The 57,298-nt window shown below is 52.0% G+C and carries 51 protein-coding genes, 2 tRNA genes and 2 pseudogenes (1 of these 55 cut by a window edge); 25 read left to right on the forward strand and 30 right to left on the reverse strand.

Translation table 11 applies throughout. The features are described 5' to 3' along the window. Positions 1-148: 148 nt before the first annotated feature. Positions 149-757 (forward strand): DUF1062 domain-containing protein, encoded by a 609-nt coding sequence (locus AC2A1E_RS00005; protein ID WP_484382002.1) that lies wholly within the window; start codon positions 149-151, stop codon positions 755-757. A 106-nt stretch (positions 758-863) separates the two neighbouring features. Here AC2A1E_RS00005 and AC2A1E_RS00010 read toward each other — a convergent pair whose 3' ends face one another. Both AC2A1E_RS00010 and AC2A1E_RS00015 read right to left on the reverse strand, forming a co-directional pair. Next, positions 864-1,040, reverse strand: coding sequence for a hypothetical protein (locus AC2A1E_RS00010; protein WP_484382003.1), 177 nt, complete (start codon positions 1,038-1,040; stop codon positions 864-866). A gap of 310 nt (positions 1,041-1,350) precedes the next feature. Continuing rightward, positions 1,351-1,426: transfer RNA gene (locus tag AC2A1E_RS00015), tRNA-Asn, on the reverse strand. A gap of 1,049 nt (positions 1,427-2,475) precedes the next feature. Here AC2A1E_RS00015 and AC2A1E_RS00020 point away from each other — a divergent pair. After that, entirely contained in the window at positions 2,476-2,919 is a 444-nt protein-coding gene (locus tag AC2A1E_RS00020) for a hypothetical protein (protein ID WP_484382004.1), read from the forward strand. Next, positions 2,916-6,164, forward strand: a complete 3,249-nt coding sequence (locus tag AC2A1E_RS00025) for an FKBP-type peptidyl-prolyl cis-trans isomerase N-terminal domain-containing protein (RefSeq protein WP_484382005.1) — start codon at positions 2,916-2,918, stop codon at positions 6,162-6,164. The genes AC2A1E_RS00020 and AC2A1E_RS00025 overlap by 4 nt, the downstream gene beginning before the upstream one ends. A gap of 178 nt (positions 6,165-6,342) precedes the next feature. On the opposite strand, the gene AC2A1E_RS00030 is transcribed toward AC2A1E_RS00025, so the two are convergent. Then, positions 6,343-7,800 (reverse strand): AMP nucleosidase, encoded by a 1,458-nt coding sequence (locus tag AC2A1E_RS00030; protein WP_484382006.1) that lies wholly within the window; start codon positions 7,798-7,800, stop codon positions 6,343-6,345. A 797-nt stretch (positions 7,801-8,597) separates the two neighbouring features. On the opposite strand from AC2A1E_RS00030, the gene tssB reads away from it, so the two are divergent. The 12 genes from tssB (at position 8,598) to AC2A1E_RS00090 (ending at position 23,290) form a co-directional block, all read left to right on the forward strand. Beyond that, positions 8,598-9,098, forward strand: coding sequence for a type VI secretion system contractile sheath small subunit (gene tssB / locus AC2A1E_RS00035; RefSeq protein WP_484382007.1), 501 nt, complete (start codon positions 8,598-8,600; stop codon positions 9,096-9,098). A 26-nt stretch (positions 9,099-9,124) separates the two neighbouring features. Continuing rightward, entirely contained in the window at positions 9,125-10,672 is a 1,548-nt protein-coding gene (tssC, locus tag AC2A1E_RS00040; protein ID WP_459399049.1) for a type VI secretion system contractile sheath large subunit, read from the forward strand. Positions 10,673-10,696: 24 nt separating this feature from the next. Next, positions 10,697-12,046: a type VI secretion system baseplate subunit TssK gene (gene tssK, locus AC2A1E_RS00045; RefSeq protein WP_484382008.1), complete on the forward strand. Its 1,350-nt coding sequence runs from the start codon at positions 10,697-10,699 to the stop codon at positions 12,044-12,046. Beyond that, complete coding sequence (gene tssL, locus AC2A1E_RS00050) at positions 12,043-12,711, forward strand: type VI secretion system protein TssL, short form (protein WP_484382009.1); 669 nt, start codon at positions 12,043-12,045, stop codon at positions 12,709-12,711. Before tssK ends, tssL begins: the two co-directional genes overlap by 4 nt. Further along, positions 12,708-14,468 carry an OmpA family protein gene (locus AC2A1E_RS00055; protein ID WP_484382010.1) on the forward strand — a complete coding sequence of 587 codons (1,761 nt, stop codon included), beginning with the start codon at positions 12,708-12,710 and terminating at the stop codon, positions 14,466-14,468. The genes tssL and AC2A1E_RS00055 overlap by 4 nt, the downstream gene beginning before the upstream one ends. A gap of 2 nt (positions 14,469-14,470) precedes the next feature. After that, positions 14,471-14,962: an Hcp family type VI secretion system effector gene (locus AC2A1E_RS00060; RefSeq protein WP_037396711.1), complete on the forward strand. Its 492-nt coding sequence runs from the start codon at positions 14,471-14,473 to the stop codon at positions 14,960-14,962. 169 nt (positions 14,963-15,131) lie between these two features. Beyond that, on the forward strand, positions 15,132-17,798 hold the full coding sequence (gene tssH, locus AC2A1E_RS00065) for a type VI secretion system ATPase TssH (protein ID WP_484382011.1): 2,667 nt from the start codon (positions 15,132-15,134) through the stop codon (positions 17,796-17,798). 141 nt (positions 17,799-17,939) lie between these two features. Next, positions 17,940-19,532 (forward strand): type VI secretion system protein TssA, encoded by a 1,593-nt coding sequence (gene tssA / locus AC2A1E_RS00070; protein WP_484382226.1) that lies wholly within the window; start codon positions 17,940-17,942, stop codon positions 19,530-19,532. A 198-nt stretch (positions 19,533-19,730) separates the two neighbouring features. Next, positions 19,731-20,264, forward strand: a complete 534-nt coding sequence (gene tssJ, locus AC2A1E_RS00075) for a type VI secretion system lipoprotein TssJ (RefSeq protein ID WP_484382012.1) — start codon at positions 19,731-19,733, stop codon at positions 20,262-20,264. 3 nt (positions 20,265-20,267) lie between these two features. Beyond that, complete coding sequence (gene tssE / locus AC2A1E_RS00080) at positions 20,268-20,702, forward strand: type VI secretion system baseplate subunit TssE (protein ID WP_484382013.1); 435 nt, start codon at positions 20,268-20,270, stop codon at positions 20,700-20,702. A gap of 9 nt (positions 20,703-20,711) precedes the next feature. Next, a complete protein-coding gene (locus tag AC2A1E_RS00085; RefSeq protein ID WP_484382014.1) occupies positions 20,712-22,127 on the forward strand; it encodes a VasL domain-containing protein in 1,416 nt (471 codons plus the stop codon). 254 nt (positions 22,128-22,381) lie between these two features. Then, positions 22,382-23,290 carry a pepsin/retropepsin-like aspartic protease family protein gene (locus AC2A1E_RS00090; RefSeq protein ID WP_484382015.1) on the forward strand — a complete coding sequence of 303 codons (909 nt, stop codon included), beginning with the start codon at positions 22,382-22,384 and terminating at the stop codon, positions 23,288-23,290. A 115-nt stretch (positions 23,291-23,405) separates the two neighbouring features. Here the strand turns inward: AC2A1E_RS00090 and AC2A1E_RS00095 are convergent, their stop codons facing one another. Then, the gene (locus AC2A1E_RS00095) at positions 23,406-23,990 is read right to left on the reverse strand and encodes an isochorismatase family protein (protein WP_484382016.1); all 585 of its coding nucleotides are present in this window, start codon (positions 23,988-23,990) and stop codon (positions 23,406-23,408) included. A 55-nt stretch (positions 23,991-24,045) separates the two neighbouring features. Next, a complete protein-coding gene (locus AC2A1E_RS00100) occupies positions 24,046-24,873 on the reverse strand; it encodes a pirin family protein (protein ID WP_484382017.1) in 828 nt (275 codons plus the stop codon). Between the two features lie 179 nt (positions 24,874-25,052). On the opposite strand from AC2A1E_RS00100, the gene AC2A1E_RS00105 reads away from it, so the two are divergent. Beyond that, positions 25,053-25,937, forward strand: a complete 885-nt coding sequence (locus AC2A1E_RS00105; protein ID WP_484382018.1) for a LysR family transcriptional regulator — start codon at positions 25,053-25,055, stop codon at positions 25,935-25,937. A 74-nt stretch (positions 25,938-26,011) separates the two neighbouring features. Continuing rightward, a pseudogene (locus AC2A1E_RS00110) lies at positions 26,012-26,852 on the forward strand (IS5 family transposase). A gap of 52 nt (positions 26,853-26,904) precedes the next feature. On the opposite strand, the gene AC2A1E_RS00115 reads toward AC2A1E_RS00110, so the two are convergent. The 11 genes from AC2A1E_RS00115 to AC2A1E_RS00165 form a co-directional block, all read right to left on the reverse strand. After that, positions 26,905-27,501: a DUF1120 domain-containing protein gene (locus tag AC2A1E_RS00115; protein ID WP_484382019.1), complete on the reverse strand. Its 597-nt coding sequence runs from the start codon at positions 27,499-27,501 to the stop codon at positions 26,905-26,907. Between the two features lie 12 nt (positions 27,502-27,513). Continuing rightward, positions 27,514-29,886, reverse strand: coding sequence for a fimbria/pilus outer membrane usher protein (locus tag AC2A1E_RS00120; protein ID WP_484382020.1), 2,373 nt, complete (start codon positions 29,884-29,886; stop codon positions 27,514-27,516). Positions 29,887-29,947: 61 nt separating this feature from the next. After that, positions 29,948-30,646 carry a fimbria/pilus chaperone family protein gene (locus AC2A1E_RS00125; protein WP_484382021.1) on the reverse strand — a complete coding sequence of 233 codons (699 nt, stop codon included), beginning with the start codon at positions 30,644-30,646 and terminating at the stop codon, positions 29,948-29,950. 107 nt (positions 30,647-30,753) lie between these two features. After that, positions 30,754-31,485, reverse strand: coding sequence for a DUF1120 domain-containing protein (locus AC2A1E_RS00130; protein ID WP_484382022.1), 732 nt, complete (start codon positions 31,483-31,485; stop codon positions 30,754-30,756). A 1,567-nt stretch (positions 31,486-33,052) separates the two neighbouring features. Next, a complete protein-coding gene (locus AC2A1E_RS00135; RefSeq protein WP_484382227.1) occupies positions 33,053-33,310 on the reverse strand; it encodes a phage integrase central domain-containing protein in 258 nt (85 codons plus the stop codon). A 21-nt stretch (positions 33,311-33,331) separates the two neighbouring features. Next, positions 33,332-33,514: an Arm DNA-binding domain-containing protein gene (locus AC2A1E_RS00140; protein WP_484382023.1), complete on the reverse strand. Its 183-nt coding sequence runs from the start codon at positions 33,512-33,514 to the stop codon at positions 33,332-33,334. 160 nt (positions 33,515-33,674) lie between these two features. Continuing rightward, a tRNA-Asn gene (locus AC2A1E_RS00145) sits at positions 33,675-33,750 on the reverse strand. 93 nt (positions 33,751-33,843) lie between these two features. Further along, on the reverse strand, positions 33,844-34,632 hold the full coding sequence (gene mtfA / locus AC2A1E_RS00150; protein WP_484382024.1) for a DgsA anti-repressor MtfA: 789 nt from the start codon (positions 34,630-34,632) through the stop codon (positions 33,844-33,846). A gap of 300 nt (positions 34,633-34,932) precedes the next feature. Next, positions 34,933-35,154 carry an HP1242/YdcH family protein gene (locus AC2A1E_RS00155; protein WP_076941391.1) on the reverse strand — a complete coding sequence of 74 codons (222 nt, stop codon included), beginning with the start codon at positions 35,152-35,154 and terminating at the stop codon, positions 34,933-34,935. Positions 35,155-35,485: 331 nt separating this feature from the next. Next, complete coding sequence (locus tag AC2A1E_RS00160; RefSeq protein WP_484382025.1) at positions 35,486-36,406, reverse strand: pyridoxamine 5'-phosphate oxidase family protein; 921 nt, start codon at positions 36,404-36,406, stop codon at positions 35,486-35,488. Next, positions 36,403-37,035 (reverse strand): glutathione S-transferase family protein, encoded by a 633-nt coding sequence (locus tag AC2A1E_RS00165; protein WP_484382026.1) that lies wholly within the window; start codon positions 37,033-37,035, stop codon positions 36,403-36,405. The genes AC2A1E_RS00160 and AC2A1E_RS00165 overlap by 4 nt, the downstream gene beginning before the upstream one ends. A gap of 99 nt (positions 37,036-37,134) precedes the next feature. On the opposite strand from AC2A1E_RS00165, the gene AC2A1E_RS00170 reads away from it, so the two are divergent. The 5 genes from AC2A1E_RS00170 (at position 37,135) to AC2A1E_RS00190 (ending at position 42,125) form a co-directional block, all read left to right on the forward strand. Further along, the gene (locus tag AC2A1E_RS00170) at positions 37,135-38,040 is read left to right on the forward strand and encodes a LysR family transcriptional regulator (RefSeq protein WP_484382027.1); all 906 of its coding nucleotides are present in this window, start codon (positions 37,135-37,137) and stop codon (positions 38,038-38,040) included. Between the two features lie 190 nt (positions 38,041-38,230). Continuing rightward, positions 38,231-39,046, forward strand: a complete 816-nt coding sequence (locus tag AC2A1E_RS00175; protein WP_484382028.1) for an alpha/beta hydrolase — start codon at positions 38,231-38,233, stop codon at positions 39,044-39,046. Then, complete coding sequence (locus AC2A1E_RS00180; RefSeq protein WP_484382029.1) at positions 39,030-39,401, forward strand: RidA family protein; 372 nt, start codon at positions 39,030-39,032, stop codon at positions 39,399-39,401. Before AC2A1E_RS00175 ends, AC2A1E_RS00180 begins: the two co-directional genes overlap by 17 nt. A 108-nt stretch (positions 39,402-39,509) precedes the next feature. After that, positions 39,510-40,706, forward strand: a complete 1,197-nt coding sequence (locus AC2A1E_RS00185) for an amino acid aminotransferase (RefSeq protein WP_484382030.1) — start codon at positions 39,510-39,512, stop codon at positions 40,704-40,706. 15 nt (positions 40,707-40,721) lie between these two features. Continuing rightward, positions 40,722-42,125, forward strand: coding sequence for an amino acid permease (locus AC2A1E_RS00190; protein WP_484382031.1), 1,404 nt, complete (start codon positions 40,722-40,724; stop codon positions 42,123-42,125). A gap of 42 nt (positions 42,126-42,167) precedes the next feature. Here the strand turns inward: AC2A1E_RS00190 and paaY are convergent, their stop codons facing one another. Then, positions 42,168-42,764, reverse strand: coding sequence for a phenylacetic acid degradation protein PaaY (gene paaY, locus AC2A1E_RS00195; RefSeq protein WP_484382032.1), 597 nt, complete (start codon positions 42,762-42,764; stop codon positions 42,168-42,170). Positions 42,765-42,776: 12 nt separating this feature from the next. Further along, on the reverse strand, positions 42,777-43,718 hold the full coding sequence (gene paaX / locus AC2A1E_RS00200; RefSeq protein ID WP_484382033.1) for a phenylacetic acid degradation operon negative regulatory protein PaaX: 942 nt from the start codon (positions 43,716-43,718) through the stop codon (positions 42,777-42,779). Between the two features lie 159 nt (positions 43,719-43,877). Here paaX and AC2A1E_RS00205 point away from each other — a divergent pair, with 159 nt between their 5' ends. After that, positions 43,878-44,477: an ATP-dependent Clp protease proteolytic subunit gene (locus AC2A1E_RS00205; protein WP_484382228.1), complete on the forward strand. Its 600-nt coding sequence runs from the start codon at positions 43,878-43,880 to the stop codon at positions 44,475-44,477. Positions 44,478-44,546: 69 nt separating this feature from the next. On the opposite strand, the gene paaK is transcribed toward AC2A1E_RS00205, so the two are convergent. The 11 genes and pseudogenes from paaK to paaA form a co-directional block, all read right to left on the reverse strand. Continuing rightward, positions 44,547-45,854 (reverse strand): phenylacetate--CoA ligase PaaK, encoded by a 1,308-nt coding sequence (gene paaK / locus AC2A1E_RS00210; protein ID WP_484382034.1) that lies wholly within the window; start codon positions 45,852-45,854, stop codon positions 44,547-44,549. A 17-nt stretch (positions 45,855-45,871) separates the two neighbouring features. Next, a pseudogene (locus tag AC2A1E_RS00215) lies at positions 45,872-45,982 on the reverse strand (hypothetical protein); the annotation flags it as partial. Positions 45,983-46,000: 18 nt separating this feature from the next. Continuing rightward, positions 46,001-46,441, reverse strand: coding sequence for a hydroxyphenylacetyl-CoA thioesterase PaaI (gene paaI, locus AC2A1E_RS00220; protein ID WP_484382035.1), 441 nt, complete (start codon positions 46,439-46,441; stop codon positions 46,001-46,003). Next, positions 46,441-47,958 carry a 3-hydroxyacyl-CoA dehydrogenase gene (locus tag AC2A1E_RS00225; RefSeq protein WP_484382036.1) on the reverse strand — a complete coding sequence of 506 codons (1,518 nt, stop codon included), beginning with the start codon at positions 47,956-47,958 and terminating at the stop codon, positions 46,441-46,443. The genes paaI and AC2A1E_RS00225 overlap by 1 nt, the downstream gene beginning before the upstream one ends. A 2-nt stretch (positions 47,959-47,960) precedes the next feature. Beyond that, complete coding sequence (gene paaG, locus AC2A1E_RS00230) at positions 47,961-48,752, reverse strand: 2-(1,2-epoxy-1,2-dihydrophenyl)acetyl-CoA isomerase PaaG (RefSeq protein ID WP_484382037.1); 792 nt, start codon at positions 48,750-48,752, stop codon at positions 47,961-47,963. A gap of 3 nt (positions 48,753-48,755) precedes the next feature. Further along, entirely contained in the window at positions 48,756-49,529 is a 774-nt protein-coding gene (gene paaF, locus AC2A1E_RS00235) for a 2,3-dehydroadipyl-CoA hydratase PaaF (RefSeq protein ID WP_484382038.1), read from the reverse strand. An 8-nt stretch (positions 49,530-49,537) separates the two neighbouring features. After that, positions 49,538-50,596 (reverse strand): 1,2-phenylacetyl-CoA epoxidase subunit PaaE, encoded by a 1,059-nt coding sequence (gene paaE / locus AC2A1E_RS00240; protein WP_484382039.1) that lies wholly within the window; start codon positions 50,594-50,596, stop codon positions 49,538-49,540. Positions 50,597-50,604: 8 nt separating this feature from the next. Then, positions 50,605-51,102: a 1,2-phenylacetyl-CoA epoxidase subunit PaaD gene (gene paaD / locus AC2A1E_RS00245; protein ID WP_484382040.1), complete on the reverse strand. Its 498-nt coding sequence runs from the start codon at positions 51,100-51,102 to the stop codon at positions 50,605-50,607. An 8-nt stretch (positions 51,103-51,110) separates the two neighbouring features. After that, entirely contained in the window at positions 51,111-51,872 is a 762-nt protein-coding gene (gene paaC, locus AC2A1E_RS00250; protein WP_484382041.1) for a 1,2-phenylacetyl-CoA epoxidase subunit PaaC, read from the reverse strand. A gap of 9 nt (positions 51,873-51,881) precedes the next feature. Continuing rightward, complete coding sequence (gene paaB / locus AC2A1E_RS00255) at positions 51,882-52,169, reverse strand: 1,2-phenylacetyl-CoA epoxidase subunit PaaB (protein ID WP_076941368.1); 288 nt, start codon at positions 52,167-52,169, stop codon at positions 51,882-51,884. A 14-nt stretch (positions 52,170-52,183) separates the two neighbouring features. Further along, entirely contained in the window at positions 52,184-53,122 is a 939-nt protein-coding gene (gene paaA / locus AC2A1E_RS00260) for a 1,2-phenylacetyl-CoA epoxidase subunit PaaA (RefSeq protein WP_484382042.1), read from the reverse strand. A gap of 318 nt (positions 53,123-53,440) precedes the next feature. On the opposite strand from paaA, the gene paaZ reads away from it, so the two are divergent. Then, positions 53,441-55,507 (forward strand): phenylacetic acid degradation bifunctional protein PaaZ, encoded by a 2,067-nt coding sequence (paaZ, locus tag AC2A1E_RS00265; RefSeq protein WP_484382043.1) that lies wholly within the window; start codon positions 53,441-53,443, stop codon positions 55,505-55,507. Positions 55,508-56,047: 540 nt separating this feature from the next. Then, a complete protein-coding gene (locus AC2A1E_RS00270) occupies positions 56,048-56,296 on the forward strand; it encodes a GlsB/YeaQ/YmgE family stress response membrane protein (protein WP_484382044.1) in 249 nt (82 codons plus the stop codon). Between the two features lie 81 nt (positions 56,297-56,377). On the opposite strand, the gene AC2A1E_RS00275 is transcribed toward AC2A1E_RS00270, so the two are convergent. Beyond that, on the reverse strand, positions 56,378-57,298 hold the 3' portion of the coding sequence (locus AC2A1E_RS00275; protein WP_484382045.1) for an NAD(P)H-quinone oxidoreductase. Its footprint extends 87 nt past the window's final position; 921 of the gene's 1,008 nt are visible here — the last part of the coding sequence; the start codon falls outside the window, past its right edge — the gene reads right to left on this strand; the stop codon is at positions 56,378-56,380.

Here is a 57,298-nt window from a genome sequence, read left to right on the forward strand (position 1 = left end):
ATGTATCTTTTTGATCATTGGCAGGAATATAGCGTTGGAAATATTTTTTTAACCCACTGAAAAATATCGCATAAATATTTTTCATACATAAACATCCATGGTCCGTTCAGTACGGATCCGGTTTTGTATGGGTTAAAAAAGGTACGCTATGAAAGTTACATGGACCGTCACGCCCGTGGGGTATCAGCGCATTGCGAAACGCTGCCCTTCATGCAGCGTAAAACGGGATTTCACGCCTTCGGGGGCTATTCGGGTAAATTCGCAAAAGAAGATGCTTGATATCTGGAGTATCTATAAGTGCATGCACTGCGATTACACCTGGAATATCTCCCTGTTTTCACGCCTGCAAGTCAGCAAAATTAATCCTGAACTTTATCAGCGGTTGATGGCGAACGATATCGTTATGGTTCAACATTTTGCCTATGATAAAGAGACGCTGAAGCGAAACAACGCCGAGCTATCGGGTCGGCCTGATTTTCGCATTCAGGAGCGGTGGTTGGTCAGCATATTTCCCCGCAATCGGGTCAGGGTTAGCGTCAGGATTTCCCGTTCTTTTCAGGTCAGCCTGCTGTCGATTTTGCAGAAGCAACTCATGCTGAGCACAGGCGAAATCAAGAGACGGATTGAGTCAGGGAAAATAAGTGGCGTCACGATGAAAATGCTTAAGTCGCGAAAGCTGAAGGCAGCAGAATATAAGTTTCTGTTGTCTGCGGAAACGCTGTACGCCCAACGCAGGATCGTTCTGACACCTCGTTAAAAGCGAGAAGCCCATAATAATGCCCTTTCTATAAATAATAAAAAGGGGGGATTACCCCCCAAGGGGAAAAGCCCGCTCTTGACTCGGCGCTAACCTCTGCACCTCGTTAATACACCAGTTGGCGTGCCAGAGCGACCTCGACCGAATCACCATCCTGATTGAGCACATCCAGCCAGGATTCGGGGATTTCACCCAAGGTGCTTTGGGAAACGGCAATCCTCTTGCCCATCAGGCTGCCAGTGAGCAGAAGAGCTTTGCGAACCTTGGAGATGAGTACGCCCATAGCCTGCTTTTGCGCTGACCCGGCATTTTTATACTCATGTGCCTCGTCAGTGATCAGAAAGTCGAAGGTGCTTTGCGGCAGGTAGCGGTCAGCTTGAAAAGCTTGTCTTGTGGCTGGATTTTTCGGATTACTGTTTCGCTAAGTGACATTAGGGGCCTCGATATTATCGAACCGAACAGGCCCCCAATAAAGCCCCCAAAAGTTCTGGCAGTCAACGTAACAATGTGGAACTCAGTGTAACCACATTCACGTATAACTTATTGATTTTGCTGCATCCATGGATGTTAATAAACATCAGTGGAATAGAAAGTGGCTCCTCTGACTGGACTCGAACCAGTGACATACGGATTAACAGTCCGCCGTTCTACCGACTGAACTACAGAGGAATCGTGTGAACGGGGCGAATAATAACGGCGCCTATAGGCCTTGTAAAGCATGAAAGTGTGTAAATGTTCCGATTGCCGATGTAATGAGCAAATCGTCTTGTTTTATAGCGTGTTAGGCTCATCTAGAATCCTGATGTTATCCCAATAGGCCGGGCAATCTAGCGGCGCTGTTTGGCCATCATTTATACGGAACTTGTAAAAATCGCTTTAAGGAAGGCCAGAAAAGCATATGAGACCAATTGAGAATATTGCTTAGGATTAATCTAGTTATTTTCCGCGATTATCTTAATTAGATAAAATAATCCCAATATAACCAATTTATTGATATGGCATTATTTTTCCGTGTCGTGGACGGGAATCAGATGTTTCTTGGTTAATCTGTAGCGTCAATATGGAGTAACTTGCCAGTTATGGAGTGAATCACTATTAACTCAAATTATGATGAAATAAATATTTACACATGACTCTTTATGAGTGCTGCTTCGGGAGGGTAATACGGAAAATAGTGATAACTTACTGATTTCATGAAAGACTATCTTTATCTGCCTGTAATAAAAAGCTTTATTTTATTAGTACCGGTTAGGGCAGCTTATTTTGCGGCAAGGCAAAATGATTGAGAACCCACCCCCTGGATTTTAGATATCCATTTTTCTGTCGTGTGAGTACCGTTTTTTATACGCCATTTCAGTAGGTAAGTGCTTGCGGATGGTTGCTGGATATCAAAAATATCAGTATTATTTCGCTCTTCTAACCGTTGTATGCTGTGAAACTGATGTCTGGGGCTATTCTATCCCACCGTCGTTGAGTGTCGGCAAGGATTGGATGATTCTTCCATTGAGTCAATAAACGGTAGCAAACATAGCGAAAACGCGACTCAACTAAGCGAAAAACACTATAAGTATCATGCCAGTAGATACTTGCCTGAGGTACTTCGCCACTCAATGCTTTGTCCATCAGTGTTGAAAAATTTACAGCATATTTATCAGGGTCATATCCGGTAGCGTCTGTTTCGACGTACCGATAACGGAATTTTTGAAAGGAATTTTTTGATGATAAGCAGCCAAAAAAGCCTCTGTTTAGGTGTGTTATTGTGCAGTGGTCTGTTGCTGGCAGGTTGCCAGAGTAATCAGGCAAAAAGAACGGTATCGCAGATTCAACCGCCAGTTACAAACGTACAGTCACCTCCCCAACAGATCAGCGTGTCACCACCACCGCCAGCTCCAACCGAAGCCAAAACGAACAAAATTGGCCTGTGTCAAAGTGAATTGGCTGCACTGCGACAAGTCAGCCCTAGAGCTTACGCACTCAAGAAAGCCCAGTTTGATCGCCTTGTTAGCAACGCCTCTGTCTATAGCGCCGTGCGGGGAGATGTGAACACCGACACCAAAGAAACCCTCGACGCCTTGTATAAATTCAAGACCAACCAGATTTGTGCCGATATTGAGCGTAGCGTCTTGCAAGGCTTGATCCAACGAGGAGAAAGCGTGAAATGAGAAAGCGCAGGATCTATTGCAGTGCCTTGCTGACCTTGGCGTTACCGCTGGGGGTGGTGCAGGCAGAAGAAGCGGGTGCTTCTGAGGCCAACACGCTGAATTCACTGGACACGATTACACGCCAGGTGGATGAAGCACCGGCACTGCTGTTTCTGACGCCTTCGCAGATAGAGAAAGCAGAACCTGCGAGAACGAGAGATGAAGATGCCAGCAAACCTAATGTGCTGGCAAAATCGCCGACTGAAAGTAGCGGTGGCCGTATTCGCGAAATGAAGGCGTTGCAGGCTACGATCAACCAATTAAAGGCAAAGATCAGTAGTCAAGAAGCGACCCTTGAGCATTTGCGCAATGCACAATCTCAGCAGCAGTCATCTGCGGCAGAACTCTCGCAGTTGAAGCAGGAGATAAAGCAAAGCCAGCAGGAAAATGCTCGATTACAGCAGCAGCTTGCGGCACAAATCAAAGATAGTGAGCAAAAAGACCAGCAAATAAAACAACTGCAACAAAATCAGCAGGTCATCGCCAAGCTCCAGGAACAACTGGCAGTACAAATCAAAGAGAACGATCGGCAAACCCAGCAGGTGAAACAACTACAGCAAAATCAGCAGTCGGTGGTTAAGCTGCAAGAGCAGTTGGCGAGCCAGACCAAAGACAGCGAGCAGAAAGCTCAGCAATTGAAGCAGTTGCAGCAAACATTGCAGGAAAAGCAACAGGCGAGCGCCAAGCTCCAGGAACAACTGGTGGCGCAAACCAAAGATAACGATCAGAAAATCCAGCAGGTGAAGCAACTGCAGCAAAATCAGCAGGCGCTAACCAAGCTCCAGGAACAACTGGCGGCGCAATCCAAAGATAACGATCAAAAAGCGCAGCAGTTAAAACAGTTACAGCTTGCGTTGCAAGAAAAACAGCAAACCAGCACGAAACTGCAAGAGCAGTTGGCGGCGCAAACCAAAGATAACGATCAGAAAACCCAGCAGGTGAAGCAACTGCAGCAAAGTCAGCAATCGTTGGCCAAGCTGCAAGAACAACTGGCTACACAGACTAAAGACAGCGAACAAAAAGCGCTGCTGGTCAAGCAACTGCAACAGACTCTGCAAGAAAGCCAACAGGCTAATGCCAAACTGCAAGGAAATTTGGTCGCACAGGCCAAGGATAGTGAACAAAAGAATCAGCAGGCGTTGACTAAGTTGCAAGAGCAACTGGCCGCACAAACCAAGGATAACGAGCAGAAAGCCCAGCAGGTGAAACAGTTGCAACAGGGTCAACAAGCGTTGGTCAAGTTGCAGGAGCAGTTCGCTGCGCAGGCCAAAGAGAGCGATCAGAAAGCGCAGCAACTGAAGCAGTTGCAGCAAACGTTGCAGGAAAATCAGCAGGCGAGCGCCAAACTGCAAGAGCAACTGGCTGCGCAGACCAAGGATAACGAGCAGAAAGCCCAGCAGTTGGCACAGTTGCAGCAGGGTCAACAAGCGTTGGTCAAGTTGCAGGAGCAGTTCGCTGCGCAGGCCAAAGAGAGCGATCAGAAAGCGCAGCAACTGAAGCAGTTGCAGCAAACGTTGCAGGAAAACCAGCAGGCGAGCGCCAAGCTGCAAGAGCAACTGACTGCGCAGACCAAGGATAATGAACAGAAATCTCAGCAGTTGGCACAACTGCGACAGGGTCAACAGTCATTGGCCAAGCTGCAAGAACAGTTGGCGGCGCAAACCAAAGACAGCGAACAGAAAGCACTACAGATGAAACAACTACAGCAAACGCTGCAGGAAAACCAGCAGGCGAGCGCTAAGCTTCAGGAACAACTGGCCGCGCAGACCAAGGATAATGAGCAGAAAACCCAGCAGGTACAACAGTTGCAACAGGGTCAACAGTCATTGGCCAAGCTGCAAGAGCAGTTGGCGGCGCAAACCAAAGACAGCGAACAAAAAGCACTACAGGTGAAACAGCTACAGCAAACCGTGCAGGAAAACCAGCAGGCGAGCGCTAAGCTCCAGGAGCAATTGGCCGCGCAGACCAAAGATAATGAGCAGAAAACCCAGCAGGTACAACAGTTGCAACAGGGTCAACAGGCGCTGGCTAAGTTGCAAGAGCAGCTCGCTGTGCAAACCAAAGACAGTGACCAGAAAGCTCAACAGTTGAAACAATTGCAGCAAACGTTGCAGGAAAACCAGCAGTCGCTGGCTAAAGTACAGGAACAGTTTGCCGCTCAGGTTAAAGACAGCGATCAGAAAGCACAGCAGGTGAAACAGCAGCAACAAACGTTGCAAGAAAACCAACAGGCGAGTGCCAAGCTGCAAGAGCAGTTGGCGGCACAAACCAAAGACAGCGAGCAGAAAGCACAACAGTTGGCACAACTGCAACAAACCGTGCAGGAAAGCCAGCAGGCGAGTGCTAAGCTGCAAGAGCAGTTGGCGGCACAAACCAAAGACAGCGAGCAGAAAGCACAACAGTTGGCACAACTACAGCAAACCGTGCAGGAAAGCCAGCAGGCGAGTGCCAAGCTGCAAGAGCAATTGGCGGCGCAGACCAAAGACAGCGAGCAGAAAACGCAGCAAGCCTTGGCAGATGCTAAGAAAGCGCAGCCTGAAAGCGTAGCTACCGTAGCGGAGCCTAAAACCGAGCAGGAAAAACGTGATTATGCTATCGGTACCTCATTGGGTAACGACATTGTAAGTTTGCTCGATAGCAAAAAGTCGCAGGGTGTTGATGTTGATCGGAAATTGGCGTTGGCGGGGGTTGCCGATACGCTCAATGGTCAGATTAAGATGAATAAAGAGCAAATCGCTAAAGCGCTGTATGAAAGCGAGTTGGAGTTGAATACCCAGCACAAGCAAGTGAAAACAAAGAATGAACAAGCAGGCAAAAAATATATCGATAACTTTAAGAAACAGGCTCGGGTTGTTAAATCACCGCAGGGCTTCTACTACCGCGTAGACTATAAAGGTGATGGAACCATCAGTGATACCGATACGGTTGCCGTCGTGGTTAAAGAAAGTCTGACCGATGGCAAGGTGATCAAAGATATGGATCTGGCGGGCACATCTATTTCACAACCGTTGAGTGCTTATCCGCCGCTGTTCCGTGAGGCAATCAATAAGCTGAAAAACCATGGCAGCATGACATTAGTGGTTCCACCAGAACTGGCCTATGGCGATAAAGGGATGGCACCGGATATTCCACCGGGTGCAACCATGGTCTATAACGTGCGGATCCTGGATGTTATGCCAGCTAGCAGTGAACCTGCGGCTCACTGAGTCCAGTCAGCGAAAGTAGGAAACAGAGAACCCCGTATGGAGACATGCGGGGTTTTTAGTTTTGTGAGCGTAAGTTCGCATCGCTAAGCTATGAAGGATAGATAGCAGCCTGCGGTAGTCAGGAAAGCATGGATACGATAAATAAGTAGTAAGGCCCTGGGGCCTTACTACCTGATATTTAGCGGAAAGGCGGCTCGTTGAAGGTACGCAATTTGCGAGAATGCAAATGCTCACCTTCGGCACGTAGTAGTTCGATCGCACAAATTCCGATTTGCAGATGCTCGGAAATGGCTCCTTCATAGAAGCGGTTTGCCTGGCCTGGCAGTTTGATCTCGCCATGCAACGGCTTGTCAGAAACGCACAGCAAGGTGCCGTAAGGAACCCGGAAACGGTATCCCTGAGCGGCAATGGTGGCACTCTCCATATCTACTGCTACGGCGCGGCTCAGGTTAAAGCGCAATGCAGAGGCGGAATATCTCAGTTCCCAGTTGCGATCGTCTGTGGTGACCACCGTGCCGGTACGTAAACGTTGCTTAACTGCTTCGCCTGGCATACCGCTGACCGTCTTGGTGGCGTCATAAAGCGCACGCTGTACTTCCGCGATGCTTGGGATAGGGATATCAGGTGGCAGTACCGAATCGAGGACGTGGTCGTCACGCAGATAAGCATGGGCCAGAACATAGTCACCGATCGATTGGCTTTCGCGCAGACCACCACAATGACCAATCATCAACCAGGCATGCGGACGCAATACGGCCAGATGATCGCAGATGGTTTTGGCATTAGAGGGGCCGACGCCGATATTCACCAGCGTGATCCCTTGCCCATCACGAGCAATCAGGTGGTAAGCGGGCATTTGGTGGTTCTTCCAGGCGAGATCTGACACCGTCTGTTCTGGGTTGGGAGTTTGTGCGGTGACATAGTGGCCACCAGCGCAGGAAAGCGCTACGTAAGGGCTGTCTGGATCGGCAATCTGGCGGCATGCCCAGCGCACAAACTCATCCACATAGCGTGTATAATTGGTAAATAGCACGAAAGGCTGGAAATGTTCTACCGGCGTGCCGGTATAATGTCGCAGGCGTGCCAAAGAGAAATCGGTACGCAGCGCATCAAAATGTGAAAGCGGGAAATGGGTGGCAAAAGAAAACAGGCCATCCGCATTTTCATCGCCGATCTGGGCCAATTCAGTGGTGGGGAAATGCTTGGTTATCCCTGCACTCATTGAACGATCCAGAGTGAGATCGGAACCATCAATCACATAAGGGAAGGGGATTTCCTGTTTAGAGGCAACCACTTCAATGACTGCGGCATATTCGCTTTCTAACAATGCCAACTGTTCCGAAAGATAATGGCGAAATAGCTGTGGTCGAGTGATGGTCGTTGTGTAGTTACCGGGCCGGGTAAATCGGCCGTAGGCGCGTGCTCTGGGGCTATTAGGTGGCTCGCCATCCCAACGAACACGTAATTCCGGGTAAGAAAACAGCCCTTCTGCGCGGGCTTTTTCGTCTGGTAGAGTGCCATGAATGATGAAATCCTTGATGGCTCCACGTAGCGCGCAAACCGATGCATCATACATCGCCTCAAGTTTATCGAGGGCTTGTGGGGCAGTCAGAGCTGTGTTTGAGTTGTTATTCATAGCTTTTCCTTGGTTCTTGCGATACTTCAGCATAGCGTAATGCAGGTGTCGAATGCATGCCACTACATCAGGTGAGATGATTCGGTGTTCAAAAGTTCGGTAAAGAAGCTTTTGGTAATGGTGAAAATAAAAATTAAGCAGGAGAGTTAAAACAGTGCTGCAATTATAACCAGGCGGGAATGAATATTTTGATAATATTAATGAATACCGTAAACAATTAACGATCATAATTTATGATAAGTTCTTATAGTGGAATTTGAATCATTCATGGTGTGAGTGTCGACAATAAAATAAATCCACATGGTGAATGATTGATGGCTATTTTTCGCTATCCGTACGCATAATTTCTTGATGTAGATCACTTTTAGAAAAAATAGATGAGAATGGGCTTTTAAACGATTCAATAGCGAAATGTGGAAGCTTGATTAATCAGATTCTTATACAGTACGCATTTCTGGTTTTATGATTGGATTTTTCTTAAATAATAAGACATATTATTCGGCAAATAAAGCTCACTAGTCTTATATCTGGTGGAAAATTGATATTGACATAATAATCCCCTTAAGATTATCTTATGTTTTGCAGTGGCTTAAATTTGTCACGCTTTTTTGTGCTACTTCGTAAATATACTTGATGTATTTATGTGTATTCATTCGTGAAATGAATGAGTATCCTGCGTTCATGTCGTTAATGCATAGCAACATCTGTTTGACGCTTTTGTCTGGCAAGGATTGCCGTTGTGCTCAACACCCCAACAGGCAGTCCTTACTTAAATCGTTCAGTGAATAAGGACTGTTATGGCCTCCTCCAGCTACCAAAATGAGATACCACGCGCGCGCGTAAACATTAAACTCGACCTCCATACCGGTGGCGCACAGAAAAAAGTTGAGCTGCCTCTCAAACTCGTGGTGATGGGTGATTACAGCAACGGGCAGGAACATCGTGCGTTGTCTGAGCGCGAAAAAATCTCCGTCAACAAAAATAACTTCGACAGCGTGCTGGCGGAATTCAACCCTTCAGTCAGGTTGATCGTAGAAAACACCTTGGCAGGGGATAAGAGCGAAGAAAATATCGCCCTGACGTTCAAAGAAATGAAAGATTTCGAGCCAGAGCAGGTAGCGCGCAACATTCCGCAACTGCGTGCTCTCCTGTCCATGCGCAATCTGCTGCGCGATCTCAAATCCAACCTCCTGGATAACGTGACCTTCCGTAAAGAGCTGGAAGCCATTCTTAAAGACGAATCGTTAAGCGCTGACTTGCGCGCTGAACTGGCCGCGCTTGCCCCGAAAGAAGCGTAAACCCTGAGCTGGATTAACACGAGAGTATGCTGATGTCTGTAAATACTGAAAACACCAAGGAAAGCCAGACCACCGTGCTGGAACGTCCACAGGAAGGCAGTGTTTATGCTTCCTTGTTTGAAAAAATCAACCTGACGCCCGTCTCCGCACTGGGCGATCTGGATGCCTATCAAGACAATACTGCACTGTCCGAAACCACCGCTGACGAGCGTGTCACCGCCGCGGTTCAGGTATTCCTGGAGCGCCTGAAGCAGTCTGGTCAGAAAGTGGAGCGTCTGGATAAGACCTTGCTGGATCACCATATTGCCGAACTGGATCAGATGATCAGCCGTCAACTGGACGTGGTGATGCATCACCCGGAATTCCAGAAAGTGGAATCTGCCTGGCGTGGCCTGAAGCAGCTGGTCGATGGCACTGATTTCCGTCAGAACGTGAAAATTGAAGTGCTGGATATTTCTAAGGAAGATCTGCGCCAGGATTTCGAAGATTCACCAGAAATCATTCAGAGCGGAATGTACCGCCATGCTTATATTCAGGAATATGATACCCCGGGCGGCGAGCCGATCGGTGCGGTGATTTCCAACTATGAGTTCGACGCAGGGCCACAAGACATTGCCCTGCTGCGTAACATCTCCAAAGTGTCTGCTTCTGCACATATGCCGTTTATCGGCGCGGTTGGCCCGGCTTTCTTCGGCAAATCCAGCATGGAAGAAGTCGCCGCCATTAAAGACATCGGTAACTACTTTGATCGTGCCGAGTACATCAAGTGGAAATCCTTCCGTGATACCGACGATGCTCGCTATATCGGCTTGACCATGCCACGCGTGCTGGGTCGTCTGCCGTATGGCCCGGATACTGTGCCGGTACGTAGCTTCAACTATGTTGAAGAAGTGAAAGGCCCAGACCATGAAAAATATCTGTGGACCAACGCTTCGTTCGCTTTTGCGGCCAACATGGTGAAAAGCTTTATCAAGAACGGGTGGTGTGTACAGATTCGTGGGCCACAGGCTGGCGGCGCAGTAACCGATCTGCCAATTCACCTGTACGATCTGGGCACTGGCAATCAGGTGAAAATTCCATCGGAAGTAATGATCCCAGAAACTCGCGAGTTTGAATTCGCCAACCTGGGCTTTATTCCGTTGTCCTACTACAAAAACCGTGACTACGCCTGCTTCTTCTCGGCGAACTCCACGCAGAAACCGGCGCTGTATGACACGGCTGATGCTACGGCCAACAGCCGTATCAACTCACGTCTGCCATACATCTTCCTGCTGTCGCGCATTGCCCATTATTTGAAGCTGATTCAACGTGAAAACATCGGTACGACAAAAGATCGTCGCCTACTGGAGTTGGAACTGAACAACTGGGTGCGTGGGCTGGTGACCGAAATGACCGATCCAGGCGACGATCTGCAGGCTTCTCATCCGCTGCGCGATGCCAAAGTTGAAGTGGAAGATATTGAAGACAACCCAGGCTTCTTCCGCGTGAAACTGTATGCGGTACCACACTTCCAGGTCGAAGGGATGGACGTCAATCTGTCGCTGGTTTCCCAAATGCCAAAAGCGAAAGCCTAAGTCGGCATACGGGAGTAGCAGGTTATGAAAATCTTACGTCCGTTGTGGACGGAGGGGGCGTTTTTGTCCCCTCAACAATTTCAGCAGCAGGCGCGTTGGGAAAGTTATGTTAATGACTGTCTTGCGCATCTGTCGCTGAATCATCCTTGGGGGGTGTTGTGTGCCGAATTTGATCAGGATGCGTTGCGTCTTAATCGATTGAAGGCACAGCACCTCCGTTTGCGTCTGCCGGACGGGAGTTTGATTGACACTGACGTGACGGATAACCTGCCACCTGCAATTGATTTAACACAAATACTGACAGGGCCTCAACGTAGCGTTGAGGTTCTGTTAGCGCTGCCGTTGCTGCATGCCAACGGTGGCAACTGCCTGATGATGGAAGAAAAGGCAGAGAGGCCGATACGTTATCGTCAGGAATGGGTAGCCGCTCAGGACCTGTTTGGTCATGAAGCGGAATCCATTGCGGTAGAACGCTTGGCATTAACCTTGCGTTTTGATTCTGAAGAGAATGGTGATTACCTGACCTGTCCACTAGCCAGACTGATGCAGGATGGGCAGGGTCATTGGGCAGTCGATACGCAATTTGTACCGCCACTGCTGAGTTTTAATGCGCATAAAGGTCTGTTGGATCGGCTGGACAGCCTGTTGGTCCAGTTAAGGGCGAAGCGTACCCGCCTGATGGGCATGCGCCGTGAAAGCAACCAACGTATGGCAGATTTTGCCGTGGCTGACGTGTCACTGTTTTGGTTGCTCAATGCGTTGAATACCCAAGAGCCAGTCCTGAACGACTTCCTGGCGCACCCCGCTCTGCACCCAGAGATTATTTATCGTGAATTGGTGAAGCTGGCCGGTGCCTTGCTGACCTTCTCACTTGAGCATGATATGGACGCGATCCCGGCTTATCGGCACGAAAATTTAACCGGCGTTTTCCCTCCGTTGTTTGACCTTATCAGTACCTTGCTGGAAGCTAGTCTGCCATCGCGGGTAATTGCGATTGAGTTGGAAAAAGTGCGCGAGAATCAATGGAAAGCCTCGCTCAACGATCCACGTTTGCGAGACGAAGCGGACTTCTACCTGTCTGTACGATCCAGCTTGCCAGCACACCTGTTGCAACGTCAGTTCCCGCTGTTGTGTAAGGTTGGGACGCCAGACGACGTCAATAATATCGTCAATATCGCACTCAACGGGGTGCCGCTGATTCCACTGAGTCATGTACCTGCTGCCATTCCTTTGCGATTGGAAAATCAGTATTTCGCCTTTGATCTAACGCATCCAGCGGCAAAAAACATGTTGGAAGCCGGTGTCTGTGCGTTCTACGTGCCGGGTACATTGCCAGATGTGCAACTTGAACTCTTTGCGGTGCTGCGTTCATGAAACCAATCAAAGATCTTTCTATCGATAACCTGCTCTATGACACCTGGTTGATCGTGGTGGAGTTGCGGCAAGGAGTGCCCGCTCAGCAGGGGGCAGCACTTTACCAACGTTGCCTGCAGCAGGTTATAGAGACACAAAACCGCTTAACTGAGGCGGGTTACAGCGCCGAAAGTATTGAACATATTACCTATGCGCAATGTGCGCTGCTGGATGAAACCGTTCTCGGGCGTGGCAAGCAGGATGAAGGTTATGCCACCTGGATCCAGACACCGTTACAAACGTATTTTTTCAACACGCTGCAAGCCGGCGAACTCTTGTATGAGCGCATGCGCCAGGTGTTGCGTGAGCCCGCTCCGGATCCGTCTGTACTGACCTGTTTCTATCGGGTATTACGATTAGGGTTCGAAGGTGTCTATCACGGTCAGTCGCAGCAGCAACCGCGTGAGCAATTGATGACGACTCTTGGTGAGCAAGTGGCTGCCTACGATATCGCCCTGCAACCACCTCTGCTGGTGGATGTCCGGCCACAGCGTCAATACCGTTTATTCCAGTCGGCTGTTTTCTGGTTTTTCCTAGCCTTGTTAGTGCTGGCAGGTGGTTGGTGGATGTTGCATATGCATTTGCAGGAGTTTCTCACGACCTTGTTACCAGGGGGCGCTGAGTGAGCGTGATAATGAAGCGGTTGTTGTGGCTCTGGATCGGTGTGCTGGCTTTGATCCTGTGTCTGGGCTATTTCCCTCTGACCCCCATCGGCCAACTCATCGGTGCCGTGGTGATTGTTGTTATTACCCTTGGTGCGTTGATCTGGGGTGGGCGTTCACGTGTTTCCGCGCGGGTTGAATCCGATATAAACGCTGCCTGGCTAACCCATCTTCCGGCCGAACGCTATCGTCAACCTGTCATATTGGTCTGTGGCGATGGGCTGGAGCAGATGTTTGATGGTGCAGCGGTGCGTGAAACACCGGAAGGTTGCTATTTGGCGGTGTCTGACCTGCCGATGTTATCCGAAGCGGCAGCCGCATTGCTCAACCTGCGTCCTGAGTGGGCAACACAACTCAGTGCACTGTTGCTGGTTAATCCATCACAGCATAATGACTCGGCGGTATTGGCGAATCGAGTTCAGACCTTTCGCCATCAGTTATCCCGTATGCGCCGTGTAACAGGGACGGATGTCCCCGCGCTGCTATGCAGCTATCTGCCGGTGGGTGTGGCATCTGATGTTGCAGCCGATCAGGTTGAATGGTTCGAGTTCAAGGCTGGCCAGCCCTCAGCCACTGTCTGGCATAACGGGCATTCTGCACAACCTTTGGCTCAGTGGGTGGCGCAAGGGGAAAGCGTTGAGCAAACTCAGAAGCTCTACCGGGCAATAGAGGTTGAGAGTTGGGCTCAATGGATAGCGCAGCAGATCCTGCCGCAGTGCTTAACCCGTGAACAGTCTATGCCAATTTGTTCACCTTTGGCGCTGGCGCTGACGTTTTCTCCGGCGGTGCCTGAATTGCCAGCTTCCAATTTATGGCAACAGTGGCTGACGGAAAAAACTACGCTTAACCGCGAAGAAGGCCGCTGCGAGGGTGATGAGAACCTCTCATTACCTTTCCCCGATCCGTTATTGCGCCTGTTGCCACAACAATCAGGTTTTACCCCGCGACGCCGCGCAGTGGTTTACGCAGCAGGAGCGTTCACGCTTGCCGGGGTGGTCGCGCTGAATGCTTCCGCATGGCAAAACCGCACGCTGTCACGCCAGATTACGGATGATTTGCAGCGCTATCGCGCTATCCCCATGTCGGATACGCAAGCCAAAGCGGGGGCTGTGAAAGTATTGTGGGCTGATGCTGCGCAACTTAATGATTATTACCGTGAAGGGCCTCCCCTTAATCTTGGCTTGGGTTTATATCCTGGAGAACGTTTGCGGCAACCGGTATTGGCAGCTATCAGGGGTTACGTACCGCCGGTGGAAGAAAAGAAAATCGATGCACCAGCGGCACCTGCACAGGTAGCACCACAAACCGTGTTGCTGGATAGCCTGTCGCTATTCGATACGGGCAAATATCAGCTTAAAACCGGTTCCACCAAAGTGCTGGTGGAAGCGTTAATCAATATTAAAGCCAAGCCCGGCTGGCTGATAGTGGTGGCCGGTCACACCGACATCACCGGGGATGAGAAAGCGAATCAAATACTGTCTCTCAAGCGTGCAGAATCGGTACGCGACTGGATGTTGCAGACTAGTGATGTTTCACCAACCTGTTTTGCCGTGCAGGGGTATGGTGCAACCCGGCCTATCGCTTCTAACGATACCGACGAAGGGCGGGCAGCAAACCGAAGAGTAGAAATTAGTCTGGTGCCTCAGGCGAATGCCTGCCAGGGGCCGGGCAGTGTAACGCCGCCGGAAAACGCGGGCGGTTTTGATAATCAAGGAGAGTAAACATGGCAATTCCAGTCTATCTGTGGCTGAAGGACGATGGCGGCGCGGACATTAAAGGTTCTGTGGACGTGCAAAGTCGCGAAGGGAGCATCGAAGTGGTGGCACAGGATCATAGCCTGTACATCCCGACTGACAATAACACTGGCAAGCTGACCGGAACTCGTATCCATACACCTTTCGTATTTACTAAGGAAATCGATGCATCCAGCCCGTATCTGTACAAAGCGGTGACTACCGGCCAAACCTTGAAAACGGCTGAGTTCAAATGGTACCGCATTGATGATGCTGGCCAGGAAGTTGAGTATTTCAACACCAAGCTGGATAACGTCAAAGTAGTCAAAGTGGCTCCGAAAATGCACGACATCAAAGATCCAGGCAAAGAGAAACACAATCATCTGGAACTGGTGGAACTGCGCTACGAAAAAATCACCTGGACTTACAAAGATGGCAACATCATTCATTCCGATGCTTGGAATGAACGCGCTACCGCGTAAATGTTGGAGCAGACGGTTTACCGTCTGCTTTTTTTGTTGTTTTTCCCTAGGGTCTGTTGCAGGCATTAGGCAAAGACAACGTACTTTTATCAGATAACCTTACGGGCCTCGGTTAACGGCTGCGAACGGTAGCGCGTTCGAGCATGACGGGAAAACAGGGATAGGAACTATGGAAAATCAGTCAGCTATTTTATTACGCCGGTTAAATTCTCATTGCGCGCAGGCCTTGGAAGCTGCGGCGACCTTGTGCCAGACCCGTGCCCATGCGGAAATTACCATTGAACACTGGTTGCTCAAATTGTTGGAGTTGGGAGAGGGGGATATTACCGTACTGGCGCGCCGTTATGAGTGGGATATGGACGGAGTGTGGCAATCGCTGTTAGCGAATCTTGATACTTTGCCACGCTCGGTCCGTAGCCGCCCACATCTTTCGGTCGCCTTGTTGAACCTGATCAAGCAGTCTTGGCTGGCGGCATCTTTGGATGAAGATGCCCAGCAAATTCGCAGCGTCCACCTGCTGGGTGCGCTGATGGCAAAGCCTTCACAGCTGTCTACCGATGGCCTGTGGCCGCTATTGAGCCTGAGTCCAGGTCAATTGAAGCGTCTGCGTCCTTTGCTGGATGCACAATCCGATGAGCGCCCGGAGTTACAGCAACAGGCTGAGCTGGGGCGCTATCCTTCTGCTTTGCCTCAGCAAGAGTCAGAGTCTGCGGCGGATCCTTTAGTTTCCTCACCACTGCCCAATGAAGCATTGCTGGCGGTGTTGGACAAGTTCACACAGGATATCACCGCCAAAGCCAAGGCCAACGAAATTGACCCGGTATTCGGGCGTGATAACGAAATCCGCCAGATGGTGGATATCCTTTCCCGTCGGCGTAAAAACAACCCGATTCTGGTGGGTGAACCTGGGGTGGGTAAAACGGCACTGGTTGAAGGACTGGCTTTGCGAATTGCCGAAGGTAACGTGCCGGACAGCCTGAAAACGGTCAGCGTCCGCACGTTAGACCTGGGGCTGTTGCAGGCAGGAGCCGGTGTGAAAGGGGAGTTTGAGCAACGCCTGAAAAACGTGATTGCCGCAGTGCAGCAATCGCCGAACCCGATCCTGCTGTTTATTGATGAAGCGCACACCATTATTGGTGCAGGTAATCAGGCGGGGGGCGCCGATGCGGCCAACCTGCTTAAACCGGCACTGGCGCGTGGCGAGCTGCGCACGATTGCTGCCACCACCTGGTCGGAATACAAGCAGTATTTTGAGCGTGATGCAGCATTGGAACGCCGCTTCCAGATGGTGAAAGTGGACGAACCGGATGATGAGAAAGCCTGTTTGATGCTGCGTGGCCTGAAAGATCGCTATGCCAAGCACCATGGTGTACATATCACCGATGAAGCGGTAAAAGCCGCGGTGACCTTGTCGCGCCGTTATCTCACCGGTCGTCAGCTGCCGGATAAAGCGGTTGATTTGCTGGATACCGCCAGCGCACGGGTGCGCATGAGCCTGGATACCAAACCGCAGCCATTAATGCAGGTCAGCTCTGAACTGATGGCGCTGGACATGGAACAGCAGGCCATTGAACAGGATCTGGTGCTGAGCTCCGATGCCGATCCGGCCCGTTTGGCCGATATCACCGACTGGCGCGATGTGCTGCAAAAGCAGCAGGTCGAGCTGGAAAAGCAGTATCAGCAAGAAAAAGCCTTAACCCAGCAGCTACTGGAACTGCGCAAGGATCTCAGCCGTTCGGTGGAGCGTGCGCAACTGCAACAGCAGTTGAATGAGCTGCAAAATAACATTCGTTTACTGTCACTGGACGTGGATGCCCGTACCGTGGCGACGGTGATTGCTGATTGGACTGGAGTCCCGTTGGGCAGCTTGCTGAAAGATGAGCAAACTAACCTGCTGCAACTGGAGCAGAATCTGGGGCAACGTGTAGTTGGCCAGGACGCAGCGCTGTTGGCGCTAGCGCAACGCCTCCGAGCGTCTAAAACCGGTCTTACGCCAGAGAATGGCCCGCTGGGCGTCTTCCTGCTGGTTGGCCCGAGCGGCGTGGGTAAAACCGAGACGGCCCTGGCGTTGGCAGATAGTCTGTTTGGCGGCGAAAAAGCACTCATCACGATCAACATGTCGGAATACCAGGAAGCGCATACCGTTTCCCAACTGAAAGGTTCACCGCCGGGTTATGTTGGTTACGGCCAGGGTGGCGTGCTTACCGAAGCGGTACGCAAGCGTCCGTACAGCGTGGTGTTGCTGGATGAAGTAGAGAAGGCCCACCGTGATGTGCTGAACATGTTCTACCAGGTGTTTGATCGTGGCTTTATGCGTGATGGCGAAGGCCGTGAGATCGATTTCCGCAACACGGTAATCCTGATGACCGCCAATATGGGCAGCGATCACATTATGCAACTGCTGGATGAGCAACCAGAAGCGCCGGATGCCACCTTGCACGAACTGTTGCGTCCGATCCTGCGTGAGCACTTCCAACCCGCACTGCTGGCCCGTTTCCAAACGGTGATTTACCGCCCTCTGGCCGCCTCGGCATTGCGCAATATCGTGGAAATGAAACTCGAACAGGTCGCTCAGCGTCTGCAACGCCACTATGGGTTGAACTGCACTATTGAAGAGAGTCTGTACGATACGCTGGTGGCTGCCTGCCTGTTGCCAGACAGCGGTGCGCGCAACATTGATAGCCTGCTGAATCAGCAGATCCTGCCGGTATTGAGCCAGCAGTTGTTACAACAGTTGGCACAGCATCAGAAACCGCAACACCTGCTGTTGGGGTACAACGATGAAGAGGGTATTACGCTGGCGTTTGACGATCCGAACAGTGTGCAGACCGCGTGATGTCCAATATGGCTAACTCTTTTCTGCGTTACTGGCGCTATTGAAACGACGAGGTTTTACTTTGCCGACCAAGATGTTCGATGTCAGTGGTAAAACACCGGCAACCCCGACAATTGATAACCTCACTGTGGAGGTGGAATGATGCTGACACAACTTGTCGCCGCGTGTTTTAAAGATCGTGATGTGCTGGATGAAGCCAAACAGGCCGCCGCATTGTGGCAACGTTGGCTGGAGCCTATCGCAGCAGAGGCGCCGGTTGGCGACGATCCGGGTTATGACGACGATTTTCAGCGCATGCGCGAAGAGGTGAATAAGCTCTCAGGCGCAGACACCGATCTGATTTGCCAATTGGCGGAGAAGCTGCTGACCACCAGTTGCAAAGATGTGCGGGTGGTCACTTATTACCTGTGGGCGCGTTTGCATCGAGATGGCGAAGCCGGTCTGGCCGACGGGTTAACGCTGTTGGCCGGGTTGGTTGATCAATATGGCGAAGCCTTGTTACCCCCTCGCGCCAACAGCCGGAAAGTGGCGTTGGAATGGCTGGCGGGCGGCAAGGTGCAAGATAGCCTGATGCGTTACCCGGAAATTGAAAAAGCCGATTTCGAACGCGCCGTAGCCGCGCTGGCATTGCTTGATCATGCCTTTAGCCGTTGGCCGGAACAGGATCGGCCTTCATTTGCCGGGCTCTACAGCGCGCTGGATAATCGGTTGGCCCAGTCGGGCGGCATGGATGCGCTGGTGCCACAAAATAGCGGAGCACAAGAAAGCACGCCTACGCAGGTTCGGCAGCAGGATCTGCCCAGCCTGCGTCAGGTGCAATCCGGGCGCGATCTGCTGGATCAGGCGAAAGAGTTGGCACGTTATCTGCGCGAACAGCCACAAGGGTGGCTGTCCGGTTCAAGGTTGATGAAAAGCGTCCGTTGGGACACCGTGCATCAGCTCCCTCCGCAAGACAGCGCTGGCCTGACTCGGTTGGTGGCACCGCGTACCGAATACCGCGCCCAGTTAAAGCGCCTTTACCTGCAACAAAGTTGGGGCGAATTACTGGAGCGGACGGAAAGCATGTTTGCCGAAGGGGTGAATCATTTCTGGCTTGATCTGCAATGGTATACCTATCAAGGGTTGAGCAAGCATGGTCATCCTTATGATCTGTGGGCAGATATAATCAAAAACGATCTGGCAATGCTGCTGGAACGTTTACCGGGCTTGGAAAAGCTGGCCTATGCCGACGGTACCCCCTTCGCCGATGAAGTCACGGTGGCGTGGATCGAGCAGCATGTGAAAGGGAGCTCTTCTACCTGGCTGCCAGAGAATGCCGCAACGGTTGCGGGCGAAGATAGCGACATCCTGGCGTTGGAACCGGAAGCGCTTGCCCAGGCAGACAGTGATGGTATTGAGGCAGCTCTGGGCTGGTTGGCTGGCCGCCCTGGGATCCACACGCATCGTCAACGCTGGTTGCTGCGGCTGTTGATGGCGCGCGTTGCCGAGCAATACGGCAAGAATGAGATGGCGTTGCATTTGCTGAGTGAACTGGATGGCCCGGTGGAACTCTTTACGCTAAGCCAGTGGGAACCCGCACTGATGTTTGAAGTGAAGGCCCGGCGGCTGAAGTTGTTGCGCATGAAAGCACAACGCGGTGACGCAGATAAAGCCGAACTGGCTCGCCAGATGGAACTGCTACTGAGTGGGCTGGTGGCCATCGATCCGGCACGTGCTGCCGTATTGTGTGGTTAGTGAAACGCGGCAAAAGAGCATATAGAGGTGCTGGTGCTTTCAGGGGCATGATTTACCCCGAATATACTCGTCATACTTCAAGTTGCATGTGCGTTGGCTGCGCTCGTTCACCCCATCTATGCTCCTGGGGCCTCGCGAGCTTGCCGCCTTCCTGCAACCCGAATTATTTAGAGTACACCGTCAGTAGAGAGATTTCTGATGTTAAATATCGCTATTAAACCCGCGCAATTAGTGTCAGGCGTGATTTTGGCATTGATGTTGACGGGCTGTGGCCTGACGCAAAAGGTTGCTGAAGGCACCAAGTCTGTTGCCAGTTCAATATTTTATAAACAGATCAAAACATTGCATCTTGATTTTGCTAGTCGCGCCGCGCTTAACACGGCTGAGGATGACAGCACATCATTACCGACGGTGGTGCGCATTTATCAGCTACGTGACCGTAAAGCTTTTGACAAAGCTGACTATCAAAGCCTGCTGCTGAGGGGCGATGATGTACTCAAAGCCGATCTGTTGGCCAGCCGTGAAGTGGTGGTTAAGCCCGGCGGCTCTGTCAGCCTGGATATGCCCCTGGAAAAAGAAGCGAATTTTGTCGCCGTCGTGGGGCTGTTCCGCGCCCCGGATCTGGCTAAAAATAACTGGCGCTATGTGATACCGCGCGAAGAGCTTGATCCAGATAGACCCCGCACGTTAGAGCTGAGTAAAGGCCTGACGTTGATACCCCTGAAGGATTAACCCATGACCTCATTGAATCCTTCCCTGTATGAAATGCTCACCGGCAATTTCTCTGGTGAGCTGGGCCTGAACCAGGTCAGTGAGGAGGACCAGGTGATCCTCTCGGTACTCGATAACATGCAGCGCATTCTTAACTGTCGGGCGGGCACGCTTAGCCATCTGCCTGATTATGGTTTGCCGGATATGAGCAAAATATTGCAGGGGATGCCCGGCACGGCGCATACGCTGATGACCACGCTTTCGCATACTTTGCTGAAATATGAGCCACGACTGAAAAGCATCAGGGTTATTCTGCTGCCCGAGACTCAGCCCGGGCATTTGAACTATGCCATTGATGCCGAATTGAAAGGGGTAGGGCTGGTGCGTTACGGCACTGAGTTTGTGCCGGAGGGGCGAGTATTAGTTCGGCATCTAAAAAAACAACAGCGTATGGAATAAGGTAACTGAATGAGCGCATTATCATCAGGAAACAGCATCAAAACCGGTGGCGATCCACGTACTCTGGCGGAGTTCGCAACGCTGAAAGAGGAAATCGCCAAGCTGAGTCACCCGGCGCGCCCGGATGTACACTGGGGCAAGGTTGAACAACTCTGTATGACATTGTTCCGGCAAAATGGCGTGGAACTGCAAACGGTCGCGTGGTTTACGCTGGCACGCACGCAACGTTCTGGGTTGTCTGGTATCCATGAAGGGTTGCAGTTGATTGATGGGTTGCTCACGCACCAGTGGCCGGTCTTTTGGCCGCAACAAACTCACGCCAGGGTAGAGATTCTGGCATGGCTGGTTGCTCGTTTGCAGCAGGTGTTGCGCACGCAGGAGTTCCAGTATGGCGATCTGGCGCAGATTTACCGTATTGAAAAGGTGCTGGAGCATGTGTGCTACGTGTTGCAACGCCTGGATCTAAAACATCTCAGCAAGCTGGATAACCTGCGCAGTCAGATGCATCACGCCGCACTGCGGCTGGAAAGCCTGGAGTCAGCCGCCACCGCAACCTCACAGGCGACTGAAATTCGGATTGAGCCGGAAGGCGCGTTCCAGCAGGAAAGTGCGGCATCACCGCCGTTGGTCTATATCATCAAAGAGTCAGCGCCAGTGCCGCCCCCAGCACCTACCCCAATTCCTGCGCCATTGCCTGCTCCCGAACCGGAGCCTGAACCTACCCCTGCTCCCGTTCCCGCTCGCTGGAAGATGTGGCACGGTTTTTTGGCTGGGGTGATGCTCAGTATGCTGGTTGGGGCTGGCACCTGGTGGGGGATTACTTCTCTTCGGGTGTCTGGCACTGAGCAGGTCTTGCAGAATATGGTCAGGCCATTGCCCGTGTTGTTGGAACCGGGGCAATTGGCAAAGCTTCAGCAAACGGATCATCGTGCTGAATTGGCCAGACTTGAAGATAATATGGCTCAAACCAGTGGTGAACAACTGCTACGGCTGGATGCACTGTCCCCGCTCTGGGCACTGAACTATGGCAACGTTCTGGTGCAACAGTTGCACGCACTTTGGCCTGCAAGCCCGCAGGTAAAACAGCTAGCTGAGCAGTGGCATCAGCAGCGCGAAGCACAAGCGTTGCCAAAAAACGCGATGGAAGACTGGCATCAGGCGCAAACCCGCCTGCAACAGTTGGCCGATAAGCTGAATTCGCTGGACGAGCAGCGTGGCCGTTACATGACGGTTTCAGAACTGAAGTCGGTCGTATTCGCCGTGCAACAGCCAATGAATCGCACGCCGCCGTTGGAGGAACTCTTGCGTCAGCTTGAAGAACAACAGCGTGCGGGCAAGGTTTCACCTGGATTGCAAACCCAGATCGACAGCAGGCTGACGCAGTTGTTGAATCGCTATGCTTTGTTGACGGCACCCGCTAAATAAAGACTTTCCCGTAGGCCACCCCTTTCAAGCGGAAGGGGTGCGCGTCTTAATATTCCTCGGCTCTGCCAGCCAGTTTACGTGTTTAATCCTTTCAATCTGACATTCACTGACCATCCGCCAGTTTCATAGGTTGTACCTGTTAGCATCACCATTTTTAAGGCCACCAGAGTTTTTGCCGCTCAGGGTCTGACAATGACCGCTATAGTGGATTAGGGACTTCGATCTCAGCAAACACTCTGAATTGGAAAATACGTATGCATGTTTTACTGAATAGGCACATTACGGCGATGATAGTCGTCCTCTTATTTTCAGCGATCTCATTAGTAGCCACCGCCGCTGAAAAGGTTATGCAGATGCCTTTTCAGTTGGATGACACCTCTCTCCCGGTGACCCAGGTTGACATCGACGGGAAACGCCAGACGTTTTCGATCGATACGGGGTCATCCATCGCTCTGCATTTATCGAAAGACGTTATGGCGCAACTGTCTGGGTTGATCATCGATCCTGAAAAAGAGCGCACTACAGATCTGACAGGCAAGATCTTTCTCAATGACCGATTCCACATTCCACAGCTTTCGATCAATGGCATGCTATTTAAGGACGTTAAAGGGGTGTCGTTAACCCCTTGGGGGATGGTTTTAATTCCCAATGGGCATGTCCCTACGTCAATGGTCATTGGCCTGGACTTATTCAAGGGAAAGGCGGTGCTGATTGATTATAAAGGCCAGAATTTGTCAGTGGCTGATGATGTACAAGCATTGAACGTCAACGTATCAGACGGTTGGCTTGCCTTGCCGCTACAGCTTACGCGAGAAGGCATTGTGGTCAATGTTTCGCAGCGTTTGCAGCGCTACAACATGGTGTTGGATACCGGCGCCACGGTATCGGTTTTTTGGAAAGATAGGCTTAAATCTTCATTTACTCGCCTCTCTTGCCAGACCCTGATGCCAGAAATGGACAATAAAGGGTGCGAGGCAACTGAGTTCAAACTTGACGGGATGGGCACAGAAAATATCAAGTTGAATGCGGTACTGCTAGACGGAGCATTTGAGCATATGGAAACGGATGGTTTGATTGGTAATAATTTCTTCAAAAACTTCGTAGTCCTTATCGATTTCCCTGGTCAGAGATTACTGATTAAAGACAACCGTTCCCCAGAGTGAAACTGAGGGGAGCGAGTTCAGCGACAAAGGTTAAAATCATTTGCCACACTAAGGTACGCAGCGCGTGCCTCAATTTTGGCTATAAGGTTAACCACTAATAATTACTCTGGCGTGATTAAGCCATTAACGCTTCCATCAAAACCTTGACTAGTTGCTCACCCTCCGGAGTAGCCCAACTGCCAGCCAATTCAGCGATCATTTGGTTAGTGCTGGTTAGCGTTACTCCATTTCTCTCCATGCGCCGCAGTGCAATATCGTCAGCCATGCGGGTTGGTGAAGCACCGGCATCCGCCACAACCTGGACTTCAAAGCCATCCCGCACCAGACTCAGTGCTGGGTAGACCGTACACACGTCGTTGGTGACGCCAGCAATAATGAGCTTGTTGCGCCCCGTAGCCTTTACCGCCGCCGCAAAGTTGACATCTTCCATCGCGTTGACAATACCCTTGCGCTTTACACGGGCGGCAAACGCCTCGGGTAAAATGATTTCCAGCTCACTGAGTAAAGGGCCTTGAGCATACTCTTCCATACTGGATGTCAGCACGACAGGGATACCCAGAATACCCGCTGATTTTGCCAGCATCAGTGCGTTACGTTTGAGTTCTGCAAACGGCATGGATTTTGCCCAACTCATGGTCCCAACCTGATGGTCAATAAGTAACAGGGCTGCATTATCGGCACTGAATTTTTCGTACAGCATACTTAACCTCCTCTAGAGATAGATAAACCCGATGGGTGAAGCACCGGGTCACACATCAAAGTGCACCAAACTCGCCTTGTTGATACGAGAATAAAGCTGACGCCAGTGCCTCTTTGGAGGCCAGCGCGAGTGGCCCCTGTCGGTAAACGGACTGGTTGAGCGGGGTTCCAATAAAGACCACCATCTGGGAATTACCTTGTTTTGCCTGCAGTTGGATTGTTCGTGAGGCTTCGCCGGTGTGAAAGAGTGGCACCCGCAGCCCATCATTGCTGAAGAGCTGATCGTCAATCACTACGTCACCGAAGATTGGCAGCAGAAAAGCGTTGTAACCCGCTGCCACGGGGATATCCAGTCTGGCTCCGTCATCGAGTGAGATATCCAGCAGCGTGACGTCAGTAGGCGGTGCCAGGGGGGAACGTGTTGCGCCGAAATGGCCGACTGGAATACGGATCTGAACGCCGGGATGCTGTACGACAGGGACATCCTGTGGGGCCAGACTCAGCATGAATGGGGCATCCTGCTGGCGAGACTCTGCCAGATTAACGAAGATCTGCAGCATATGGACGGTTTTCCCCTGTTCGGCAGGAATTTCCTCGTGGATGACACCGCGTCCGGCAGCCGTCCAGTGCAGCCCACCCGGCTGGATTAAATTGCGAGTACCCAGCGAGTCTCGGTTGGCAACACCCGTTTCAGAATCAAGGAACAGATAGGATACTGCCGAGAACCCGGCATGCGGGTGTGGTGGAAACGTGGGCCCATTCATCCAGGCATGGTCGACACCCAAGAATGGATCCAGCAGTGCTGGATCATCTGCGTGCAACTGAAAAGCCCGAAAGCTTTTGCCATGGTTCGCACGATGCAGGCTGACAATGGTATTCATCATGTGACTCCTTAAAGGCTGCTGGCCAAACTTCCCTCTTGAATTACCTCAGCGGAACTGATGGCGGGAAGTATTCGTTCAGGCTAGAGCGCTAATGTTTGTTGGCAGTATCATCTGTCAAAAATTAAATGGGATAAATAGGGTAAAATGGAAATGATTAATCCATTTTTGGGGCAATGTGAATGGAACTTCTGAATGACATGGTGTTGTTTGTTGAGGTCGTAAAAGTGATGAGCTTTCGACGGGCCTCAGAAGTGACTGGTGTACCTAATTCAACCCTGTCACGGCGGATCAGTATGCTGGAAAAAGCAATAGGTTTGAGGTTGTTACACCGTACCACTCGTAAAATTGAACTGACTGAGCCGGGTCAAATCTATTATGAGCGCTGTCGGCGCATTGTGGAGGAGGCGAGGCTGGCGCATGAACAGTTGGGCGATATTCTGGCACAGCCTAGTGGGGTACTGCGGGCTTCTCTGCCGGTGGATTTTGCCATTAACTACATGGCACCGTTGTTGACCGAATTTGCTGCACGCTATCCCGGCATTACTTTTGAATTTGATTTGACGCCCCGTCGGGTTGATCTCGTGACAGAACCCTTTGATGTCGCCATTCGCATGGGGGAGCAGAAGGATTCAAATTTAATCGCCCGTCTGCTGGCGAAGCTTCCTACTTATCTGTACGCCTCACCCAGGTATCTTGAAGCCTCCGGTGAACTGTCTCATCCACATCAACTTGGGCAGCATGAATGTCTGGGGTTTCCTAAGAGTGGCCTTTGGAGCCTGTACAATCCTGGTACAGTAGAAAAAACGGAGCAGGCGGTGAGCGGACGGTTTGTACTCAATAATATCGGTATGATTAAGCGTCTTGCAGAATTCGATCAGGGTATTGCGCTGTTACCGGAGGCTATGGTGGTGGACGAACTGGCGGCAGGGCGTCTCTGTCGAGTATTGCCATTGTGGCAAGGCATGCCAGTGCCGGTATATGCCATGACAGAAACGCGGTTACTACCGGCGAAAACACAGCGTTTCATAGAGTTTCTGCGTGACCGCCTGAGTTCAAGGTCTTGAAACGGTCTAGGGTGTGTCCCGTAACTATTTTTTGTACAATTTAGCGATGTTTAGCCGACAAGAGGCTTTTGAATTTGGCTCGTTATGATGTCCCTGATGAGGCTTGGGCTCTCATTTCCACCCTGTTGCCGCCTGAACGTAATCGTGTTAGCGGCGGTCGCCCTTACCTTGAACATAGGCCTGTAATGAATGGGATCTTTTGGGTGCTTTGCTCTGGTGCTCCCTGGCGAGACCTTCCTGAAAGGTATGGCAATTGGAAAACGATTTACAACCGCTTTAATCGTTGGTCAAAATCTGGAGTAATAAATAGTATTTTCAATAAATTACTCCAAATTTTGGATGAGAACGAACTCATCGATTGGGATGCTATAGCACTGGATGGCAGCAATATCAGGGCATTAAAAGCAGCAGGAGCTAAAAAAATACCCCGATGAACTCAAGGATCATGGGCTTGGTCGCTCTCGAGGTGGTTTTGGCACCAAAGTCCATTTGACGGCAGACAGCTCAGGCTTGCCGTTAAGCTTTTGCTTGAGCGGTGGGCAAGTTCATGAGGGTTAATATGCTGAAACCTTGCTAAACCGAGTTGGGATTATCAGAAAAAGTGGGCACCTAAAGTCCCGTCCTAACGCCGTGTTAGCCGATAAGGGTTATTCGAGCCAGAAGCTTCGTAATCACCTGAAAATAAAAGGTATAAAAGCGGTTATTCCTTTTAAATCGAATGAAAAAGCCAGTCGAGATGGACGCAGAAAACTGGATACCCAGCGGTATAAAAAACGCAATGTCGTTGAGCGGTGCTTTGGGATGTTAAAAGAACATCGTCGCATTGCCACACGCTCAGAGAAAACAGCCAGAAATTACCTTTGCATGCTTAAATTAGGCTCTGTTCGGTTGTTTTTAAAGCGGCTATTGGGTTAAGGGACACAGCCTAGGCTCTGTCACTAATGCGACAGAGCCTTCGGCCTTACTATCAGCGCATCAATTCCAACCTCAGATTAGATTCATTGACCTGAAGAGAGGAGACTTGCGCATCTTTTGTTTGCAGCTCAGGTTCAATATCTAACCGCACAGTCAAGGTTTTACCTTTAGCCAGTTGCCCGTTTACCGTGGCGGCAAAACTTTGATCTGGCTTTAATTGCAGGCTGGACTGTGAGCCTGAGAGAACCCCGCTCGGTGTAATATGGGCGACAGACACACTCTGACCATCTAATTGCGCATCTGACAGATGAATACGCACGCTGCCCTGCTCGCCGTAACGTAAGTCACCATTGGCTGCTTGCGCACCACGCAGCGTCAAGCGTATCGCCTGGGTGTACGGGCAAACGACGTTAACCATTATCGTGCGTTTCCCCGGTGTCACATGATTTCTGCCACTGGATGACTCATTTAGCTGCCAGCGAGTTTGATTACCATAGTCAATCACGGGCGCTCCCAGCGACAGATTGCAGCGGGAATCCGGCATCATGTCCGATGGGCTGTCGGCAAAACCACTGCTGAAAGGCGTATTCGCCCCGGCTAAAGGGCTGAAAGCCAGAGCGAGTAACACGGTAGTCGGTAATATTCTCATCGTAATATCCTGTTATTTACAGACGGCTGACGCTGTCTCATACAGTTCACCAGCATCGGCCTTCTCTGGCAGAATAAGCGTCAGGCTACAGAGAGTATTACCGGAAGACTGGACCTCAAGGACCATATTGGTTGCGGCATCAGGCACAAACACACGGCCATGCTCTCCGACCACGGTAACGAATTTACCTTTACTATCGAAAACACTGGAACCTTGTGGTAACGCTTTTCCTTGCGCATCAACCGCATCAACTAACACTCGACGTGAACGTACCACATCAAAATTGACATGGCTGACCGAGCCACGTGCAGCTTCAGTTTCTTGCCAGGCATTATCGAGATCCACGTCTTTCCTTAAGCTAGTGGTTTTCACCTGAATCGTTGAACGCTTATAGCTGCTGAGTGATGGCAGTACTGCATAACCCTTTCTGTCTGTCCACGTCGGGCCGGCTGGTGTATCTAATTGAACACCCGCTTCCTCACCAACCTTGGCAATACCAAAGGTATCTTGAATAGGATATGGCGAAAGTGTAATGCCCCCATTATGTGCCACCATGCCCCCAGAAGCCCGGGCTGACCAGGTAGTGGAATTGTCAGAGTCGTGGCTGACGCTACCACTGAGTTGGCTGATGGATGTCAATCTGTCAATGCTACCGGTATTCGAGAAACGCTCATTGCGGAAATCACGTTCACTGGCGATACTCCACCCACGATCCTGGCTGGTTCGATCGCTGTAACGTACACCGGCACGCGTACCACGATCGGTGCTATTGACGTAGCTGCTAACGCTTCTGCCATCGAAGGGGATATTCATCGTCAGATACAGCCGATTTTCAGCCTCGTTATTCCGGTTATTGGTATTGCGTTCTGCGCTGGCACTGACAAACGTGCGGCCAAACTGCCGGCTCCAGCTACTACGCAGATAGTCCGTGTTGTTGCCATTAAATGAAGATGTGCGCGCCCAAGATAGCGAGAGGTTACCCACGTTCTCTACCGCCCAACTGACACCGGTGCCGTACTGGCTGCGCGTACGATACTGATAATCCAATTCATCGTCCTGTAACGCATCACTCAGTTCGCTATAGCCCGATGTTTGATAGCTGGCATTGATATTCACCGCCAGACGCTCACTCAGACTCTGGTTAACGCTGGCCGTAGTTGATACACCGTTGTTACCGTGTTTCTGATTTTGAGCCACCGTTGCCTGCACGGTGAGCAATGTTGCATCAAAGGGCTGGTTATCAACTCCCAGTGCTCCGGCCCGGTAAGGTTCAGAGCCTAGAATACCGGCATTGAGTGTCGTTCTGGGGGTAAGCAACCAACCGTTGGCAAGCGTGCCTAATATCGGCGACTCACTGCTGCTCTGTTGATCAAGCTTACCTGCACCCAATGACAGCCCTGGAGCAACCGCATTTCCGTTCAGTAATAATGACGCCGCTGGCACAGTGAACTGCCGGGGTTCACCGTTGCTTCCCGTCATGACCACTTCCAGGTCGCTTCGGGTATTCAACAGCGAAAAACCTTGAAGGCGGAAGGGGCCCGCAGGGACGATGGTGCTATATACCAACACGCCAGATTGGCGGATTTCGACCACTGACTGAGTATCTGCCGTGCCTTCTACTAATCCTGCACCACCACGATCGCCGACCAGAGCCGCTTCCGGAAACATCTGAAAACCGAGCACCTGACCGGTACCAAACAGCGAGTTAGACAGGCTTATCTGACCGGCCTGAAGCACTTTCTTGATGCCTGCAAAGCTGCGCTGGGCATAGGCAGCTTGATGCCTTAGCAAATTCTCGTCGTTAAAGCGTGAAAAAGTCTGGCGGCTGCGCACAATCCAATCGCTGAAATTAAACCCTGCCTCGGTGCCAAGTTGTGTAAAGTTTACGCCGCCCGATGGACCCGATGAGTCCATATATTGCCCGTCGTAGTTAAACATGCCGGCAAAGCCGCCATGCTGCCAGTTACCACTTTCTGTGCCCGACGCTGAAACGGCCTGCCCGGGTACGACCAAGTCAACCCGACCTTCTCCCGGATCAAGATTAAGCTCGGTTTGTGGCCAGGCAGACTTCAGGTCAAAACAGGCGGTTTTTTCAGAGAAACCCGGGGGTGATATTAAACCGGCCTTTTTTTGAAAGTCGGCGTCGGCGCAAAGCTTACCACTCTCATCAAAACGCGCTTTAACTTTACCACGCGCACTGCCATTGACAGTCAAAACTACAGAGGTCTCACCGGGCATAAAACGAGGAGCCTGGCTAAACCAGTCGGCCAGTTTGATGTCAACGCCACGCGCCTGCATGGCTTGAATATCAAATTCAGTATCACCACCATATTCTTGTTCGTTATCAGCCAACGCAGGTAACGCCATGAATGACGCAGTCAGCATAGATAATAATTTTACAGCCCCTTTGGGATTCAGTTGCGTGGTAAAAAGCACGGCATTTCTCTTAATTATTTAGTGTGGCGTCATAGGTATCAACGGTGAATCCCCAAGTAGTTGCTGGGGAAATACGCACTTGCTTGGCTGCTCCAACCTTTTTATTGTTATCCGGTGTCAACGTTAGCGTTTGGCCCGGTAAAATATACGAGTTAGGTAATGTCCACGGAGTATTGTCTGGCAAAGTTTGTATCGACTGGCTCAAACGAACGATATAAGGTGAGGGGTTACTCACCACCATTGAGTGACCGTTTTGCTGCCAGATCAGGTGCTTCCATGGAGCGTAATCTTTTGCCAGCCCAGCAGGACGGATAATCACTGGCAGATTCTGGCGTATAGTGGTACGCACCACATTTTTACCTTTTTGCTGTGGTGGCACACCTTCAAAAATAACGCGCTTCAGCCGTTCAGTTTTTAATGGCTCAGGATTGCTCAGAATAAACCGGACCCGCTGAGATTTACCCGGCTCAACGCGAACCGCTGGCGGTGTGACAGTCAGCAAAGCGTCAGTATCATCTTTAATATTTTCGATAGTGGTCAGAAGCAGAACGGGAAAAGCATCCGTGTTCTTGACGTTAACTGCCACTTCGCCATTATCTTGTTCAACGATGACCACGGTAGTATCAGGTAATACGCCAGTCGCGGACGAACAGGTAGCAACCAGCGATAATGCCAAAGCGCCCACCTGAAAGAGAGAAGAGAATTTCATGTGTAAATTTTCTTTAGTTAAATATGGCAGAAATTCTTGTTAAATATAAACTCGATTTGATTTTCCAATTCAAAAGTCGGGCCATTAAGGCCCGACAAAAAATTGAATTACAAATAGACTAATTCAAGGGTAGTCAAACCATCTAGCGTAATTTCGTGGGTGAGATCAAGCTCAGAGGTTTTATTAATAAACGCCTGAACGCCCAGCTTAGCGCTCATCGTAGTAAAGGCTTTTGGTGTCAATGAACCCGGCTCAGCCCAGCTAATAACACGTTGGGAGGTGCTATTATACATAGCGCCAGTCGATGCCTTACCCCAAGCCATGGAGCCCTCCTGTGCAGAAATCCCATCTACGGCCTCGCCATCAACTAACGCAGTAGTTGGATCGATTCTGGTAGAATAACCACCGATGCGGTTTTTATCAGCTGCGGCTCCACCATCCAGACCCAAGCCTACAATACCTAAGTTAGCACTGCCCGCGTTAAAGAACATAATGCCGGTTGGTGATGCATTTCCAATGCCTGCGTTTTCGGTTAATGCTGTTGGCAATGTACCTGGGCGGCCATTAATCGCTTTGATGGCAACTTTTGCCGGGCCATCACAGGTAATAGCAAAATCGATTTGCTTTTCTGCCAGTGCGGTATATGAATCAGCACTCAGGGTGTTGGTTTTAATCGTGCCGTAATCCACTACGCCACCACCGCCCAGGCTAGGAGAACAGGCTACCGGGCTGATAGTACCGATAACTTTAATATCAACACTTTCTGATGCCATGACTGGCAATGAAGTGGTAGCCAGCACAGCCAGCGCAAAAACGTTTTTCTGCATTTTACTCAACATCTATTTTTGTCCTTCCTTTTCAATATAAAAAATAACGCATTCCCGGTGAGTTTCCCTATGAAACTCGATATTCCTTGGTAATGCTTTTTGGCCCAAAGGGCATTTATTTCACCAGCCTCGCATTCTATGAATACCAGATCGGCAAATGTTCACCACAAATGAATTTATTAAGATACCGGCACCATAACATCCAACTATAATCCCCAGACATACGCGTACCGGTCGATTAAAACCAACTGGGTTAAGTTGAGTAATCTATGTACATTCGCCATGTTTATCGGGTGCTTATATCATTTTAAATGCTATGATATTGACTCTTCTTCAGTAATTCATTTGTGAATTTTATTCAAACCTTATTTTACAGGGTTAGCTTTAATGCTGTTTTTAGATGCCCTCTACTGCTCTCTCACCGAGGGCCATTTTATTCTGACTTAAAGCGCAATGAGTTAATTTAAATACTGGGAAATCTCTGTCATCCAGTTGTTAGCATTAACTCGCACTCTTTGATGAAAGCTTTGGTTACTCTTTTGTTATGTTCCATATAAACGCTTAAAAGCCAGATATCAAATCACATTAATTATTATAGCTAGTGATGTTCAATATCGCCTTAGCATTTAGCTGCGTCCGATCTAATGCCGCAGAGTCACATTTATGCCAGAGACAAAGCATATCCCAGCATGCCAAGCTAATGCAGGCAACTGAAATTTTTTGGATTAGAAACGTGGTCAAATGACATCATAAATAGCCTGCTATCTGACTACGTCTTGTTGCAACAACGCTGGGTGATAATGCAGCAGTCACAATAAAGCGGTTATTCAAATCTAAATCCTTTTAAAAACATGACATCACATCAAGGTAATTTCATTTGTCCCGTGACTGTTTCATTCAAACCAATAGAGATTAAATCTTATTATCTCTAGGCAGCCATTTCTGGTTAACTTGCGGCAATGGTAACTGCGATGACTTTGCAGAGTCAATATCACTATCTATTTTACGGGGTGCATTCACTAATTGTCATATTATTCAATAAGATATATTGATTTTTTGGGTTTATTTCAAGGTTATTCCTAATGATTTTACTGGTGTTAGATCACTATCGCAATCCGTAAAAAAGAATTAAAAACCACAAAAATTATAAATTTTAGAATATATAACCAATCAATGTTAATTTATCAGCATCTAAGTTCATTAATTGGCCAGAGTATAAAAACAATCAATTAATTATTCTTTAGCAATAAAAAATCATTCTATCATTGGGTAATTAATAAAATTAACTATTTGAATATTAAGGATTATTTTTACAAGAAGTGCACATCAATAAAAATACAAGGTTATTCCTAATACTTTAGCGCTTAATGTCAAATTAAGTAAGGAAAAGTATATTTTACTATAATTTCATAAAGTTTTATGGTAATCGATAATTAATGAACGCCTATAGCCATTAAATGACCCTGACGTTAAACGACTGAAGGCTTTTAAAGAAAAGAGCACGAGTCTGAAACCGTTGTTCCAATCGGCCTAGGCTGTGTCCCTCAATTAAAAGTGATATTCTAATCACCTAATTAAATTAACAGGCTATTGACGTGTTCGGTATTACTGATCCACTACAACTGACGATACGCTGCTGTAGTCGCATGGCGACTTCCAGAAACCCCTTGTCTTCGATGGTCTTGAGGACAGACAGAAAATCAGCCGTGGTGATTTTAGCTATGGATCGTTTTCCCAAAGACGGGAACAAATACATTTCAAGGTTTCGCAAAATGCGGGTTGAATGCGTGTAAGACCAGGTGCGGTTGTTTTTGTGCCAGTTCGGCGCGTGAGTCATCACGTAGTTCTCTGGCCAACGTTAGAGAAACGGCAGGGTAGGCACAAAGGCCAGCTTCCTTTCTTTACCGTCATGGCGATACTTGAGATACCAGAGTTTTGAGCCGTTGGGTTTAACCAGAAGGTATAGACCAGCGCTATCACTTATCTTGAAGGGTTTGTCTTGGGGATTGGTACGACGTAGAACAGTATCAGAGATTGACATTTGGGGCCTCGATATTATCGAACCGAACAGGCCCTAATAAAGCCCCCAAAAGTATTGGCATTCAACGTAGCAATATGGAATACAGTGTAATCCTATTCACATAGAACATGTTGATTTTAAAGCTTCCATGGACATCAGCAGACATCAATGGAATAGAAAGTGGCTCCTCTGACTGGACTCGAACCAGTGACATACGGATTAACAGTCCGCCGTTCTACCGACTGAACTACAGAGGAATCGTGTGAACGGGGCGCATCATATCCAGCCACTCAGGGTGTGTCAACGCTAAATTGCTCGTAACGGTGTGACTGCTCATCATCTGAGCAAGCTCAGTGGGGGTGGGTCTCGCTATCGGTATATCCGCGTTGCAAACGTGCCAGCGTGTCTTGCTTATAGAAGCGACGGAAGTGGTCATAGATGGCCGGAAAACGGTTGGCCAGCAGCTCTGGCGCGCTAAAGAAATACTCAGACAGCACCGCAAAACACTCCGCCGGATCGCTGGCAGCATAGGCATCCATGCTGGCGGCTTCTTCGCCAACCATATCTATCTCATCTTGCAGATTTTCCATTGCCGTATGCAGGTCATATTCCCAAGCAGCAATCTCACGCAGGGGAATGGACGGTATACCGGTTGTGGTGCCGCCATTGCGCATATCCAGTTTATGCACGGCTTCATGAATAATCAGGTTGAAACCTGAAAGATCGAAGGAGTCCTGCACGTCCAGCCAGTTCAGCACGATAGGCCCCTGTTCCCAGCTCTGCCCCGATTGCACGACTGGCCCGGAATGCACCAGACCTAGGTCATCCTGCCACTCATCCTCCACGATAAAAGGGGTGGGATAAAGCAGGATCTCATTAAAACCGTCCAGGCATTCCGCCCCCAGTTCCATTACCGGCAAAGCAAACAGCAAGGCAATACGCGCCTGCATCAAAGGCGTCAATTCCAGCCCTTGTAGCGGCACAATACGTTTGTTTTGCAAGATCTGACTTGCGACGGCAACCAAACGTCGCTGCTCATCTTCATCTAAAGGGGAGAGCAGGGGAATATCCAGTGCTTCCTGCCACTGGGCAAAGGTTTCCGCTTGCGGTTGATGCGCTTTCCACGGCCATTTAATCATCGCATTGCTCGTAAAAGTCACTGGAAATCAGGCTGGGGCTGACTCTGCCAAGGTGCCGCAAACAGGGGCGCGGTAGCAGGCACTGTACGGAGAGATACGGGAGCTCCCCACCATTATTCAATCACTTACAATCAAGTTTGTCTGTGACCAACGTCCCGAAGAAAGCAGCCCAAAGCCTGAGCATACAAGACAAGTGCTGATACTGACTCTGCTTGACGATTCCGAGTGAGCGTAACAGTCGCGGTGAATGGGTGGCAAGAGGTATGGAGATCCCCGCAGCAGAGCGGGGATCGGCATGCGTTACTTCGTTGTATTCTCTGCTTTCAGAATTTTATGAATCTCATCCTTGATATGCAGTTTTTCCTTTTTCAGTCGGACGACTTCATCACAGTATCCAGTGCCAGAAGGCCCTTCTAATCTGGAGATTTCATGGTCAAGCTGATTGTGTTTTTCAAACAACGACTGGAAGCGGGGATGGCTTGATTTGAGTTGCGATATTAATTCACGGTATTCAGGAAACATACTCAAGCTCCTTTGAGTAGAACTGTACACTGGAGGTTTCTCCGCTTTTACCTTAACGCACTCCAGATTTTTTTGGAATGGCACTACTGAGCAAAAGGCTATTGTATGATTTTTATGCCAAGAGCCAAGGCTCTTGGCGCATGGCCTGGTTGCCGTATCAAGGAGTGATATTTACTATTAATTATCATTGGGTTATTGATGTGTTATCGATCTCATCCGCAGAGCATATTACTTTTCAAAGCGGAAATCCCCGCTAAAAATTAGCAGTAAACTCTGTAATGTGGCTTATTTTTAAACCAATATAGTGAAATAAATCTATTTTTAGTTTTTCTCAAAACTGAGTTCTTTGCCAGATTCCCGTACCTAACGTTGCTGGGGAAAACTCGACATGTTTACCCTGCCAGGCGAAGGCTTGCTGAAATCGCCACGCACGGGCCACATCAAAACGCCAGTAACGCTCGGCCCCTTCTACACCTATCTTCCCCGGCTGCCATAGGATCTGGGTTTCTCCTTGCAGGTGCAAAATATCCCCCTGTTCGAAGTCGATAAACAGCAGTGCTGCACGCGGTTGTACCAGCAAATTTCCCAGCGTATTCATATAACGATTGCCACGAAAATCCGGTATCCACAGGGTTTCACCATCAAGATGGATAAATCCCGGTTTGCCACCGCGGTGCGAAATATCCGCTCCACCTTGTGGTGAATCGTTCTGTGCATAGCTGGCAACAAAACAGGTATCAGCCTGCTGGATCATTTTGCGCGCCTGATGATCCAATTCGCTGAGGATATTCATCGGCGACGGGCCAGGTGGCACCGGGAACAGTTCACGCCGCTGAATGTACTGCGGGCAGTTACCAAAGCTTTGATGCACTTCAATTTCAACGCGATTTTTGTCCATACGGCTGATGATACCGTTAACGCGGTTACGCCGTCGGTTACTGAAATCGAGCCCCAATGCCCCTACGGGATGGCCCACTTGCAGCGCGGCTTGCGCCGGGTCATCTAACCGGCGCGGTGAGATAATACGCAGATGTGTATCATCAGGCGTTCGCAGGAACCCGGCAAAGCCGCTGAACACGGTTGCAACTGGCCAATGGTGTTCATCCAGCGTGGCAACAAACAGATAAGGCAATTGAGCAAAAAATTCACGATGCTGAGTGGGCATTGCCGAGTAAATGCTGCCACTGACAGCGTCAAAACCCGCCAGCGCCTGTGCCCGTAATTCACCAGCGTGAAAGAGAGATTGCGTCATTTGCTTGGCCTGCTAGCCGGTTCTGGCAAAGGTAATGCCGGCATTGGGAAGAACTTTGGTAACCCGGCAATCTGTCGTATCCAGCGTTGGATCGCGGGGTAAGGTTGCAGAGAGATGCCGCCTTCCGGCGCTACCGCCACATAGCTGTAACAAGCCAGATCGGCGATGGTGGGTTGATGGGTGGCCAAAAACTTGCTGTGGGTAAGGTGCTGTTCCAACTGTGGCAAAAAGCGTTCGCTAATGGTGAGTGCGCTCTGGTAATCCTCTGCGACAGAGAACTGTTTCACCATTCGGCAGGATGCGGGGCCGTAACGCACTTCTCCCGCGGCTTTGGCAAGCCAGAGTTGCACCTGAGCTGCCGCCCAAGGCTCCTCCGGCAACCAGTGGCTGCCGGGCGCATAACGCTTTACCAGATAAACCAATATGGCGTTACTGTCGGTCAGCACTTTATCGCCATCAAGCAATACCGGGATCTGGCCAAAAGGATTGAGGCGGAGAAAAGCATCGCTAGAGCGGATCTCTGCGGGAGCCTGACAATATTCGTAAGGAAGATCGAGCATACGCAGCAACAGTTCTACACGGTGGCAATGGCCAGATATGGGTAGGCCGTACAACTTCAGTTCTTGCATGATATCTCTCCTGTTTGATGTACAACCAGAATACTCTTGCGCTACCTGAAGAGAATCCGGGAAGATGGAAATTGATAATTTCACATATTGGAATAATTCATGGACCGTTTGGATGAGTTGGCAATCTTTGTGGCCGTGATCCAGCACGGCAGTTTGGCCGGAGCGGCTCACAAGTTGCACCGTTCCGCACCGGCGATCACCAGGGCGATTGCTTCATTGGAGCAGCGCTTTGGGGCGCGATTGGTGGAGCGTACGACTCGGCGGTTGGCACCGACCGAGGCGGGGTTAAGGCTGGTGGAGCGTGCTCGCATATTGTTGCAGGATTATCAGGATGCGCTGATCGGTACCGCAGAAGCTCAGTTGAGCGGTTTGCTACGTATCACCGCTCCGGTGCAGTTCGGGCGTAAGCATGTTGCGCCGGTTGTGATGGCGTTTCTTGATCGTTACCCGCAGATCCAGATCGAGATGCAGCTTAACGACCGTAATCTGGACTTGGTGGATGAAGGGTTGGATGTGGCGGTGCGCATTGGTTATTTACAAGACTCCAGCAAAGTTGCGCGCAAGTTGGGTGAAGTAACGCGTGTGACGGTGGCGAGTCCGGCGTATTTGGCACAACGTGGAGAACCCCAGGTGCCTGCGGAGTTGGCGGATCATGACACTATCGTGGGCACCTTGCACACTTCACTGCGTGAATGGCGTTTTGGGCTACGGGAAAACAGTGAACGAGTGCGGCTGACGCCACGGCTACTGTTAAACGAAGTCGAAACACAGTTATTGGCGGTGCGGGCAGGTAAGGGAATTGCCCGGCTATTGTCTTATCAGGTAGCGGACGATCTGGCGGCCGGCACGCTGGTGCGGTTACTGGCGGCATACGAACCGACACCGATGCCGGTACAATTGGTGGCGAATAACGTGCAATGGATGCCGTTGAAGGTTCGTACCTTTTGGGATTATGCCTACCAGCACCTCAGTCAATTAACGCAACTTCAACCACAGCATTTTTAATCAGAGTTTATTTTCTTGTTTCATGGATGAAACGAAAAATAATGGTAATAAGTTTCACTGGTAAAACTTATTGCCGGAAATTTTAATTTTATATCGGCGATCACGCATTGCTGTTGCACCCGCCTTGACAATAATTTTTCTGATTGCTAATAGTTAACGCACATCTTAAATAATAAACACAGTTTAATATATGAAACTTCTCGTAGGGGATTACGATAATGGTGCGGTGGTGGATGATGAAAATGCGATTCTGACGTCTTTTCAATCCCGCAGTCAGCAGGTTTATCAACAGGTACGCGGTGAGCGTAATATCCCCTATGGCAATACATCGCGGGAGGTTTTTGATTGGCTATATTCCGCCGAGGAACATAAAGGCGTCGTCATATTCCTGCATGGCGGTTATTGGCAGTTTTGTAATAAAGACGATTTTGCTTTTATTGCCGAGGCACCATTGTCATTAGGTTTTGATGTTGTGTTGGTGGAATATACGCTGGCACCGGTGGCTACTCTGGATGATATTTGTCAGCAAATTGGTATCGCGTTGGATGCTATTGAGGCACGTGAAAAACAGCGTGGTAATAAGCCGATTTATCTCTGCGGCCATTCTGCCGGGGGGCATTTAGCTGCATATTGGCAACATCACCCAAGCATTCAGGCAGTTTTCCCCATTAGCGGTATTTTTGAACTTGAACCCTTGTTGAACACTTACGTTAACCAGCAATTACAACTGACCGCACAGCAAGTTGCAGCCCTGAGCCCGGCGCGCAATATTCCTCAGCAGCTCACGCCGATGGTGCTGTTCTACGGAGCCGCAGAGTTACCAGAGCTGATTGGCCAGTCACTTTATTATTACGCGGCACTGAAAGAAAAAGGGCTGCCGGTCAGCCGCCATGCGGTGGCAGGAGCCAACCACTTTAACGTTCTGGATGCGCTTTTTGCTGCCGGTGGAGCTCTGAGCCGCCAATTGCTTAAGCAAGGAGAAACACCCGATGCGCAAAATTATTGATACTGGCCTGCCTGAGATTGGGCAGCCCTTTTCCTGGGCGACCAAAGGGGGCGGGATGCTATTTACCGCCCACGGCCCGGTGAATGCAGATGGCACCATTGAAACCGGTAGCCCGGAAAAGCAGATCGCTCTGACGTTTGATAATCTGGCCCAAACGCTGCGGGCAGCCAATAGCCACAGTGATAATGTATTACAGGTTATTGTTTATCTTACCGATGTTAATGACGTTAAGTTACTCGACCAGATATATAAAAATTACTTTAATTATCCGTACCCCAATCGTTCAACCGTCATTGTTGAAAAACTGGTTGTTCCTGGCATGAAAATAGAAATAACGGTGAGTGCAATCGCTTAATCGTTTTCCCCCTGCATTTTTCAAGCAGTCTTGTTTGAAACTCGTTGGGTATATCACAAAAATAATATTCACCTGCAAATTCATTTAAAAGTGAATTAAGGACATCGTATGTTTAATTATATTAAACCTTCTGCACCCGATCCTATTATGTCGCTGATGGAAGCGTATATGCAGGATCCACATCCGCAAAAAGTGAATCTGGGTATCGGGCTGTATTACGACCATCAGGGCAATATTCCCTTAATGCGTGCGGTGCATATTGCCGAACAGCGTTTGCTGGAACAACAGCGCCCGCATACCTATCCACCAATCGAGGGTTCGGCGTTGTTCGCCCGCCAGGTTCAAGCGTTGCTGTTTGGCGAGTCGACTCTTCCATCTTCTCGCCATATCGCGACGGTACAAACCGTCGGGGGCTCGGGCGCGTTAAGACTGGGGGCAGATTTTCTTTGCCACTACCTGTCACAGCGCGAAATCTGGGTTTCTGATCCGACCTGGGCCAACCATTGGGCCATCTTTGAAGGCGCGGGCCTCAAGGTGAATACCTACCCGTACTTTGATGATGTCAGCGGCGAGCTGCGTTTTGACGCGATGCTCGACACGCTTTCCGCCTTGCCGCAAGGCTCAATCGTGCTGTTACATCCTTGCTGCCATAACCCGACCGGCACCGATCTCAGCCAGGCGCAATGGCGAGCCGTGATTGATGTGTTGCAACAGCGCCGCCTGCTGCCGTTCTTTGATATCGCCTATCAGGGGTTTGGCGACGGGCTGGATGAAGACTGCTTCGCGCTGCGCGAGACGCTGAAAACCGATCTGGATTTCCTGGTCAGCAACTCTTTCTCCAAGAACGTGGCGCTGTATGGGGAACGGCTGGGCGGGCTTTCGGTGTGCTGTGGTTCGGCGCAAACGGCAGCGAACGTGAAAGGCGCATTGAAGACGCTGATCCGCCGCAGTTACTCCTGCCCGCCAACGCACGGCAGCCAGATTGTGGAAACCTTATTGGCCGACGATCACCTGCGCCAACTGTGGGTGAGCGAACTGGCGAGCATGCGCCAGCGTATCAAGCAGATGCGTGTCAGCCTGGCTGCCGGGTTGGAGCAGGGCGGCACCACATTGGATTATCGCCGCATCCGCGATCAAAAAGGCATGTTCAGCTACACCGGCCTGAATGAGCAGCAACTCAGTCAGTTACGGCATCAATATTCCATTTATCTGGTTGCGCCCGGCAGGATGTGTTTGCCCGGTTTGAATCAGCACAACGTGGATTATGTGACCGCCGCCATCCTGGACGTTACCCTTCCGGCGTGAAAGAGGTGAGCAATCATGAAAGATTCAAAACGTTTTGACGAGATCGCTCAGCGGCAAGGGGGGCTGAAAAAGCAACTTACCGCCGGGCAAATGTCGATGTTGGCCATCGGTGGGGCAATCGGTACCGGCCTGTTTCTGGGCAGTGCTTACGCGATCCAGATGGCCGGGCCGAGCGTATTGCTGAGTTATTTCATTGGTGGCGTAATTGCGTTGCTGCTGATGGGCTGCCTGGCCGAGATGACTTCTGAGCACCCAACGCCGGGTTCCTTTGGTGATTACGCCGAGTTTTATCTCAGCCCGCTGTTTGGCTTTCTGGTACGTTATTCCTATTGGTCTTGCGTGGTATTGGCGGTGGGCACCGAGGTGACCGCCATCGGGATGTACATGCAGTTCTGGTTCCCCGGTACGCCGATCTGGCCGTGGGTGCTGCTGTTCTCTGCTGCGGTCATTATCATCAACATAGTGGGGGTTAAATCGTTCGGACAGGTGGAATATGCGCTTTCTACCATCAAGGTAGTGGCCATTTCAGCGTTTATCGCTATCGGTATCGGCATTTTGGTGTTCTCCTCCAACCCAACCTTCGGCATCCGTAATTTTACCGCCAACGGCGGCTTCTTCCCGTTTGGGGTGAAAGGCATGTGGTTTGCGGTGATCGTATCGATATTCAGCTATCTGAGTATTGAGATGATCGCGGTGGCCGCCGGGGAGGCCAAAAACCCGGTAGTTGCGGTCAAGAAAGCCTTTAAAGGCACCATCCTCAGGCTGTTTATTTTTTACATGTTGTCGATCGCCCTGATGCTGGCGATTGTGCCGTGGCGTGAGTCTGGCACCGGGGAAAGCCCGTTCCTGGTGGCGATGAATGTGATCCACTTACCCGCCGCAGCCGGGATCTTTAACTTTATCGTGCTGGTTGCCGCGTTGTCGGCGATGAACAGCCAACTGTATATCACTACGCGGATGATGTTCTCACTGTCGCGTGCCGGGCAGGCACCTGCGGGGCTGGGCAAGATCAGCCAACGCGGGATCCCGGTGAATGCGCTGGCGATATCCTGCGTCGGTATCGTGGTTTCCATCGTGTTGAGTATTGTCTACCCGGAAAAATCTTTTGCGGTGATGATGTCGATCTCGGTATACGGCGCGTGTTTTACCTGGCTGATGATTTTTGTCACTCATCTGTTTTTCCGCCGCCAGCATAAGGACACGGTGCTGAAGTTCCGCATGTGGGGTTACCCCTATTTCACCCTGTTGGGGGCGATTCTGATGGCTGCGTTGATGATCACTACGCTGTTTACTGATTTCTTCAGAATGACGCTGTTGTTTGGTGTTCCCTTCACCTTGCTGCTGGTGGCGGTCTATTTCTACAGCCGCCAAGCGCAGGCCGCCGTTGCGGCCAAGGTGCCGACGCCGGGCATGGAGTAAGCCAACGCCGAGCCGGAGGCCGAAGGGCCTTCGGCTTGGTGGTTACAACTGGCTCTTAGGGATGATCGCTTCGCCGAAGCTCAGGCGCTGGCGGCCAGGTTCTTCGGCGCTGAGCGGTTCCACTTCTTTCAGGCTGTTTTTACAGCGTTCTACCAGTTCCTGATACTGCCTGGTACCAACGCGTTTCCACGCTAACTCCTGTTCGGTCAGATCGCGGATAACCCGTGCCGGGCTGCCGATCACCAGTTTATTGGCGGCGATCTGCGCAGCCGCTTTCACAAAGGCTCCTGCGCCAACGATGGTGTTTTCACCGATATCGGCACCGTCCATAATCACCGCATTCATGCCGATCATCGCGTTGCGGCGCACTCGGCAGCCGTGCAGGATGGCGCTGTGGCCGATATGTCCGTCCTGCTCAACCACCGTGTCCTGCTGCGGGAAACCGTGCATCACGCAGTTGTCCTGCACGTTGGCACCGTCTTCTACCACCAGGCGACCAAAGTCGCCGCGCAGGCTGGCATTTGGGCCGATATAGACGTTTTTACCGATAATCACGTCGCCAATCAGCACCGCCGTGGGGTGAACAAAGCTGCTGGGGTCTACCACCGGCGTCAGGCCGTCAATCTGATACACGGGCATAGTATTAATTCCTCAAAATGTAGCGCGATCGCGCGGTAGACCACCAAAGCGCCGGTAATATCCAGCACCTGGGGCAGGTAGGGCACCGATGGTGGTTTCTGCCAACGCGTTGACATATTCCGTCGCCGCGCGATCCACCCGCTGATAGAGGTTGATGCACAGATTGCGTGCAATCTGCCCTTCCCACTGGGCGGGCAACAGGGCATCGGGCAGTAGGGGATCTTTCAGCACCACGCGGCGGAAAAAGTGAATTAATAATAGCTTGATCTGGAAACAGCGCTTAGGCGTCAGCACGCTGTCGTCAGCCTCGCGCAGCAGCGTCATTAACGGGCGGAAAGAAACGATAAACTCATGGTAATAACCCGCCACTTCGCTCAGCGACCAGCAGTTAGCCACCATCTGCCGTAGCGTTTGTTCAGAACGGTTATAGGGATAATCGGCGCGGAAATAGATCATCTGCTCGCTGGCATTAAGTTCCCCTAACAGCGCCGCCACGTCGGTCTGTGCATGAGTCGGGGCGGCCATCAGGTTGTTGGCGATCTGGCCAAAACCCAGCCAACCCAGCTCTTTTTTCAGCCGCGCACGCTCGGTTTTTTCAGCGTTTTCCAACAGCAGCAGGTCCCATTTACCATCCCAAGCCGGTTGCTCGCTGAGGTAGATTTTAGATTCAGCATGGCGGAATTGGCGCATACCCTGATCGGTGACGCGGTAATAGCTGCGGCGGCCAATTTTTTCTACGTCCAACCAGCCTTCTTTTTGTAGGCGGAATACCGAGGTGCGCACAAAGCGGTCGCCGAACCCCAGCGCTTCAAGCAGCGCACTCAGGCTACCGAGCCAGATCTCACCACCGCGATGGCTCAATGCATCGCCGTATAATGAAATGATCAACGAAGTGCCACTGATGGGCTGTGCGTCTAAAGCATGGCGGATAAACTCATCCAGTTTATGTTCCATATTTTCCCATAGGTTAGCCTTTACTGAGACACAACCTTAACATAAACGGTGAGAGGGTAAATATGCGGGATAGCGCATGGTGATGTTGTCGATTTTATGGCGACGATTTCTGCTATGGTTACCTTCGCCATGTTCGCCCAAATCTGGTGTGGATGAGACATAAAACAATCGAGGTATGAGATGGAAGAAAAAACGGAAGTCAGTTCTCCTCAGCGCGATGCCTTTTTGGATGAGAAAGCCTTCAAATCACGCACTGTCCTGCTGTTTGGGCAAATTAACGATACGGTAGCGCACAACGTCGTCAAGCAATTGGTGGCACTGTCCGACGAATCTTCTGCGCCGATCAATTTCCTGATTTGTTCGCCCGGCGGCCATGTGGAGTCGGGTGATGTGATCCATGATGTCATCCGCTTTATTGGTGCTCCGGTGAATATGATCGGCAGCGGTTGGGTGGGGAGTGCTGCGGTTAACGTGTTCCTGTCGGTACCCAAGGAGCGTCGCTTCTGCCTGACCAACACCCGTTTTCTGATCCATCAGCCTAGCGGTGGCATTGGCGGGCAGGCTACCGATGTGGCGATTCAGGCAAGAGAGATTATCCGCATACGGGAAAGAATTGCGGCCTTAATCGCCAAGGAAACCGGGCAGAAACTGGAAAAAGTTTTGAGCGACATTGACCGTGATTTCTGGATGCCAGTGGCAGAAGCCATCGAGTATGGCTTGGTATCAAAAGTGATTGTGAGCGACAAAGAGATAATCTAAAGCCTGTCGGGAAATGGGCTATCTCTTGATTAGGAGATAGCCCCAAGAGCGGGATCTGCGGGAGGAAACCTAACGCGGCCGCAGATCGATCACCCGCTGGGCCTTGCCTTCAGAACGCGGAATATCACCGCAGTTGGCAATGCTGACGTCGGTGCTGACGCCGACAATCGATTTAATATGGTGGCGCAGTTGGTGGCAGATATCGCAACGCTGCTGGTGGCTGAGCGTGAGCGCCGACTCTTTCAATTCCACCCGCACCGCCAGCGTATCCAAATGCCCGGCGCGGCTCACCTGCAACTGGTAATGTGGTGACAGGTGTTCAAACTGCATAATCTGTTCTTCCACCTGCGATGGGAACACGTTCACACCGCGAATGATCAGCATATCGTCGGAACGGCCGGTGATCTTGCCCATGCGGCGCATATTGCGGGCGTCCCCGGGCAACAAGCGGGTGAGATCTCGTGTGCGATAGCGGATCACCGGTAGCGCTTCTTTGGTCAGCGTGGTGAAAACCAGTTCGCCGTGTTCGCCATCCGGCAGCGCAATACCATTGTCCGGGTTAATGATCTCCGGCAGGAAATGGTCTTCCCAGATGGTGGGGCCTCCGCCGCTTTCTGCGCACTCCATTGCCACGCCCGGCCCCATCACTTCGGAGAGGCCGTAAATATCCAGCGCTTTAATCCCCATGCGTGACTCGATCTCATGGCGTAAGGCTTCAGTCCAGGGCTCGGCCCCGAACACGCCCAGGCGTAGCGAACAGTTGCGTGCGTCGCCGCCCATTTTGCGCTCCAGTTCATCGATCAGCGTCAGGCAATAAGAAGGAGTGACCATGATCACGTCAGGTTTGAAATCCAGGATTAACTGCACCTGCTTTTCCGTTTGACCGCCGGACATCGGGATCACCGTTGCCCCTAGCCGTTCCGCGCCATAGTGCGCTCCCAGCCCGCCGGTGAACAGGCCGTAGCCGTAAGCGACGTGGATTTTATCTTTGGCGGTGGCTCCGGCAGAACGCAGGCAACGGGCAACGATATCCGCCCAGTTGTCGATATCGCGCTGGGTATAGCCCACCACCGTGGGTCGGCCGGTAGTGCCGGAAGAGGCATGAATACGCACCACCTGTTCCATTGGCACAGCGAAGGTATCGAACGGATAGTTATCGCGCAGATCCTGCTTGGTAGTGTAGGGAAACAGCGCTAGATCGCTCAGTTGTTTGAGATCGTTAGGGTGAACACCGGCCTGATCGAACTTGCGCCGATACATCGGCACGTTGTTGTAAGCATGGTGTAGGGTCCATTGCAGGCGTTCCAGTTGTAATGTTTCTATTTCGTCGCGGGAAGCAAATTCAATCGCGTCGAGTGGCCGTGGATTTGTGGTCATCTTTTTAGCCTCAGAAATTAGACACGTTCAATAATCATGGCGATGCCTTGGTCAGCGCCGATGCACATCGTGCACAGGGCGTAGCGATCGGTTCGCCGTTCCAGTTCAAACGACGCGGCCAGCGCCATCGCAGATAAAGGCCAGATTCATGGTTGGTCTCCTAAAATACTGTGGCCCAAGCGATGGGCGCGGCCACGGAACCAGGCGACGGTTTTCCCCAGTTGGTTGACGATTTCGACGTCATATAAACCGGTGGTTTTACCCTGATGGCGCACTTCTGCACTGGCGGTGAGGCGATCACCAGCCAGTGCCGGGCGGATAAAATCGATGGTGCAACCGGATGCCACCGCTGCCAGCCCTTGGCTGTTGCAGGCATAGGCAAACGCGGTATCCGCCAGGCTGAAAAGCTGGCCGCCGTGGCAGGTCTGATGGCCGTTGAGCATCTGTGGGCCGACGATCATGCTGACTTTGGCGAAACCGGCATCCACGGCGTCCACTTGCATACCCATCGCCTGTGCGCAGGTATCTTGCTTAAACATCTGTTCAGCGCAGCGTTGGGCCAGCGCGCGGGGAGTATTGGCATTCATCAGCATTCGGCTCCTGAATAATTTGCAGCATAGCGGCGCAACAGCGGCATGGGGCGATAACGTGGCTCGGCGTAATAGCGTTGCAGGTTTTCCAGCGTGGCGAGGATGTGCGGCCAGCCGAGCTTTTCGCCCCAGGCCAGTGGCCCCTGTGGATAGTTAACGCCAAAGCGCAGGGCGTTGTCGGTGTCGGCAGCGCTGGCGACGCCTTTATTCACCACGTCGAGCGCCTCATTGCTTAGCATGGCAACGGTGCGCATCACCAGCAGGCCTGGGTAGTCTGGCAAGTGGATCACCTGCTTACCCAGCGATTGCAGCAGGCGGATCACTTTGGCGGTTTGCGGCGCGCTGTTCTGCACCGCGCTGCTGATAGCGATGACCGGGGCGTGCTGATAGTTGACGGACAGGTCGAACAACACCACGGGCGCTCCGATTTCTGCGGCGATTTGGCTGGCTGCCTTGCCGTTAGTTAACATAAATGTAACATCATCGATGCGCGCTGTCGGGCTGGTCTGGCCAGGATGTTTGATCGCAGCCGCATTTCCGGCTAATAACTGGGCAAACTCGGCCATGGCTGACCAGTCGCCGTGCAGCGTAATCGATTGTGGCAATTCCCCCGTTTCAACTGCGGCAAAGGTAGGCTGCGGTGCTGCATGATCGCCGCCATAGCGATAAAAACCGCGCCCGCTTTTGCGGCCTAAATGCCCGGCCGCTACCCGTTCCTGCTGCATCAGCGAAGGGGTAAAGCGCCCGTCCTGATAGAACGCGTGGTAGATCGATTCGGTGACGGCGTAGTTAACGTCTTGGCCAATTAAATCCGTCAGTTGCAGTGGCCCCATGGCAAAGCCCCCGGCGTCACGCAACACTGCATCTAGCGTCGCCGGATCGGCAACCTGTTCTTCCAGCGCCCGCAGGGTTTCACCATAGAATGGCCGGGCGACGCGGTTGACGATAAAGCCCGGCGTGGAGCGGCAATGGACGCTGTGTTTGCCCCAGAGCTGCGCCAAAGTTTGCAGCGTGGCTAAGGTGGTTGGGCTGGTTTCCAGCCCGCTGACGATCTCCACCAGCTTCATCAGCGGTGCTGGGTTGAAGAAGTGCAACCCGGCCATACGCTCTGGGTGTTGTAACGCGCTGGCGATGGCGGTGATAGACAGCGATGAGGTGTTGCTGGCAAACAGCGCAGTAGGAGAACACACTGCTTCCAGATCGCGGAACAGGCTCTGTTTGATTGCCAATTTTTCCGCCACCGCTTCTATCACCAAACCGCTGTCTGCCAGTTCGTTCAATGAGTTGGCCAACTGGATATTGCCCAGTAAAGCCTCTGTGCTGTGAGCATCGGTTTTGCCCGCCTCAACCCGTTGGCGTAACCGCTGCCCGAGCAGCTCAAGTGCGCGAGCGGCAGCGGGCAGGGCGATATCAAACAGCTTGACCTGATGCCCTGCCGCTGCGGCCACCTGGGCAATGCCGATCCCCATGGTGCCGGCACCGATCACCGCCACTGAAATTCCCGTGATATTCATGGTTATTTTCCGCTGAAATTCGGTGGGCGTTTGGCGAAGAAGGCGCTGACGCCTTCGCGATAGTCGGCGCTGCGGCCCCCCAGGCGCTGCAAATCACGCTCTAAATCCAACTGCTGGTCGAGCGTGTTGCTGGCCGAGCTGTAGAGTGCTTTCTTGATCAACCCCAAGCCGTAAGTGGGCTGTGTTGCCAGCTGTTTGGCCATGCTCTGGGTGTGTTCGGCCAGTTCTGCGGCGGGCACCATCTGCCAGATCATGCCCCAGGCCAACGCCTGTTGTGCGCTGATTTTGTCGCCCAACATCGCCATGCCCATAGCTCGCGCGTGCCCAGCCAAACGCGGTAGGAACCAACTGCCGCCGGAATCCGGTACCAGCCCCAGTTTGCAAAAGGACTGGATAAAGCTGGCATTGTCGGCCGCCACCACGATATCGCAGGCCAGCGCCAATGCCGCACCCGCTCCGGCCGCCACGCCATTGACCGCACACACCACCGGTTTCGGTAGCGCGGTCAGGCGGCGGATCAGCGGGTTGTAAAAACGCTCCACCGACAGGCCAAGATCCGGCGCGGCCTGTTCCACGCTAACGTTGCGATCGTTCAAATCTTGCCCGGCGCAGAAGCCGCGCCCGGCACCGGTGATCAGCACGCAGCGCACGCTGTCGTCACGTTCGGCCAGGGTTAGTGCTTCACTGAGCTGGTGGTGCATCTCATCGTTAAAACTGTTGAGCCGATCCGGTCGGTTCAGGGTGATGGTCAGCACCCCGTCTGCGATATGGCTGAGAATTAATGCGTTTTCCATAAATCAGCGCCCTTTGTAATGCGGTGTGCGTTTTTCGAAGAAGGCAGCAATACCTTCACGGCGATCGTCGGTGGCGGCCAGCGTGACAAACTGCTGGCGCTCCATCTGCAAGCCCTGGCTAAGGCCGATTTCCTGCGCCTGCTTCAGTGCCTGTTTCGCGGCACGCAGGGCCAGCGGTGCCTGTTGGCTGATGCGTTGGGCGATCTGCTGGGTGCGTTCCAACGTCAGTGCATCGACGCAGACTTCGCTCACCAGCCCGGCCTGTTGCGCACTGCGAGCGTCGATCGCCTCGCCGGTCAGCACCATTTGATAGGCGCGGGATTTACCCACGCAGCGGATCAGCCGTTGCGTGCCGCCCGCACCGGGGATCAGACCAAGGGTGATTTCCGGCAGGCCGAAACGGGCGCTTTCGCCGCAGATCACGATGTCGCAGGCCAGCGCCAGTTCACACCCGGCACCGAGCGCATAGCCGTTCACTGCCGCCAGCAGCGGTTTACTGAATTGCGCTAAACGCTGCCATAACACAGGACGGCGATCGAGCTGGGCGGCGGCGGCGTCCTGCTGTTGCAGTTCACGCAGGTCGGCACCGGCAGCAAAGAAGCGCGCGGCACCGGTGATCACCACGGCACCCACTTCCGCGTCGGCATCGGCCTGTTCCAGCAGGTAAACCAGCTGTTCCAGACAAGGTGTGCTCAAGGCATTGCGGGCCTCGGGGCGATGCAGCCGCAGCGTTACCACGCGCTGGTGCTGCTCACGTAAAATCCAAGGGGTTTCCATGGCAGCTCCTAAACGTCAAAGTCCAGCACCACGCCTTCGCCGCGTGGCCAGGACTGGCAACTCAAGACGTAGCCTGCCGCCAACTGATCCGGCTCCAGGCTGTAGTTGATCGCCATATCCACGGCACCGGCTTTCAGTTTGCATTTGCAGGTGGCGCAGACGCCGCCCTTGCAGGCGTAGGGCAGATCGGCCCCTTGGCGCAGTGCGGCATCAAGAATGCTGTCATCTTCGGTGCCGACTTCGATCTTCAGGCGGCGACCATCAAGCTGGATCTCCACCTGGGTGGCATTGCGATTGCCGCTGTTGGCCGGGCGGGCAACGATGCCACTGGTGTTGAAGCGTTCGCTATGAATGCGTTCGGCAGGCATACCGGCCAGTTCCAGCACCGTATGTGCCTCGTCCATCATCATTTCTGGGCCACAGATAAAGGCATGGTCGAAATCGTTGAAATCCAGCAGCGTTTTACCGATGGCGGTCAGGTGTTCGCGATCGATACGGCCGCTCAGCAGTGGGCTGTCGAGGCTTTCCTGGCTGAACAGGTACAAAGGCTGAAAGCGTTGCGGATAGCGGTTTTTCAGATCTGCCAGCGCTTCTTTGAACATCACCGAGCGGCTGGTGCGGTTGCCGTAGATCAGCGTGAAATGGCTGCGCGGTTCCTGTTGCAGCGTGGCTTTGATGATCGACAGCATCGGGGTAATGCCTGAACCGGCGGCGATCGCCAGATAGTGACCCTGGGTTTGGGGCTGTGGCTGATAACCGAAACGGCCTTGTGGCACCATCACGTCCAGTTCGTCGCCTACTTGCAGCGTTTGGTTGATAAAAGAAGAGAAACGCCCCTGATGAATGGCTTTCACCCCAATCTGCAATAGGCCTTCCTGCGGGGCGCTACAGATGGAATAGCAGCGGCGCAGCTCTTCGCCGTTAACCTTGGCTTTCAGCGTCAGGTGTTGACCGGGTTTATAGCAATAGTGAGACTTTAATTCGTCCGGCACGCGCAGCGTGATGGCCACGGCATCCGGCGTTTCGCGTTCGATGGCTGCGACATTCAGGCGATGAAAGACCGTCATGGTTGCTCCTAAATACATTTGAAGTAGTCGAACGGTTCCCGGCATGTGCAGCAGCGATACAGCGCTTTGCAGGCGGTGGAGCCGAACTCACTGATTTTTTCTGTCGAACCGCTACCACAGCGCGGGCATTGCACCGGGCCGTAAACCAGCGGTTTTTCACAGCTTTGCCCCTGTGGCGGTGCAACGCCGTATTCCCGCAGCCGCAGGCGCGCATCGGCATTCATCCAGTCGGTGGTCCAGGCCGGGCTGAGGCTGATATCCACCTGTACCGGGCTGAAACCGGCGGCGGTCAGCGTCTGTTCAATAGCATTGAGCAAAAATTCGGTAGCCGGGCAGCCGGAATAGGTGGGAGTAAAGGTGATGCGCCAACCTTTACCGTCACGTTCTACATTGCGCACCATACCGAGATCGGTAATCGACAGCACCGGCAGCTCGGGATCGCTAATCTGCTGCAAGCAATGCCAAATCTGCGGAATTTCTGCGGGCTGTAGCCGGGTGATATGCATATTTGCCTCTACCAGTGACAGTTCGGGTAAGCGCGTTGCAGGAACTGCATTTCTGCCAGCATCAGACCGAGATGCTCGCTGTGTTGCCCCTGCTTGCCGCCGTGGCGAAAGGCGTGCTCGCTGGGCAGCGCCAGCGTGGCCTGCTGCAAGGTGCTGTTGACTATCTCTTGCCACGGTGCCTGCAACTGGCGCGGATCGACGGCAATGCCCAACTCGGCCAGTTCAAGCTCAATCTCATCGGCGTGAAACAGCTCGGCGGTGAAGCGCCACAGATCGTTTAACGACTGTTGGATTTTCTGATGGCTGATTTCATTACCATCGCCCAAGCGGATCATCCAGCCACGGCTGAAGCGCAGGTGGTAGTCGGCTTCTTTCAATGATTTGGCGGCGATGGCGGCCAGTTGGCTATCTTTGCTGTGGCTTAATTCACGGTGTAATAGCACGTGGTAGGCGTCCAACAGGAACTGGCGCACCAGGGTGTCATTGAAACCGCCGTTGGGTTGCTCGGCCAGCAGCAGGTTACGGAATTCGCGCTCGTCACGGCCAAACGCCAGGCGATCTTCACTGTAGCCTGGCCCGGCCAATTCTGCCGCATAGCTCAAAAAGTTGCGCGCCTGCCCCAACAGATCCAGGCCGATATTGGCCAGCGCCAGATCGATTTCCAACTCTGGCGCATGGCCACACCAGCCGCACAGGCGTTGAGCCAGGATCAGCGGTGTGTCGCCCTGGCGCAGGACATAGGTAATTTTGGCATCGGTCATCGTTTTCATTGCCTGCCTCTACATGTTCTTGATGCCGTCGGGGATGGTGTAAAACGTCGGATGACGGTAAATCTTGTCGTCGGACGGATCGAAGAACGCCTCGCGATCTTCCGGCTGTGAGGCCACTAAGTGGCAGGACTGCACCACCCAGATCGAGCAGCCTTCATTGCGGCGGGTGTAGGCATCACGGGCGTTTTCCAACGCCATCTGATCGTCTGCGGCATGCAGGCTGCCTACGTGCCGATGCGCCAAACCCTGTTTGCTGCGGATAAACACTTCGTACAGCGGCCATTCAGCGTGAGTCATTTCTCTCTCCTCGGTTAAGCAGCGTTTGCCGCACGTTTAACGGCATGGGCCATCGCGCCATCCCGTACCCAACTGCCTTCATCCCAGGCACGGCGTTTGGCCTGTAAGCGTTCGTGGTTACACTGCCCGCGGCCTTTGATGACGTCGTACAGTTCGTTCCAGTCGATCTCGCCGCAGCGGTAATGGCCCGTGGCTTCGTCCCAGGCGAGATCGGGATCTGGCGCAGTCATCCCCAGAGCCTCTAATTGCGGCACGGTGTTATCGATAAATTTCTGCCGCAGCTCGTCGTTGCTGTGGCGTTTGATCTTCCAGGCCATGCTCTGCGTACTGTGGGGGGAGTCGGCATCGCTCGGGCCAAACATCATCAGCACCGGCCACCAGAAGCGGTTGATGGCATCTTGCAGCATGGCTTTTTGTTCAGCGCTGCCTTGTGCCATCGCCATCACGGCTTCGTAGCCTTGGCGCTGGTGGAAACTCTCTTCTTTGCAGATTTTCACCATCGCTCTGGCATAGGGGCCGTAAGACGCGCGGCACAGAGCGACCTGGTTGACGATGGCAGCCCCGTCGACCAGCCAGCCAATCACGCCAATGTCTGCCCAGTTCAGCGTCGGGTAGTTAAAGATGGAGGAGTATTTCATCTGCCCAGCGAGCATTTTTTGGTAGATATCCTGGCGCGAGCAGCCGAGGGTTTCGGCCGCGCTGTACAGGTAAAGGCCATGCCCGGCCTCATCCTGCACCTTCGCCAATAAAACCGCTTTGCGGCGCAGAGTGGGCGCGCGGGTCAGCCAGTTGGCTTCCGGCAGCATACCGACCACCTCGGAATGGGCGTGCTGGCCGATTTGCCGGATCAGGTTCTGGCGATAGGCATCTGGCATCCAGTCTTTGGCTTCAATGGAGGTATCTGCGGCAATCTTGTCGTCAAAATGCTGTTGGTGTTGTGCTTCGATTATCATGCTTGCCTCTTGGTGATTCGTATTTTTCAACTTAATAATAAAAATGTGAATCATTTACCATAACCATGAAGTTACAAGTTGATAACAATAAGATCAAATGGCATAGGTATGTTTTTGCGATGCTCATCACAGGGGTTTTTATTAATATGTTGTTTTTAAATAATATTTAAATTCAGTTGTTACGGCATTTTGACGTGAAAGGGACGGTTTCGCTTGGTGGTGTTTAATTTTTGTTAAATTTTAACTTGGCGAAGAGTGAAAAATATGTGATACGTAATTAAGCTTTATGGTGTCTATTTATGAATTTTGGAGGAGCCAATGCAGCAGCTATACAGTTATCTCTCTGGCGAGTGGGTGTACGGCCAGGGAAAACCCCGCGAGATCCACCATGCTGTTACCGGTGAACCGCTGTATCAGGTGTGCTCCGACGGGCTGCCGTTGGCGGCCAGCCTGGATTATGCGCGGTTGAAGGGGGGCAAGGCGCTGGCACAAATGACTTTCCAGCAGCGTGCGCAGATGATGAAGGCGGTAGCCAAGCACCTGCTAGCGCACAAAGAGGCGCTGTATGACATTTCCTATCAGACCGGTGCCACGCGTAACGATAGTTGGGTCGATATTGAAGGGGGGATCGCGACGCTGTTCTCCTATGCGGGATTGGCCGGGCGAGAATTACCGGATGACACATTGTGGCCGGAAGATGAACTGATCCCACTTTCCAAACAGGCGCAGTTTGCCGCGCGGCACGTGCTGACCTCGCGCCCCGGCGTAGCGCTGCATATCAATGCGTTTAACTTCCCCTGCTGGGGAATGCTGGAAAAATTGGCCCCTACTTGGCTGGCAGGCATGCCAGCGATCATCAAACCCGCCACCGCGACGGCGCAGCTGACCCAGGCGATAGTGAAGCTGATTATCGACAGCGGGCTAGTACCAGAAGGTGCGTTACAGCTGATTTGCGGCGGCGTTGGCAATATGTTCGATCATCTCGATTACCAGGATGCGGTGACTTTTACCGGTTCGGCACAAACCGGGCAAAAGCTGCGTTCTCACCCGCGCTTGCTGGAAAAATCCATCGCATTCACCATGGAGGCCGACTCGCTCAACTGCTGTGTGCTGGGGGAGGATGTCACGCCAGATATGCCGGAGTTTGCGCTGTTTATCAAAGAAGTTTGCCGCGAGATGACCAGCAAAGCCGGGCAGAAGTGTACGGCTATCCGGCGCATTATCGTTCCCGCAGCGCGTATCGCTGAGGTGCAACAGGCGCTATTGCAGCGTTTGGCGGGCGTGCAGATTGGCGATCCGCAACTGGAGCAGGTGCGCATGGGGGCGCTGGTCAACCAGGAGCAGCGTGACGATGTGCAGCAAAAGGTGGCCTTCCTGCTGCAAAACGGCTGTGAGGCTTTGTGTGGTGCGGCGTTAGATAAGCTGGCGATCGCCGGTGAGCGTGCGCAGGAAGGGGCGTTTTACCCGATCACATTGCTGTATTGCGCCGATCCCTTTAGTCATCAGGCGGTGCATGGCACCGAGGCGTTTGGCCCGGTGGCGACGCTGATGCCTTATCAGAGTACTCAGCAGGCTATTGAATTGGCGCTATTGGGGCAAGGCAGCCTGGCCGGTTCCCTGATTACCGCCGATGAAGCGCTAGCGACGCGCGTTATCCGCGCCACGGCATGCGCCCATGGCCGCATGCTGGTGCTGGATCGCCATGCTGCTGCCGAATCTACCGGCCATGGTTCACCGCTGCCGCTGTTGGTACACGGTGGCCCAGGGCGGGCCGGCGGTGGCGAGGAGTTAGGCGGTTTACGCGCGGTAAAACACTATATGCAACGCACGGCGATCCAGGGCAGCCCAGCGATGCTGGCAGCGATTGGTCGTGAATGGGTGCGCGGTGCCAAGGTGGTTGAAGAACAGGTGCATCCGTTCCGTAAATACTTCGAACAGTTGCAGATTGGCGAAAGTCTGCTGACCGCGCGCCGTACTATTACCGAGGCTGACATCGTCAATTTTGCCTGCCTGAGTGGCGATCACTTCTATGCGCATATGGATAAGATCGGTGCGGCGGAATCGTTGTTTGGCGAGCGGGTAGCGCATGGCTATTTTGTGGTATCGGCGGCGGCTGGGTTGTTTGTCGATCCCGGCGTCGGGCCAGTCATTGCCAACTACGGCATGGAAAACCTGCGTTTTATCGAACCGGTGAAAATAGGTGACACCATTCAGGTGCGGTTAACCTGCAAGAAGAAAATCCGTAAACCACAAAAAACTATGGAAGACCGCCCGCATGGCGTGGTGGTGTGGGATGTGCAGGTGTTCAATCAGCATCAACAGGCGGTGGCGCTATACAGCATTTTGACACTGGTGGCGCGGCAGGAAGGGGATTTCCCGGTCTGAACTAATGCACGGCCCTTTCTGGGGCCGTTGCATGTTCCCGGCAGGTTTATCATGACATACCGTGAAAAATCAGAGGCGTAAAAAAGCTCGGCGAAAGTTCACCGGGAACAAAGGTTACATCTGAATATGGTCACATAAACAGCAATGTGGCTGAACCATCCCACACTGCGGCCAGTGCATAGACCAAAACCAGAAACAGCATGAAAGATGTGTTGCTCATGGCGCGATCCTCATCATGGAGTTTGTTGCGCATAGACCAAGTATAGTTTGTTATAGCAGATAAAAATGACAGCAAAATGACATTAGCACGAATTTCGTACAACTAAAATCTGTTGCTGGTGAATGGGTGAACGGCTGATTTTTTACTATAGTAATAACATGCAGATACGAATTATTGCAGATAGCCCCCGCTTTATAGGCCGCTTGGAGGTGGTATTTACCGGGGAACAGAGTGAAAGATAACCATGGGGTGGTGTCGGTGCTGCTGTTGGCTTGGTCGTTGGTTTTCTTTTAGTCAGAAAATAAATCGGGAGAGTAAAAATGGGCATCATTTCCTGGATCATTTTTGGTTTAATCGCCGGTGTTCTGGCTAAGTGGATTATGCCAGGCAAAGATGGCGGCGGTTTTATCATGACCGTCATCCTGGGGATTGTAGGTGCGGTTGTCGGCGGCTATATCAGTACCTTCTTCGGTATGGGCCAAGTCGATGGCTTCAACCTGGGCAGCTTTGTTGTTGCGGTAGTCGGTGCTTTGGTGGTGCTGGTTATCTACAGAAAAGTCAGAAGCTGATCGGAGCTCGCTTAACAGTTAACAGGGTCGCTATGGCGGCCCTGTTCTTTTTTTCACAGACGGAAAATTGCGGAGCGCCCGTTAGTGCGTTAAGACAATCTTGCCAATATGGGCGCTGGATTCCATCAGCGTATGGGCCTGCGCTGCCTGTTCCAGTGGGAATGTCTTGAAGATCTGCGGTTTCAGCGTGCCGCGTTCCAATAGCGGCCACACTTTCAGCTCCAACTCTGCGGCGATCTGCGCTTTGTCTTCCACGCTGCGCGCCCGCAGCGTAGAGCCGGTGTGGGTGAGGCGCTTGAGTAGCAATGGCATCAGGTTCAGCTCTTTGGCCACGCCGTGCTGTGTCCCGATCTGCACGATACGGCCATCCATGGCGGCAACCTGATAATTTTTTGCCACGTAGTCACCGGCGATCAGATCGACAATCACATCCGCGCCTTTACCATTGGTGGCACGTTTGGTCTGTTCGACAAAATCTTCGCTGTGGTAGTTAATGGCCACGTCGGCCCCCAGCGCCAGGCTAGCCAGGCGTTTCTCTTCTGAGCCCACGGTGGTAATAACGCGGGCGCAGAACGCTTTCGCCAGCATGGTGGCTACTGTGCCGATACCGGAAGTTCCACCATGAATCAGTACCGTTTCCCCGGCTTGCAGATGGCCGCGCTGAAATACGTTCACCCAAACGGTGAAGAAGGTTTCTGGAATGGCGGCGGCCTCGACCATGCTGAAGCCTTTCGGTACAGGCAACGCGTTGCTTTCATGTACCGGGCAATATTGCGCGTAGCCGCCACCGGCGATTAGCGCACAAACCCGATCGCCTGGTGCATAGCGTTGCACGCCAACGCCCACCGCAACCACTTCTCCTGCGATCTCCAACCCCGGAATATCCGAAGCCCCCGGTGGTGGCGCATACTGCCCACGGCGCTGCATGACATCTGGGCGGTTAACCCCGGAAGCGGCAACCTTTACCAGTATTTCGCCCGGCGCCAGCGCAGGGATGGGGCG

This window comes from Serratia sp. HNCC26DJ206 (genome assembly GCF_057180605.1).

What these genes read in the sequence shown, in the direction of transcription:
- AC2A1E_RS00005 (WP_484382002.1), top strand. Translation starts at nt 149, where the DNA reads ATGAAAGTTACATGGACCGTCACGCCCGTGGGGTATCAGCGCATTGCG.
- AC2A1E_RS00010 (WP_484382003.1), bottom strand. Translation starts at nt 1,040, where the DNA reads ATGGGCGTACTCATCTCCAAGGTTCGCAAAGCTCTTCTGCTCACTGGC.
- AC2A1E_RS00020 (WP_484382004.1), top strand. Translation starts at nt 2,476, where the DNA reads ATGATAAGCAGCCAAAAAAGCCTCTGTTTAGGTGTGTTATTGTGCAGT.
- AC2A1E_RS00025 (WP_484382005.1), top strand. Translation starts at nt 2,916, where the DNA reads ATGAGAAAGCGCAGGATCTATTGCAGTGCCTTGCTGACCTTGGCGTTA.
- AC2A1E_RS00030 (WP_484382006.1), bottom strand. Translation starts at nt 7,800, where the DNA reads ATGAATAACAACTCAAACACAGCTCTGACTGCCCCACAAGCCCTCGAT.
- tssB (WP_484382007.1), top strand. Translation starts at nt 8,598, where the DNA reads ATGGCCTCCTCCAGCTACCAAAATGAGATACCACGCGCGCGCGTAAAC.
- tssC (WP_459399049.1), top strand. Translation starts at nt 9,125, where the DNA reads ATGCTGATGTCTGTAAATACTGAAAACACCAAGGAAAGCCAGACCACC.
- tssK (WP_484382008.1), top strand. Translation starts at nt 10,697, where the DNA reads ATGAAAATCTTACGTCCGTTGTGGACGGAGGGGGCGTTTTTGTCCCCT.
- tssL (WP_484382009.1), top strand. Translation starts at nt 12,043, where the DNA reads ATGAAACCAATCAAAGATCTTTCTATCGATAACCTGCTCTATGACACC.
- AC2A1E_RS00060 (WP_037396711.1), top strand. Translation starts at nt 14,471, where the DNA reads ATGGCAATTCCAGTCTATCTGTGGCTGAAGGACGATGGCGGCGCGGAC.
- tssH (WP_484382011.1), top strand. Translation starts at nt 15,132, where the DNA reads ATGGAAAATCAGTCAGCTATTTTATTACGCCGGTTAAATTCTCATTGC.
- tssA (WP_484382226.1), top strand. Translation starts at nt 17,940, where the DNA reads ATGCTGACACAACTTGTCGCCGCGTGTTTTAAAGATCGTGATGTGCTG.
- tssJ (WP_484382012.1), top strand. Translation starts at nt 19,731, where the DNA reads ATGTTAAATATCGCTATTAAACCCGCGCAATTAGTGTCAGGCGTGATT.
- tssE (WP_484382013.1), top strand. Translation starts at nt 20,268, where the DNA reads ATGACCTCATTGAATCCTTCCCTGTATGAAATGCTCACCGGCAATTTC.
- AC2A1E_RS00085 (WP_484382014.1), top strand. Translation starts at nt 20,712, where the DNA reads ATGAGCGCATTATCATCAGGAAACAGCATCAAAACCGGTGGCGATCCA.
- AC2A1E_RS00090 (WP_484382015.1), top strand. Translation starts at nt 22,382, where the DNA reads ATGCATGTTTTACTGAATAGGCACATTACGGCGATGATAGTCGTCCTC.
- AC2A1E_RS00095 (WP_484382016.1), bottom strand. Translation starts at nt 23,990, where the DNA reads ATGCTGTACGAAAAATTCAGTGCCGATAATGCAGCCCTGTTACTTATT.
- AC2A1E_RS00100 (WP_484382017.1), bottom strand. Translation starts at nt 24,873, where the DNA reads ATGATGAATACCATTGTCAGCCTGCATCGTGCGAACCATGGCAAAAGC.
- AC2A1E_RS00105 (WP_484382018.1), top strand. Translation starts at nt 25,053, where the DNA reads ATGGAACTTCTGAATGACATGGTGTTGTTTGTTGAGGTCGTAAAAGTG.
- AC2A1E_RS00115 (WP_484382019.1), bottom strand. Translation starts at nt 27,501, where the DNA reads ATGAGAATATTACCGACTACCGTGTTACTCGCTCTGGCTTTCAGCCCT.
- AC2A1E_RS00120 (WP_484382020.1), bottom strand. Translation starts at nt 29,886, where the DNA reads ATGCTGACTGCGTCATTCATGGCGTTACCTGCGTTGGCTGATAACGAA.
- AC2A1E_RS00125 (WP_484382021.1), bottom strand. Translation starts at nt 30,646, where the DNA reads ATGAAATTCTCTTCTCTCTTTCAGGTGGGCGCTTTGGCATTATCGCTG.
- AC2A1E_RS00130 (WP_484382022.1), bottom strand. Translation starts at nt 31,485, where the DNA reads ATGTTGAGTAAAATGCAGAAAAACGTTTTTGCGCTGGCTGTGCTGGCT.
- AC2A1E_RS00135 (WP_484382227.1), bottom strand. Translation starts at nt 33,310, where the DNA reads ATGACTCACGCGCCGAACTGGCACAAAAACAACCGCACCTGGTCTTAC.
- AC2A1E_RS00140 (WP_484382023.1), bottom strand. Translation starts at nt 33,514, where the DNA reads ATGTCAATCTCTGATACTGTTCTACGTCGTACCAATCCCCAAGACAAA.
- mtfA (WP_484382024.1), bottom strand. Translation starts at nt 34,632, where the DNA reads ATGATTAAATGGCCGTGGAAAGCGCATCAACCGCAAGCGGAAACCTTT.
- AC2A1E_RS00155 (WP_076941391.1), bottom strand. Translation starts at nt 35,154, where the DNA reads ATGTTTCCTGAATACCGTGAATTAATATCGCAACTCAAATCAAGCCAT.
- AC2A1E_RS00160 (WP_484382025.1), bottom strand. Translation starts at nt 36,406, where the DNA reads ATGACGCAATCTCTCTTTCACGCTGGTGAATTACGGGCACAGGCGCTG.
- AC2A1E_RS00165 (WP_484382026.1), bottom strand. Translation starts at nt 37,035, where the DNA reads ATGCAAGAACTGAAGTTGTACGGCCTACCCATATCTGGCCATTGCCAC.
- AC2A1E_RS00170 (WP_484382027.1), top strand. Translation starts at nt 37,135, where the DNA reads ATGGACCGTTTGGATGAGTTGGCAATCTTTGTGGCCGTGATCCAGCAC.
- AC2A1E_RS00175 (WP_484382028.1), top strand. Translation starts at nt 38,231, where the DNA reads ATGAAACTTCTCGTAGGGGATTACGATAATGGTGCGGTGGTGGATGAT.
- AC2A1E_RS00180 (WP_484382029.1), top strand. Translation starts at nt 39,030, where the DNA reads ATGCGCAAAATTATTGATACTGGCCTGCCTGAGATTGGGCAGCCCTTT.
- AC2A1E_RS00185 (WP_484382030.1), top strand. Translation starts at nt 39,510, where the DNA reads ATGTTTAATTATATTAAACCTTCTGCACCCGATCCTATTATGTCGCTG.
- AC2A1E_RS00190 (WP_484382031.1), top strand. Translation starts at nt 40,722, where the DNA reads ATGAAAGATTCAAAACGTTTTGACGAGATCGCTCAGCGGCAAGGGGGG.
- paaY (WP_484382032.1), bottom strand. Translation starts at nt 42,764, where the DNA reads ATGCCCGTGTATCAGATTGACGGCCTGACGCCGGTGGTAGACCCCAGC.
- paaX (WP_484382033.1), bottom strand. Translation starts at nt 43,718, where the DNA reads ATGGAACATAAACTGGATGAGTTTATCCGCCATGCTTTAGACGCACAG.
- paaK (WP_484382034.1), bottom strand. Translation starts at nt 45,854, where the DNA reads ATGACCACAAATCCACGGCCACTCGACGCGATTGAATTTGCTTCCCGC.
- paaI (WP_484382035.1), bottom strand. Translation starts at nt 46,441, where the DNA reads ATGAATGCCAATACTCCCCGCGCGCTGGCCCAACGCTGCGCTGAACAG.
- AC2A1E_RS00225 (WP_484382036.1), bottom strand. Translation starts at nt 47,958, where the DNA reads ATGAATATCACGGGAATTTCAGTGGCGGTGATCGGTGCCGGCACCATG.
- paaG (WP_484382037.1), bottom strand. Translation starts at nt 48,752, where the DNA reads ATGGAAAACGCATTAATTCTCAGCCATATCGCAGACGGGGTGCTGACC.
- paaF (WP_484382038.1), bottom strand. Translation starts at nt 49,529, where the DNA reads ATGGAAACCCCTTGGATTTTACGTGAGCAGCACCAGCGCGTGGTAACG.
- paaE (WP_484382039.1), bottom strand. Translation starts at nt 50,596, where the DNA reads ATGACGGTCTTTCATCGCCTGAATGTCGCAGCCATCGAACGCGAAACG.
- paaD (WP_484382040.1), bottom strand. Translation starts at nt 51,102, where the DNA reads ATGCATATCACCCGGCTACAGCCCGCAGAAATTCCGCAGATTTGGCAT.
- paaC (WP_484382041.1), bottom strand. Translation starts at nt 51,872, where the DNA reads ATGAAAACGATGACCGATGCCAAAATTACCTATGTCCTGCGCCAGGGC.
- paaB (WP_076941368.1), bottom strand. Translation starts at nt 52,169, where the DNA reads ATGACTCACGCTGAATGGCCGCTGTACGAAGTGTTTATCCGCAGCAAA.
- paaA (WP_484382042.1), bottom strand. Translation starts at nt 53,122, where the DNA reads ATGATAATCGAAGCACAACACCAACAGCATTTTGACGACAAGATTGCC.
- paaZ (WP_484382043.1), top strand. Translation starts at nt 53,441, where the DNA reads ATGCAGCAGCTATACAGTTATCTCTCTGGCGAGTGGGTGTACGGCCAG.
- AC2A1E_RS00270 (WP_484382044.1), top strand. Translation starts at nt 56,048, where the DNA reads ATGGGCATCATTTCCTGGATCATTTTTGGTTTAATCGCCGGTGTTCTG.